The organism is Pantoea sp. MBLJ3, from assembly GCF_000816655.1.
Classification (GTDB): domain Bacteria; phylum Pseudomonadota; class Gammaproteobacteria; order Enterobacterales; family Enterobacteriaceae; genus Pantoea; species Pantoea eucalypti.
In genome coordinates this window covers 115,344-173,014 of the sequence record NZ_JSUT01000010.1, presented here as the reverse complement: position 1 = coordinate 173,014, position 57,671 = coordinate 115,344, and the positions used below count along the sequence as shown (strand labels likewise).

The 57,671-nt window shown below is 55.3% G+C and carries 49 protein-coding genes and 4 tRNA genes (2 of these 53 cut by a window edge); 8 read left to right on the top strand and 45 right to left on the bottom strand.

The annotated features are described in order from the left end of the window. On the top strand, positions 1-532 hold the 3' portion of the coding sequence (locus NP77_RS15610) for an HlyC/CorC family transporter (protein ID WP_039660786.1). It extends 755 nt beyond the left edge of the window; 532 of the gene's 1,287 nt are visible here — the last part of the coding sequence; the start codon falls outside the window, past its left edge; the stop codon is at positions 530-532. A 62-nt stretch (positions 533-594) separates the two neighbouring features. On the opposite strand, the gene luxS is transcribed toward NP77_RS15610, so the two are convergent. From luxS to tam, 14 genes are all read right to left on the bottom strand, one after another. Further along, the gene (gene luxS, locus NP77_RS15605) at positions 595-1,110 is read right to left on the bottom strand and encodes an S-ribosylhomocysteine lyase (RefSeq protein ID WP_003849049.1); all 516 of its coding nucleotides are present in this window, start codon (positions 1,108-1,110) and stop codon (positions 595-597) included. Between the two features lie 153 nt (positions 1,111-1,263). Continuing rightward, positions 1,264-2,871: a glutamate--cysteine ligase gene (gene gshA, locus NP77_RS15600; protein WP_003849050.1), complete on the bottom strand. Its 1,608-nt coding sequence runs from the start codon at positions 2,869-2,871 to the stop codon at positions 1,264-1,266. Between the two features lie 31 nt (positions 2,872-2,902). Further along, on the bottom strand, positions 2,903-3,331 hold the full coding sequence (locus NP77_RS15595; RefSeq protein WP_008927089.1) for a YqaA family protein: 429 nt from the start codon (positions 3,329-3,331) through the stop codon (positions 2,903-2,905). Next, a complete protein-coding gene (yqaB, locus tag NP77_RS15590) occupies positions 3,328-3,894 on the bottom strand; it encodes a fructose-1-phosphate/6-phosphogluconate phosphatase (protein WP_003849054.1) in 567 nt (188 codons plus the stop codon). The genes NP77_RS15595 and yqaB overlap by 4 nt, the downstream gene beginning before the upstream one ends. Positions 3,895-4,346: 452 nt before the next feature. Then, positions 4,347-4,423 (bottom strand) — tRNA-Arg (locus NP77_RS15585). Between the two features lie 71 nt (positions 4,424-4,494). Next, positions 4,495-4,571, bottom strand: a tRNA-Arg gene (locus NP77_RS15580). 84 nt (positions 4,572-4,655) lie between these two features. Next, positions 4,656-4,732 (bottom strand) — tRNA-Arg (locus tag NP77_RS15575). 8 nt (positions 4,733-4,740) lie between these two features. Further along, positions 4,741-4,833 (bottom strand) — tRNA-Ser (locus tag NP77_RS15570). 282 nt (positions 4,834-5,115) lie between these two features. Then, positions 5,116-5,301, bottom strand: coding sequence for a carbon storage regulator CsrA (csrA, locus tag NP77_RS15565; protein WP_008927091.1), 186 nt, complete (start codon positions 5,299-5,301; stop codon positions 5,116-5,118). A gap of 249 nt (positions 5,302-5,550) precedes the next feature. Beyond that, on the bottom strand, positions 5,551-8,178 hold the full coding sequence (gene alaS / locus NP77_RS15560) for an alanine--tRNA ligase (RefSeq protein WP_039660784.1): 2,628 nt from the start codon (positions 8,176-8,178) through the stop codon (positions 5,551-5,553). Positions 8,179-8,311: 133 nt separating this feature from the next. Then, positions 8,312-8,830, bottom strand: coding sequence for a regulatory protein RecX (locus NP77_RS15555; RefSeq protein WP_082040848.1), 519 nt, complete (start codon positions 8,828-8,830; stop codon positions 8,312-8,314). Positions 8,831-8,954: 124 nt separating this feature from the next. Next, positions 8,955-10,025: a recombinase RecA gene (recA, locus tag NP77_RS15550; protein ID WP_003849064.1), complete on the bottom strand. Its 1,071-nt coding sequence runs from the start codon at positions 10,023-10,025 to the stop codon at positions 8,955-8,957. A gap of 95 nt (positions 10,026-10,120) precedes the next feature. After that, positions 10,121-10,615 carry a nicotinamide-nucleotide amidase gene (gene pncC, locus NP77_RS15545; protein ID WP_003849065.1) on the bottom strand — a complete coding sequence of 165 codons (495 nt, stop codon included), beginning with the start codon at positions 10,613-10,615 and terminating at the stop codon, positions 10,121-10,123. 105 nt (positions 10,616-10,720) lie between these two features. After that, positions 10,721-11,497: a trans-aconitate 2-methyltransferase gene (gene tam / locus NP77_RS15540; protein WP_039660782.1), complete on the bottom strand. Its 777-nt coding sequence runs from the start codon at positions 11,495-11,497 to the stop codon at positions 10,721-10,723. A gap of 166 nt (positions 11,498-11,663) precedes the next feature. On the opposite strand from tam, the gene NP77_RS15535 reads away from it, so the two are divergent. Beyond that, positions 11,664-12,551, top strand: a complete 888-nt coding sequence (locus tag NP77_RS15535; protein WP_039660780.1) for a dihydrodipicolinate synthase family protein — start codon at positions 11,664-11,666, stop codon at positions 12,549-12,551. A 33-nt stretch (positions 12,552-12,584) separates the two neighbouring features. On the opposite strand, the gene NP77_RS15530 is transcribed toward NP77_RS15535, so the two are convergent. The 7 genes from NP77_RS15530 to NP77_RS15500 form a co-directional block, all read right to left on the bottom strand. Then, positions 12,585-12,920, bottom strand: coding sequence for a zinc ribbon domain-containing protein YjdM (locus NP77_RS15530; RefSeq protein WP_003849071.1), 336 nt, complete (start codon positions 12,918-12,920; stop codon positions 12,585-12,587). Between the two features lie 80 nt (positions 12,921-13,000). Further along, complete coding sequence (gene mltB / locus NP77_RS15525; RefSeq protein WP_003849072.1) at positions 13,001-14,083, bottom strand: lytic murein transglycosylase B; 1,083 nt, start codon at positions 14,081-14,083, stop codon at positions 13,001-13,003. A gap of 150 nt (positions 14,084-14,233) precedes the next feature. Next, on the bottom strand, positions 14,234-14,911 hold the full coding sequence (gene narI, locus NP77_RS15520; RefSeq protein ID WP_003849074.1) for a respiratory nitrate reductase subunit gamma: 678 nt from the start codon (positions 14,909-14,911) through the stop codon (positions 14,234-14,236). Beyond that, positions 14,908-15,636, bottom strand: coding sequence for a nitrate reductase molybdenum cofactor assembly chaperone (narJ, locus tag NP77_RS15515; RefSeq protein WP_039660779.1), 729 nt, complete (start codon positions 15,634-15,636; stop codon positions 14,908-14,910). Before narJ ends, narI begins: the two co-directional genes overlap by 4 nt. After that, positions 15,633-17,177: a nitrate reductase subunit beta gene (gene narH / locus NP77_RS15510; protein ID WP_039660777.1), complete on the bottom strand. Its 1,545-nt coding sequence runs from the start codon at positions 17,175-17,177 to the stop codon at positions 15,633-15,635. The genes narJ and narH overlap by 4 nt, the downstream gene beginning before the upstream one ends. Then, positions 17,174-20,935, bottom strand: a complete 3,762-nt coding sequence (locus tag NP77_RS15505; protein ID WP_039660776.1) for a nitrate reductase subunit alpha — start codon at positions 20,933-20,935, stop codon at positions 17,174-17,176. Before NP77_RS15505 ends, narH begins: the two co-directional genes overlap by 4 nt. A 101-nt stretch (positions 20,936-21,036) precedes the next feature. Beyond that, positions 21,037-22,428 (bottom strand): NarK family nitrate/nitrite MFS transporter, encoded by a 1,392-nt coding sequence (locus NP77_RS15500; RefSeq protein ID WP_033761595.1) that lies wholly within the window; start codon positions 22,426-22,428, stop codon positions 21,037-21,039. Positions 22,429-22,723: 295 nt separating this feature from the next. On the opposite strand from NP77_RS15500, the gene narL reads away from it, so the two are divergent. Beyond that, positions 22,724-23,392: a two-component system response regulator NarL gene (gene narL / locus NP77_RS15495; RefSeq protein ID WP_052250649.1), complete on the top strand. Its 669-nt coding sequence runs from the start codon at positions 22,724-22,726 to the stop codon at positions 23,390-23,392. 304 nt (positions 23,393-23,696) lie between these two features. After that, positions 23,697-26,258: a DNA mismatch repair protein MutS gene (mutS, locus tag NP77_RS15490; RefSeq protein WP_008927102.1), complete on the top strand. Its 2,562-nt coding sequence runs from the start codon at positions 23,697-23,699 to the stop codon at positions 26,256-26,258. A gap of 128 nt (positions 26,259-26,386) precedes the next feature. Here mutS and rpoS read toward each other — a convergent pair whose 3' ends face one another. From rpoS to cysG, 13 genes are all read right to left on the bottom strand, one after another. Continuing rightward, entirely contained in the window at positions 26,387-27,379 is a 993-nt protein-coding gene (gene rpoS, locus NP77_RS15485) for an RNA polymerase sigma factor RpoS (protein WP_003849090.1), read from the bottom strand. A gap of 57 nt (positions 27,380-27,436) precedes the next feature. After that, positions 27,437-28,537 carry a murein hydrolase activator NlpD gene (gene nlpD, locus NP77_RS15480; protein ID WP_033743626.1) on the bottom strand — a complete coding sequence of 367 codons (1,101 nt, stop codon included), beginning with the start codon at positions 28,535-28,537 and terminating at the stop codon, positions 27,437-27,439. 162 nt (positions 28,538-28,699) lie between these two features. Further along, the gene (locus NP77_RS15475) at positions 28,700-29,326 is read right to left on the bottom strand and encodes a protein-L-isoaspartate(D-aspartate) O-methyltransferase (protein WP_003849097.1); all 627 of its coding nucleotides are present in this window, start codon (positions 29,324-29,326) and stop codon (positions 28,700-28,702) included. Next, the gene (gene surE, locus NP77_RS15470; protein ID WP_003849099.1) at positions 29,320-30,081 is read right to left on the bottom strand and encodes a 5'/3'-nucleotidase SurE; all 762 of its coding nucleotides are present in this window, start codon (positions 30,079-30,081) and stop codon (positions 29,320-29,322) included. Before surE ends, NP77_RS15475 begins: the two co-directional genes overlap by 7 nt. Before the next feature lie 191 nt (positions 30,082-30,272). Next, entirely contained in the window at positions 30,273-31,313 is a 1,041-nt protein-coding gene (gene truD, locus NP77_RS15465) for a tRNA pseudouridine(13) synthase TruD (protein WP_008927106.1), read from the bottom strand. Continuing rightward, the gene (gene ispF, locus NP77_RS15460; RefSeq protein ID WP_039660798.1) at positions 31,310-31,792 is read right to left on the bottom strand and encodes a 2-C-methyl-D-erythritol 2,4-cyclodiphosphate synthase; all 483 of its coding nucleotides are present in this window, start codon (positions 31,790-31,792) and stop codon (positions 31,310-31,312) included. The genes truD and ispF overlap by 4 nt, the downstream gene beginning before the upstream one ends. Further along, positions 31,792-32,508: a 2-C-methyl-D-erythritol 4-phosphate cytidylyltransferase gene (gene ispD, locus NP77_RS15455; protein WP_003849105.1), complete on the bottom strand. Its 717-nt coding sequence runs from the start codon at positions 32,506-32,508 to the stop codon at positions 31,792-31,794. The genes ispF and ispD overlap by 1 nt, the downstream gene beginning before the upstream one ends. Positions 32,509-32,511: 3 nt before the next feature. Continuing rightward, positions 32,512-32,829 carry a cell division protein FtsB gene (ftsB, locus tag NP77_RS15450; protein ID WP_003849108.1) on the bottom strand — a complete coding sequence of 106 codons (318 nt, stop codon included), beginning with the start codon at positions 32,827-32,829 and terminating at the stop codon, positions 32,512-32,514. 169 nt (positions 32,830-32,998) lie between these two features. Then, positions 32,999-33,319: a DUF3561 family protein gene (locus NP77_RS15445; protein WP_003849111.1), complete on the bottom strand. Its 321-nt coding sequence runs from the start codon at positions 33,317-33,319 to the stop codon at positions 32,999-33,001. Positions 33,320-33,373: 54 nt separating this feature from the next. Beyond that, entirely contained in the window at positions 33,374-33,979 is a 606-nt protein-coding gene (gene cysC, locus NP77_RS15440) for an adenylyl-sulfate kinase (RefSeq protein WP_004571202.1), read from the bottom strand. Then, the gene (cysN, locus tag NP77_RS15435) at positions 33,979-35,406 is read right to left on the bottom strand and encodes a sulfate adenylyltransferase subunit CysN (RefSeq protein WP_039660775.1); all 1,428 of its coding nucleotides are present in this window, start codon (positions 35,404-35,406) and stop codon (positions 33,979-33,981) included. The genes cysC and cysN overlap by 1 nt, the downstream gene beginning before the upstream one ends. A gap of 11 nt (positions 35,407-35,417) precedes the next feature. Then, on the bottom strand, positions 35,418-36,326 hold the full coding sequence (cysD, locus tag NP77_RS15430) for a sulfate adenylyltransferase subunit CysD (RefSeq protein ID WP_004571204.1): 909 nt from the start codon (positions 36,324-36,326) through the stop codon (positions 35,418-35,420). Positions 36,327-36,335: 9 nt separating this feature from the next. Then, complete coding sequence (gene cysG / locus NP77_RS15425; RefSeq protein WP_039660773.1) at positions 36,336-37,751, bottom strand: siroheme synthase CysG; 1,416 nt, start codon at positions 37,749-37,751, stop codon at positions 36,336-36,338. 366 nt (positions 37,752-38,117) lie between these two features. Here cysG and NP77_RS15420 point away from each other — a divergent pair, with 366 nt between their 5' ends. After that, positions 38,118-39,131 (top strand): aminopeptidase, encoded by a 1,014-nt coding sequence (locus NP77_RS15420; RefSeq protein ID WP_039660772.1) that lies wholly within the window; start codon positions 38,118-38,120, stop codon positions 39,129-39,131. Between the two features lie 9 nt (positions 39,132-39,140). Beyond that, on the top strand, positions 39,141-39,425 hold the full coding sequence (locus NP77_RS15415; protein WP_004571208.1) for a YciI family protein: 285 nt from the start codon (positions 39,141-39,143) through the stop codon (positions 39,423-39,425). A 60-nt stretch (positions 39,426-39,485) separates the two neighbouring features. On the opposite strand, the gene NP77_RS15410 is transcribed toward NP77_RS15415, so the two are convergent. From NP77_RS15410 to cysJ, 3 genes are read right to left on the bottom strand one after another with little or no spacing between them, the layout of a single operon-like run. Beyond that, positions 39,486-40,220, bottom strand: coding sequence for a phosphoadenylyl-sulfate reductase (locus NP77_RS15410; RefSeq protein ID WP_004571209.1), 735 nt, complete (start codon positions 40,218-40,220; stop codon positions 39,486-39,488). Continuing rightward, positions 40,217-41,938, bottom strand: a complete 1,722-nt coding sequence (gene cysI / locus NP77_RS15405; RefSeq protein WP_004571210.1) for an assimilatory sulfite reductase (NADPH) hemoprotein subunit — start codon at positions 41,936-41,938, stop codon at positions 40,217-40,219. The genes NP77_RS15410 and cysI overlap by 4 nt, the downstream gene beginning before the upstream one ends. Then, positions 41,938-43,743: an NADPH-dependent assimilatory sulfite reductase flavoprotein subunit gene (gene cysJ, locus NP77_RS15400; RefSeq protein WP_033743630.1), complete on the bottom strand. Its 1,806-nt coding sequence runs from the start codon at positions 43,741-43,743 to the stop codon at positions 41,938-41,940. Before cysJ ends, cysI begins: the two co-directional genes overlap by 1 nt. Positions 43,744-44,041: 298 nt before the next feature. Here cysJ and queD point away from each other — a divergent pair, with 298 nt between their 5' ends. Continuing rightward, positions 44,042-44,401 carry a 6-carboxytetrahydropterin synthase QueD gene (gene queD / locus NP77_RS15395; RefSeq protein WP_004571212.1) on the top strand — a complete coding sequence of 120 codons (360 nt, stop codon included), beginning with the start codon at positions 44,042-44,044 and terminating at the stop codon, positions 44,399-44,401. Positions 44,402-44,495: 94 nt separating this feature from the next. Here the strand turns inward: queD and queE are convergent, their stop codons facing one another. From queE to rlmD, 6 genes are all read right to left on the bottom strand, one after another. Continuing rightward, a complete protein-coding gene (gene queE, locus NP77_RS15390; protein WP_008927111.1) occupies positions 44,496-45,167 on the bottom strand; it encodes a 7-carboxy-7-deazaguanine synthase QueE in 672 nt (223 codons plus the stop codon). Positions 45,168-45,316: 149 nt separating this feature from the next. Beyond that, a complete protein-coding gene (gene eno, locus NP77_RS15385; RefSeq protein WP_008927112.1) occupies positions 45,317-46,612 on the bottom strand; it encodes a phosphopyruvate hydratase in 1,296 nt (431 codons plus the stop codon). A gap of 76 nt (positions 46,613-46,688) precedes the next feature. Continuing rightward, the gene (gene pyrG, locus NP77_RS15380) at positions 46,689-48,326 is read right to left on the bottom strand and encodes a glutamine hydrolyzing CTP synthase (RefSeq protein ID WP_003854607.1); all 1,638 of its coding nucleotides are present in this window, start codon (positions 48,324-48,326) and stop codon (positions 46,689-46,691) included. Positions 48,327-48,556: 230 nt separating this feature from the next. Further along, complete coding sequence (gene mazG, locus NP77_RS15375; RefSeq protein WP_039660769.1) at positions 48,557-49,345, bottom strand: nucleoside triphosphate pyrophosphohydrolase; 789 nt, start codon at positions 49,343-49,345, stop codon at positions 48,557-48,559. Between the two features lie 158 nt (positions 49,346-49,503). Beyond that, positions 49,504-51,735 carry a GTP diphosphokinase gene (relA, locus tag NP77_RS15370; protein ID WP_003854613.1) on the bottom strand — a complete coding sequence of 744 codons (2,232 nt, stop codon included), beginning with the start codon at positions 51,733-51,735 and terminating at the stop codon, positions 49,504-49,506. Between the two features lie 29 nt (positions 51,736-51,764). Then, entirely contained in the window at positions 51,765-53,081 is a 1,317-nt protein-coding gene (gene rlmD, locus NP77_RS15365) for a 23S rRNA (uracil(1939)-C(5))-methyltransferase RlmD (protein ID WP_003854615.1), read from the bottom strand. 94 nt (positions 53,082-53,175) lie between these two features. On the opposite strand from rlmD, the gene barA reads away from it, so the two are divergent. Then, on the top strand, positions 53,176-55,905 hold the full coding sequence (gene barA, locus NP77_RS15360) for a two-component sensor histidine kinase BarA (protein ID WP_008927114.1): 2,730 nt from the start codon (positions 53,176-53,178) through the stop codon (positions 55,903-55,905). A 188-nt stretch (positions 55,906-56,093) separates the two neighbouring features. Here barA and NP77_RS15355 read toward each other — a convergent pair whose 3' ends face one another. Next, the gene (locus NP77_RS15355; RefSeq protein ID WP_003854619.1) at positions 56,094-57,233 is read right to left on the bottom strand and encodes a glycerate kinase; all 1,140 of its coding nucleotides are present in this window, start codon (positions 57,231-57,233) and stop codon (positions 56,094-56,096) included. 74 nt (positions 57,234-57,307) lie between these two features. Continuing rightward, positions 57,308-57,671: the end of a 2-hydroxy-3-oxopropionate reductase gene (gene garR, locus NP77_RS15350; RefSeq protein ID WP_003854621.1), read on the bottom strand. Its footprint extends 521 nt past the window's final position; only the last 364 of its 885 coding nucleotides appear in the window; its start codon lies beyond the right edge, outside the window — the gene reads right to left on this strand; it ends in the stop codon at positions 57,308-57,310.

Here is a 57,671-nt window from a genome sequence, read left to right as displayed (position 1 = left end):
TCGTGTGCGTGAAGCCTGGCGCATGATGACGGAGAAAAAAGAGTTCACTAAAGAGACGCTGCTACGCGCCGCCGATGAAATCTACTACATCCCCGAAGGAACGCCGCTGAACACCCAGTTGGTGAAGTTCCAGCGCAATAAAGAGAAAGCGGGCGTGGTGGTGGATGAATATGGCGACATCAAAGGGCTGGTGACGATAGAGGACATTCTGGAAGAGATTGTCGGTGACTTCACTACCTCCATGTCACCGTCGCTGGCGGAAGAAGTGATGCCGCAGAATGATGGCTCCGTGCTGATTGAAGGCAGTGCCAGCGTGCGCGAAATCAATAAGGCCTTTAACTGGGATCTGCCAGAGCAGGAAGCGCGTACCATCAACGGCATGTTACTGGAAGCGCTGGAGGAGATCCCTTCTAATGCCACACGTGTTCAGATTGGCCATTACAACGTCGATATTCTGGACGTGCAGGATAATATGATTAAACAGGTGCGCATCACGCCGAAGACGCCGCTGAAAAAATCGGTCGGTTCCTGAAGCCATAAAAAAACGCCGCAATCGAAATGATGCGGCGTTTTTTTTTAGCAGAGAAGCCCTGACTAGATGTGCAGTTCTTTCAGCTTTTCAGCAGGCAGTTTCAGATCGTCATTACGGTTAACGCCGATCTCATGCGCCAGCACATTGCGGGCAATCTGCTGCGCTTCATCCAGTGAGTGCAGCTTGTAGCTGCCACACTGATATTCATTCAGCTCAGGGATCTGGTTCTGATCTTTCACTTTCAGAACATCTTCCATCGCCCCTTTCCACGCTTTCGCAACGCGCTGCTCGTCTGGCGTACCAATCAGGCTCATGTAGAAGCCGGTACGGCAGCCCATTGGCGAGATATCGACGATTTCCACACCGTCACCATTCAGGTGATCACGCATGAAGCCGGCAAAGAGATGCTCCAGCGTATGAATGCCACGCTCAGTGAGGATATCAATGTTCGGACGGCAAAAACGCAGGTCAAAAACGGTAATCGTATCGCCATGCGGAGTCTTCATGGTTTTCGCAACGCGGACTGCCGGTGCGCCCATGATGGTGTGATCAACGGTAAAACTGTCCAGTAGTGGCATACGTCACCTCCTGTTCTGAGAATTTTTTTTAAAACGATGAAACTTTTCTGTTCGCCCAACGTCTGAATATATGAAAGACGCGCATTTGTTATCATCATCATCCCTGACAACAGAGATGTTAATTTGGCCACATTGATGTGGCCTTTTTCTTTTCTACCCTTCCCGGCTCGCCAGATACGCTTCAAAATCCAGCTTATCATTTGCTTCCAGCTGCTGCTGTGCAGCAACAGATTCCTGCGCCTGACGCGTGAAATCTTCTTCTGTCAGCACTTCCAGCGGTTCTTCACAGAGCATATGGCGATACTGTTCAGCCAGTGCCACGCCGGTGCCGGTTACACCATTATCCTTCATTGCCTGAAGGATGCGCGCCGAGTAGGTTAGCTCAGGATCATCAAAGGATGCTACCAGTTGATCACAAACCTGCTGATATTCCGTGCTGTCCTGATTGTGACTGTCTAAGACTTCAGCAACCCGGCGCAGGTCGGCAAACAGGGTTTTGCCCACTTCAACCAGCGAATGTTCCGCTTCTCCACAACCCACCGCAATTTTCTGATCCGGTTTACGCCCTTCGAGCACCACCCGATTCCAGTTTTTGCGGGTGCATTGCAACTCATCTGCACTCATTTCCGGTGCATCCGCCAGGGTACACCAGATCAGGAACAGATCGAGGAAGCGAACCTGATTCTCATCGACGCCGATGGCAGAGAACGGATTGATATCCAGTGAACGTACTTCAATGTATTCGATGCCACCGCGCAGCAGCGCATCAGAAGGCGCTTCACCCGAGCGTGTAACACGCTTAGGCCGGATGGGCGCATAGAGCTCGTTCTCAATCTGCAGCACGTTAGTGTTGAGCTGCAGCCAGTTACCGTCAGCATCTTTGGTGCCCATCGCTGCATACTCATCTGACGGCGTCTTGATCGCTTTTTTCAGCGCAGTGACATAGCCTTCCAGCGAGTTAAACGTGATGCCCAGAGCGCTCTGCGATTTATTGGTGTAGCCTAAATCGCTCAGACGCAGCGAGGTGGCATACGGCAGCCACATCGTATCTTTGTCATTGGTTTCAAATGGCAGCGCACTCTCACGACCCTGCAGGAAACTGGAGCTGATAGCCGGTGATGCGCCAAACAGATAAGGTATCACCCAGCCGAAGCGATAGTAGTTACGAATCAACCGCAGATAACCTGCGGAGATAGTCTCTTTTCCGCTTTCCTGATCTTTCACGTCAGCCCACTCCTGCCAGAAAGAAAGTGGCAGCGAGAAGTTATAGTGAATGCCAGAGATCGTCTGCATTAACGCGCCGTAGCGGTTTTTCAGACCTTCGCGGTAAAGGGTCTTCATCTTACCGATATTGGATGTGCCATATTGCGCCAGCTCAATATTGTCAGCATCGTCAATGACGCACGGCATACTGAATGGCCACATGCGTTCATCACCGAGTTCACGGGCAACGTGACGGTGGATATCGCGCAGGAACGCCAGCATATGATCAATGCTGTGATCCACTGGCGTGATGAATTCCAGTAACGTTTCGGCAAAATCAGTAGTGATCCAGTCATGTTTCAGCGCCGAGCCCAGAGATTCCGGGTGGCCGCTTTTTGCCAGATCGCCATTTTCCTGTACACGCAGCGTTTCACGCTCGATGCCACGACCAATCCCTTTAAGGGCATTGGGATGCGCTTCCAGCCAGGATAGCGCTTTAGATACGTCCGGGATCACATTACCCCCCCGCTGTGATAATAATTTATTTTTGTTCAGCATAATGTTAACCGTAGCCCCGAATCTGTGCGAATCAATGCCACCATTGCATACCCTGTAATGTGGCAGTCGCGATAACGATATAACGCAGTGTTTTACCGACAGCGAGAAACAGTATCGCTGGCAGCCAGGCGAAACGTAACCAGCCCGCGAGAACGCAGAGCAGATCACCTATCACCGGTAGCCAGCTGAATAAAAGTGCTGCTGGTCCCAGTCGGTGCAACCACGTCATTGCTGTGTCATGCCATCGCCCCTGACGTTTTAACGGCAGCAGGCGACCAATAAGAATGTTGGTTAAACCGCCCAAGGTGTTTCCCAGTGATGCGGCTACAAGCAACCCGTAAACTGATGTCTTTTTTGCTATCAATAGTGCTATCAGTAATGCTTCAGAACTTCCCGGCAGGAGCGTCGCACTCAGAAAACTGCTGCCAAACATCGAGGCATAGGTAAGTACGTCACTCACAGTAAACGAACATCCACCACTGCCATGCCTGCCGCTTTAGCGGCCTGAATACCAAAGTCTGCATCTTCGAACACCACACAACGTGCCGGCGCCACACCCATCAACTCAGCGCAGCGCAAGAAGGTCTCAGGCTCAGGTTTATGATGCTGTACGTCGTCAGCGCCGACGACTGCCGTAAAGAGCTCACGCACGCCAAGCTGCGTCAGTAACGCCTCTGCCATGCTATGTTCACTTCCGGTCCCCACAGCCATAGGACGACGCCCGTGATACGCCTTCGCCACCTCCAGTAAAGGCAGCGGCTTAACGTTTTCCAGCAGCATCGCTTTCACAGCAGCGGTTTTTTCTGCAGCAAGAAGATGAGGGTCGTGTGACGACTGATTGGATTCAATGATGAATTGCGCAAGCCGCCAGGCGGGTGCGCCATTAAAGTCGATAATACGTGCTTCATCCAGCGTTAATCCGTAACGCTGGAGCACCTGACGCCACGCTTTTCGATGTGTCGGCTCAGTATCAAGAATCGTGCCGTCCATATCAAAAATCAGGCCGTCATATTGATCGTACATTGTCACTCCGGACATTCACCAAATGAGACATTACTTTAGCCTAATGTGGACAGGTTGTCGCCAGGGGGGATGAACAGCAAATGCTTTGAAAGCATTAGCAATTTTTGTTTTCAGATAAAGGTGATCGTGCGCGGCCAGCGATAACCGTACGAATTTTCAGCGATTTTTTAACATTACTCTGGCAGGCAAGCGGTGGCGGACGGGCGTGGGCAGTAAAATGGCGATCTCTGAGGCGGAGAAAATGTGTTACGTGTCGCTTAAGTCAGGATGATGAATCAATGGGGCAGATCAGGCAGGAAAACAGTGTGGGTAAAGCCAGAGGGTAACTGCAGGGGAGCAGTTCAGTATGCTCGTTCAGCGCTTGCTGTACAGGGTATAAAAAAGTATGTCTCTTTTGAGGTCTTAGCGATGATTACGCCAAATTCATTGAGGGAACTTAAAACTGAAGAAGATGGTGCATCCAGGAGGATTCGAACCTCCGACCGCTCGGTTCGTAGCCGAGTACTCTATCCAGCTGAGCTATGGATGCATTGGGGTCTATCTTTTGGGGTACAACTTTTTATGGACTAACAGAAACCAACCTGAGGATGTTACAAAGAATGGTGCATCCAGGAGGATTCGAACCTCCGACCGCTCGGTTCGTAGCCGAGTACTCTATCCAGCTGAGCTATGGATGCATAAATCTAATTCTTGTACAACGCAGGGTGCTAACTACTCACCATGAAAGGAATTGCTAATTCGCTTTATTTCTTTATTTTCGATGGTGCATCCAGGAGGATTCGAACCTCCGACCGCTCGGTTCGTAGCCGAGTACTCTATCCAGCTGAGCTATGGATGCATCGAAAATGGCGGTGAGGGAGGGATTCGAACCCTCGATACAGCTTTTGACCGTATACTCCCTTAGCAGGGGAGCGCCTTCAGCCTCTCGGCCACCTCACCTTACGCTTTCTTTCGAACCGTGCGTCTGAACTTGTTTCTGCTCATCGGCACTGCGTGGCGCACATATTACTTTCCCGGACTTTTAAGTCAAACAATTTTTCCGAAACTTTGTTTGATTGAGCAAATCACACACAATTGGGGCAAAATGAAGACAAAAAGAGTGAATTATCAACAATGAGAGAGGATGACGTTAACTAAATAGGGAGAAAGCGGGAGAGAAGAAAAGAGAGGATTTTTAGACAAAGCGGTAGCGCCTCGCACAGGTGCGAGACGCTGAATCCGTTAAACGCTGGTTTGTTGCGTTTTTTCAGCCTGGATGCGTTGATAGATCTCTTCGCGATGCACAGACACTTCTTTCGGTGCGTTAACCCCAATACGTACCTGGTTACCTTTAACACCCAGCACCGTTACAGTTACCTCATCACCGATCATGAGGGTTTCACCAACTCGACGAGTTAGAATAAGCATTCTTTGCTCCTTGAAAGATTAAAAGAGTCGGGCTTGTACAGGCTCCCGGCATTATCCATCATTTAACGCTGCACATTGACTATGAGAGATACACCAATGCACATCGATGCGCCAATACATTCTGCTGATAGTTAGTTTAGCCGAAATACACTACATCAGCCTGACTTTGTCATTTGCTGCTTTAGCATCGTATTAAAAAGCGCCGGAACCAGAGTTCTGACGCTTTTTACAATGCCTTGTTCTAAGTCATTAAAGGCGGCTGTTAACCCAGCTCTCAACGCCTGCCAGAGCGCCTTTCAGCCCTTTAGCATCCGTACCACCCGCTTGTGCCATATCAGGACGGCCACCGCCCTTCCCGCCTACCTGCTGTGCCAGACCGGCGATCAACTCGCCCGCTTTAACACGGTCAGTCAGATCTTTGGTCACACCGGCAATCAGCGACACCTTACCTTCGGCAACCGTCGCCAGCACGATAATCGCAGACCCGAGTTGATTCTTGAGGTCATCAACCATGGTACGCAACATCTTAGGCTCGACATTGTTGAGCTCGCTGACCAGCAGTTTCACGCCCTTAACATCGATGGCATTGCTACTCAGTGAAGCGCTCTCCTGGGCAGCTTGCTGGTCGCGCAGTTGCTGCAACTCTTTCTCCAGAGCCCGCACATGGTCAACGAGACCACGCACTTTCTCGTTCAGGTTGCTGCTGTTCGCTTTAACCAGTTGCGCAAGATCCTGCAGCTGACTGCTTTGCGCATTAACCTGTGCCAGCGCGCCTTCACCCGTAATAGCTTCGATACGACGGATACCTGCTGCCGTACCTGACTCAGCCTGAATACGGAACAGGCCGATATCACCGGTGCGTGCAGCGTGAGTACCACCACACAATTCGACTGAGAAATCACCCATGGTCAGAACGCGCACGCGCTGATCATATTTCTCGCCAAACAGTGCCATTGCACCTTTAGACTTCGCCGCATCCAGATCCATCACTTCCGTTTCAACCGGCAGGTTGCGACGAATCTGCGCATTGACGATATCTTCGACCTGACGAATCTCCTGAGGTTTCATCGCTTCGAAATGCGAGAAGTCAAAACGCAGGTATTTGTCGTTAACCAGCGAGCCTTTTTGCGCCACATGCTCACCTAAAACCTGACGCAATGCGGCATGCAATAAGTGGGTAGCAGAGTGGTTCAGACGGATGCGCGCACGACGTGCCGCATCAACCTGCGCCTCAAGACGATCACCGATACGCAACTGCCCTGCGGTCAGCTTACCGACATGACCGATTGCCTGACCATATTTTTGTGTATCCTGGACGCTAAATTCAGCATTCTTCCCTTTCAGCAGACCGGTATCGCCTACCTGACCACCTGATTCGCCATAGAATGGCGTTTCATCCAGCACGACCACGGCATCCTGACCTGCGGTCACTTCATCTACCGCTTCGCCCGCAACATAGAGCGCTTTTACCGTGGCGGCTAAATCGAGCTGGTCATAACCTTTGAATGATGAGGCGGCATCAATGCGAATAACATTGCTGTAGTCAGCACCGAAGCCACTCGCTTCACGTGCGCGCTGACGCTGCTGCTCCATCGCCTGCTCAAAGCCCGCTTCGTCGATTTTCAGATTGCGTTCGCGGCAGACGTCAGCCGTTAAGTCAGCCGGGAAGCCAAAGGTATCGTAAAGACGGAAGACGATTTCGCCATCCAGCGTGTCGCCCTGCAGTTTTTCCAGCTCTTCATCCAGCAGCGCCAGTCCGCGCTCCAGCGTTCTGGCAAACTGGTCTTCTTCGCTTTTCAGCACCTGCTCAACCTGAGCCTGCTGACGCTGCAACTCTTCGCCTGCCGCGCCCATGACCTCAATCAGTGGTGCAACCAGCTTATAGAAGAAGGCTTCTTTGGCGCCCAGTATGTTGCCATGACGCACGGCACGACGAATGATACGACGCAGCACATAGCCACGGTTCTCATTCGACGGGATCACACCATCGGCAATCAGGAAAGCACAGGAACGGATGTGGTCGGCAATAACGCGCAGCGATTTGTTGCTGAGGTCAGTTGCACCGGTAACCTGCGCAACGGCCTGAATCAGTTTCTGGAACAGGTCGATTTCATAGTTGGAGTTAACATGTTGCAGAACGGCGGAAATACGCTCAAGGCCCATTCCGGTATCAACCGACGGTTTTGGCAGCGGCAGCATGGTGCCATCTGCCTGACGGTTGAACTGCATAAAGACAATGTTCCAGATTTCAATGTAACGATCGCCATCTTCTTCCGGGCTGCCTGGTGGGCCACCCCAGATGTGATCGCCGTGATCGTAGAAAATCTCGCTACATGGACCACAAGGACCGGTATCGCCCATCTGCCAGAAGTTATCAGACGCGTATGCGCTGCCCTTGTTGTCACCGATGCGAATAATGCGCTCGCGCGGCACACCGATTTCATTCGCCCAGATATCAAAGGCTTCATCGTCGGTTTCATAGACCGTCACCCACAGACGCTCTTTTGGCAGGCTGAACCACTGCTCGCTCGTCAGCAGTTCCCAGGCAAAACCAATCGCCTCTCTCTTGAAGTAGTCACCAAAGCTGAAGTTACCCAGCATTTCAAAGAAGGTGTGATGACGTGCGGTGTAACCGACATTTTCAAGATCGTTGTGTTTACCGCCTGCGCGTACGCAGCGCTGTGACGTGGTCGCACGTGTGTAATCACGTTTGTCCTGCCCGAGGAACACATCTTTAAACTGGTTCATCCCGGCGTTGGTAAACAACAAGGTTGGATCGTTATTCGGTACGAGGGAGCTGCTGGTTACAACCTCATGTCCCTTGCTATGAAAAAAGTCGAGAAACGCTTGACGGATCTCAGCAGTGCTCTTGCTCATATATGTCCTGGAATCACGCTAACGAACGTTCCCTCTGATCGGCGCGACCACACTTTCGTGGTGCCTGATTAGTGGAACAAAAAGTGGGAATAAGATAAATTTTCTTCAGTGGGAAGTAAAATTACATCGGCTTTTAGTCATCAAAATTTCTGAAAACGGATTGGATATCTTCGGTCATAAAGCCCTTTGACTGCAGATAGCGTAGTACTTTCGCTTTCTCTTTCCACTCTGTGGGCAATGGGTGTCCGAATTTTCGTTCCGCCAGCTGAGCCGCGCACACCGCCCAGTCGACTTCCGTCTCTTCCATCGCAAGATCAATGGATTCACGGTCAATGCCTTTCTGGGCCAGTTCGAGGCGCACACGTTGCGACCCAAAACCTTTGCGGCTTCGACTCTGAATAAAACGCTCGGTAAAACGTTCGTCATTGAGCCAGCCGCTCTCCTGGCACCAATTCAGTACCTGTTCAAGCAGCGTTTCAGTGACAATTTCAGGCTCTTTTTTCTGTGCCCATGCGGCACGCTGCGCTGATTGTTGCAGCTTACGGGCTAATTCTGCACGGCTGTGATCGCGCTGGCCAAGAATACGCATCGCACGGTCCAGCAGACGGGAATAGGAGACGACATCAGGTTGGGGCTGAGAGGGTTCAGTCATACTGCGCACCTTGTACAAACAGGAGTGAGATTATGGCGACAGAACAGGACAGAGGGAAGGCAAGAAGAGTAATGGCGGGGGGAAACAACGATGGGAGAGGCTTTCGCCCCTCCCGCATCAGTGATTAGAAGTCTTCGTTCGCTTCACTTGCTGCGTTTTCTTTCTCGGCAGCCTTGTCAGCTGCTGCGAGTTTTTCATCCGCGCCGTTGAGCAACATCTCACGCAACTTCAGATCAATTTCGTTTGCCACAGCAGCATTCTCTTTCAGGAAGTTGCCGGCATTCGATTTGCCCTGACCAATCTTGTCGCCGTTATAGCTGTACCACGCACCCGCTTTTTCAATCAGCTTGTGCTTCACGCCCAGGTCGACCAGCTCACCAAAGGTATTGATACCTTCGCCATACATGATCTGGAACTCAGCCTGTTTGAATGGCGCGGCGATTTTGTTTTTCACCACTTTAACGCGGGTCTCACTGCCGACCACGTTATCGCCCTCTTTGATTGCGCCGATACGACGGATATCAAGGCGGACAGAAGCGTAGAACTTCAGCGCGTTACCACCGGTGGTGGTTTCCGGGTTACCAAACATCACACCAATTTTCATACGGATCTGGTTGATGAAGATCAGCAGGGTATTAGACTGCTTCAGGTTACCGGCCAGCTTACGCATGGCCTGGCTCATCATACGTGCCGCGAGGCCCATGTGAGAGTCACCGATTTCACCTTCAATTTCTGCTTTAGGCGTCAGAGCGGCAACGGAGTCGACGATGATGACATCAACCGCACCAGAGCGCGCCAGCGCATCACAGATTTCCAGCGCCTGCTCACCCGTATCGGGCTGAGAACAGAGCAGGTTCTCAATGTCTACGCCCAGTTTCTTGGCGTAAACCGGATCGAGCGCATGCTCAGCATCGATAAAGGCACAGGTTTTGCCTTTACGCTGCGCAGACGCGATAACCTGCAGGGTCAGCGTGGTTTTACCAGAAGACTCCGGTCCGTAGATCTCAACGATACGACCCATTGGCAGACCGCCTGCGCCTAACGCGATATCCAGCGACAGCGAACCAGTAGAGATGGTTTCCACATCCATTGAGCGGTCTTCACCCAAGCGCATGATGGAGCCTTTACCAAATTGTTTCTCAATCTGGCCAAGCGCGGCAGCTAAAGCCTTCTGTTTGTTTTCATCAATCGCCATTTCAACTCCTAATCAAGCCGGGTAAACACGCACTCAGGGTGCCTGTACTCTTTCTGTTGCCAGTAATTATACTGTATAGTCATACAGTATCAAGTTTAATTTGTCAGAAATTCGCCATACAGCGTCTGTAAGGCCCATGCTACCGACTGGCGGCGAACGGCCTCACGATCGCCGTTAAAATGTTGCTTCAACGCCAACACGTTGTCCTGTGGACCGGCAAAGCCGAACCACACCGTACCCACCGGTTTTTCTTCATTGCCGCCATCCGGGCCCGCAATACCGCTAACAGAGATCGCGTAGTCAGCATGGGCCGCCTTGCGGGCACCCTGCGCCATCTCGCGCACCACCGCTTCACTGACCGCGCCATACTGCGCCAGCGAGTCAGCCTGCACATCCACCATCTGTTGTTTTGCTTCATTGCTGTAGGTCACAAAACCGCGTTCGAACCAGGCGGAACTGCCGCTGATATCGGTAAAGACTTTAGCAATCCATCCACCCGTGCAGGATTCCGCACAGGTTACGGTGGCATTGCGTTGCTTCAGCTTCTCACCTATCTGCGCACTAAGCGCCTGCAACTGCTGATCATCCATTGCCATTTCTCCCTGGGTTATGGGTTGAAGGTGGTGCAGAAAGTCTGCTTTTTCAAGGACGCTTATCCCGATTGCACTGTTTTTGCGACCGGCTTTCCATCGTACTTACTCTTTTTTCATCGCAACCATGAAAAGACGCGGGAAAGCGAGCAGAACCTGACCATCGGCCTGAGCCGGATAGGCGGTAAGCAGACGCTGATGATAATCAGACAGAAAAGCTGTCTGTTCAGACGCATCCAGCGTCGCCAGGAAAGGCCGTAAGCCTGTCGCCTGCAGCCAGCTGATAATCGCCTGCGCATCGGCCATTACGTGATAGTAGGTGGTACGCCAGATATCCACCTCACAACCGGCCTGCACCAGCAGATTGTAGTACTCGCCTGTTGAAAGCAGCTCTGTACGTTCAACTGCACTGGCATTGATGCGTGAATGCCAGCGCTCTGTTGCCGCCACCTCGCGCATCAGTTGATGCGAGGGCTCATTAAGGTTATCAGGCATCTGGATAGCCAGCACGCCTCCGATTGCCAGCTGGCTGACAAGATGAGGAAACAGCATGGTGTGGTTGTCGAGCCATTGCAGAGAAGCGTTGGCATAAATAACCTGCTGCGGCACCTCTGCCTGCCAGCTGCGAATATCTGCCTGAACAAAACGGCAGTGCGGCAGGCGTTCGCTGGCCTGAGATAACATCGCCGCTGAACTGTCGAGTCCGGTGACCTGCGCCAGCGGCCAGGTATCGGCGAGCAGCTCGGTACTGTTGCCGGGCCCGCATCCCAGATCGGTTACCTGCTCAACCTGTTCAAGGCTAATGCGCGCCAGCAATTCGCGGGCTGGACGGGTTCGTTCCGCTTCAAATTTACGATACAGCACAGGATCCCACTCTTTCATCATGACCTCTCGCTCAGTTATCAGATGCATCCGCTTACTGAGACGGATGAAAGACGAAAAAGTGCGACACGTTGCTCACTTTTGAATCATGTGGTGGCAGAGACGGACTGGAATAATTAAGTTAAAACACTGTTTCATTTTTTAACGCCCCATCCAGGAGTTCGCTATGAGTGAAAAATCGGCTTTTGCCGGCGTCTGGTGCCCTAGCGTCACCCCGTTCAATGCGCAGGGTGAACTCGATATCGACGCGCTCGGACGACATTTTGCCCGCCTCAATGATTCCGGTCTGGATACCTTGTTGGTGATGGGCAGCATTGGTGAATTCGCCTCACTGACACAGCAGGAGCGTTTACAGCTGATCAGGGAAGCCAGGCCGTTGTCACCTCTAAAAATGGTGGCAAATGTCTCGGCGACCTGTATCCCTGACATGCTGGAACTGACTGAAGCCGCCTGGAAAAATAACTTTGACGCAGTGATGGTGCTGCCGCCCTACTATTACGGCCAGACGCAACAGCAACTGATGCACTACTTCGAGGCACTTGACGCGCAGCTTGGGGGAAAATGGTTTGCCTATAATTTTCCGGCACGCACCGGCTGTGATTTGACGCCGGCGCTGATTGCTGCGCTGGCAGCAAAGTTACCTAACTTTGTGGGTATCAAAGATACGGTGGATTGCCTGTCGCATAACCGGGCGATGATTGAGGAGACCAGCAAAGTGCGCAGTGATTTTGCCGTGCTGTCAGGCTATGACGAATATCTGCTTCCCAATCTGCTGGCGGGCGGCACCGGGGTGATTTCAGGTCTGAATAATCTTGTACCAGAGTACTTTGCGCAGATGATGGCCGCGTGGCGAAATGGCAATCTGTCTGAGCTGACGCGTCTGCAGCAGCAGATCGGCAGGCTGATGGCAATTTACAGTATTGGCGATGATTTTGTGACGACGATTAAGACGGCCGTGGCACGTCGTTATGACTCAATGAACAGCGCCTCACGTAACTACGGTGGTGCGCTGAATGCGGAACAGTGCGCCGCGATCGATCGGCTTTTCAGCTAACTGAATAACGGGCGCATCCCTGCGCCCCGGATCTCAGTTCTTTTTCACGAACTCAGATTTCAATTTCATCTGACCAAAACCGTCAATTTTACAATCGATGTTGTGATCCCCTTCCACCAGACGGATGCTTTTCACTTTGGTACCAATCTTCAGCGATGAGGAGCTGCCCTTCACCTTGAGATCTTTAATCACCGTGACGCTGTCGCCATCTGCCAGCAGATTGCCATTGGCATCACGTACTTCCAGCGATCCGTTGCTGCTGTCACCCTCTCCTTCGGTCCAGATATGACCGCAGGAGGGGCAGTTGAGGTTATCGCCATCTTGCCAGGTGTAATCGGCGTGACAAGCTGGGCAGGCAGGTAAAGACATAACGACTCCAGAGATATCAGTGGCTGTGTGGCCTGAAAAAGGGCGTCATCATATAACCTTACAGTTAACAAGGATAGCCTTTATAACAGGCCACCCTGCCGTGCCTTGCTCACCGCCTCACCCAGCTGCCACACCGCCATCGCATAATGGGTGCTGTGGTTGTAGCGGGTAATGACATAGAAATTCGGTAAGCCGTACCAGTACTGGTAGCTGGTGCCTAAGTCGAGGCGCAGCAGACTGACCTGATCGTTTCCGTCCAGCGAGCCCTGTGGTGACAGGCCTGACGCCGCCAGCATGCTCACGCTGTAACGGGTTTTGAAGCCATCTTCCAGCATCGGTGCCTGACCGCTGGCCGGAACCGCCACATTTTCGCCGCTGCGCCAGCCGTGCTTCTGGAAGTAGTGCGCCACGCTGCCGATAGCATCCTCCGGATCCCACAGGTTTGCGTGACCGTCGCCGTTGAAGTCAACCGCATAATCATTGTAAGACGACGGCATAAACTGGCCATAGCCCATCGCCCCGGCGAAAGACCCTTTCAGCGCCAGCGGGTCATCCTGCTCTTTACGCGACATCAGAAGGAAGGTTTCCAGCTCGCTGCTGAAGTACTCGGCGCGGCGCGGATAGTTAAACGATAAGGTTGCAAGCGCATCCAGGATCCGCGTTTTCCCCATCACGCGACCCCAGCGGGTTTCCACGCCAATGATGCCGACAATAATTTCTGGCGGCACACCATAGACCTGCTGCGCACGTTGCAGCGCATCCTGATACTGGTTCCAGAACGCCACACCGTTTTGTACGTTATCGGGCGTAATAAACTTGTTGCGATAGCGGATCCAGGCACCGTTAGGCCCCGGCGCAGGCGTGTAGCTCGGCGCCTGGCGATCCATCAGCCGCAGCACATAATCCAGTCGCTTAGCCTGACCGATGATGTTGTGCAACTGCTCACGATCAAAGTCATGCTTCTCCACCATCTTATCGATAAATTGCTCTGCTGCCGGATTACCGGCGAAGTCGCCGAACATTGCCTGTCCGCTGTGGGACGGCTGCAGTAAAAAACCGCCCTGAGGTGCAGCCAGCATCTTCTGCTGGGACGGAACTTCAGGTTTGCTGCTGCAGGAGGCCAGAAGCGGGATGAACGCAAGGAGGGCTAACTTGAGACGCATCGGTTATCCATAAACGAGGGGTAAATTCAGATGCGGTAATAGTAGTCGTTCAGCGCAGTGACATACAGTCCGGAATGTTAAAAAAACGTCAACGCCGCAGTGGATCAAACAGGGCTGCGGGGCGGTGTCTCCCCCGCAGCCATCGGGCGTTTAGCGGCGGTTTCTCACCAGCTGATAACGACGGGTCAGATACTCAACCGGCGCGCTCCAGATATGCACCAGTCGGCAGAACGGGAACAGCAGGAACAGCGTCATACCCAGCACCATGTGCACGCGGTAGATAAACGCCACGCCTTCCAGATACTGCGACGCGCCACCGTGGAAGGTCACCACTGCCTGAGCCCAGCCCACCAGCTTCATCATCTCACTGCCGTCCATATGCTGAGCGGAGAACGGAATGGTCAGCAGGCCCAGCGTGGCCTGAGCCACCAGCAGTGTCAGGATCAGAATGTCGCCGACGCTACTGGTGGCCCGCACCCGAGGATTGGTCAGACGGCGCTTCAGCAGCAGCGCGCCACCCGCCAGCGTCAATGCACCAAACAGGCCTCCGGCTATCATCGCCAGCTTCTGCTTCACGTCGATTGGCAGGAACGATTCATACATCCAGTGCGGCGTCAGCATCCCGACGATATGGCCGAAGAAGATACCGATGATGCCGATATGGAACAGGTTAGAGGCAAGACGCATTCCTTTTTTGTCCAGCATCTGACTGGAGCCGGCCCGCCAGCTGTACTGCCCATAGTCATAGCGCAGCCAGCTTCCCACCAGGAAGACCGTTCCGGCAAGATAGGGGTAAATATCGAAGAAAAAAGTGTTAATAAAATTCATGCTGATTCTCCCGTGCTGCGCGCCGTCGCCGCGGCAATATCCAGATACTGCGGCGCAACCGCATCGGCGAAGCGACGCTGATGCATCGCCTGCTGCGCCGAGGCGCAACCCTGTTCGCCGAGAAATTTAATCTGCTCCTCTTCCCAGACCGCATCCAGTGCTGTCGGGGTATCGTCCCGCGCTTCCTGCGCCACCTGGGGCTTGAGGGCCGCAGGATCGACCGCGCTACCGGATAGCGTCAGTAACACCCTGAAAAGGTCAGCATAAGGACTCTGACGCGCTTCCAGCCGCGCAGCCAGCAAAGCCAGGATCGGCACGATGTCATCCAGCCCCTGACGCGCGGCTTCATCGCTTTTACAGGCGAGATATTCCAGGTAGAGCGGCAGATAATCGGGCAACTCTTTGCTGTCCAGCTCCAGACCGTCGGCCCGGTACTGTTCAAGCAGATCGACCATCGCCTGACCGCGATCGCGGGATTCCCCGTGTACATGTTCAAACAGCAGCAGCGAGGTGGCGCGGCCGCGATCAAACAGCTCGCAGTAATCAGCCTGCACATCCAGTATTGGTCGGGCGCAGAGCTCATGGATAAAGCGCACCAGCCGTGCGCTCTGCTGCAGGTTAAGTTCACTGGCCTCTTCCAGTGCCGCAATCAGGTCGGGATAGTGCGTAAACAACGCCTCGTCCGGGTAGTCCAGCAGGCGTGACAGAACACGCAGCGTCATCATGAGGCCTCCTCGGGACGGCTGGTTTTTTTGCTGACATCGATGGCATCAATACGCCGGCTGTTGAACAGATTGAATTTGGTGTCACTGCCGTGGCAGCCATCGCCAAAGCTAAAACCGCAGCCTTTGCTTTCCGGGAAGGCTTCACGTGCCAGTTCGCGGTGGCTGGAGGGCACCACAAAGCGATCTTCATAGTTTGCGATCGCCAGATAGCGGTACATCTCCTGCGCCTGCGCTTCGGTCAGACCGACCTGCTCCAGCGCCCGGATATCATGCTCACCGTCCACACTTTCTGCGCGCTTGTAATGGCGCATCGCCAGCATCCGTTTCAGTGCCAGCAACACCGGTGCGGTGTCACCTGCGGTTAGCAGGTTCGCCAGGTACTCAACCGGAATGCGCAGGCTTTCCACATCCGGCAGCACGCCGGTGTGCGCCAGCGCCCCACCATCCACCACCGACTGAATCGGTGACAACGGTGGCACATACCAGACCATTGGCAGCGTGCGGTATTCAGGGTGAAGCGGCAGCGCCAGCTTCCACTCCATCGCCATTTTATAAACCGGGGATCGCTGTGCTGCGTCGATCACGCTCTGCGCGACGCCATCTTTCAGCGCCTGCGCAATCACCACGGGATCATTAGGATCAAGGAAGATATCCAGCTGGCTCTGATAGAGATCTTTCTCGTTTTCTGCTGCGGCAGCCTCTTCAATGCGGTCAGCGTCATAGAGCAGCACGCCGAGATAGCGAATACGGCCGACACAGGTTTCTGAGCAGACGGTGGGCTGACCCGCTTCAATACGTGGATAACAGAAAATACATTTTTCTGATTTGCCGCTTTTCCAGTTGAAGTAGATCTTCTTGTACGGACAGCCGGTCAGGCACATGCGCCAGCCGCGACATTTATCCTGGTCGATCAGCACGATGCCATCTTCACCGCGCTTGTAGATCGCGCCGCTTGGACAGGTCGCCACACACGCCGGGTTGAGGCAGTGCTCACACAGGCGTGGCAGATACATCATGAAGGTGTGTTCAAACTGGCCGTAAATCTCCTTCTGGATGTTATCGAAGTTTTTATCCTGCGCGCGTTTGGCAAACTCGCCGCCGAGGATCTCTTCCCAGTTCGGGCCGTTTTCGATCTTTTTCATCCGCTGACCGGTGATCAGCGAACGCGGACGTGCGATCGGCTGATGTTTACCGGCCGGCGCAGTGTGCAGATGCTGATAATCGAAATCGAACGGCTCGTAATAATCATCCAGCGCCGGCACATCCGGGTTGGCGAAGATCTTCGACAGCAGGCCGACGCGACTGCCCATGCGCGGTTCCAGCTTGCCGTTGATCTTACGGATCCAGCCGCCCTTCCACTTCTGCTGATCTTCCCAGGCGTGCGGATAGCCGACGCCAGGTTTGCTTTCGACGTTGTTGAACCAGGCGTATTCCATGCCCTCGCGGCTGGTCCAGACATTTTTACAGGTCACCGAGCAGGTGTGGCAGCCGATACATTTGTCGAGGTTCAGCACCATGCCGACCTGTGAACGAATTTTCATGGTTTTACCTCCTGCTGGCTGCCCTGGCAGGCATCGTTGCCTTCCCCATCTAACCAGTTAACGTTGTTCATTTTTCTCACCACCACGAATTCATCGCGGTTGGAGCCGACAGTGCCGTAGTAGTTAAAGCCCCAGGAGAGCTGCGCATAGCCGCCGATCATATGGGTCGGTTTCGGGCAGGTTCGTGTCACCGAGTTATGGATGCCGCCGCGCTGGCTGGTGATCTCCGACCCGGGGATATTCACGATGCGCTCCTGGGCGTGGTACATCATGGTCATACCGGCCGGGATGCGCTGGCTCACGACCGCACGCGCAGTCAGCGCGCCGTTGGCGTTGAACGCTTCGATCCAGTCGTTATCCACAATGCCCAGCTCGCGGGCGTCATCTTCACTCATCCAGACGATGGGTCCGCCACGTGACAGCGTCAGCATCAGCAGGTTGTCGCTGTAGGTTGAGTGAATGCCCCACTTCTGGTGTGGCGTCAGGAAGTTCAGCGCCTTCTCCGGGTTACCGTTGGGCTTGCTGTTCAGCAACGGCTTCGCCGCGCGGGTATCAATGGGCGGACGATAGACCATCAGGCTTTCCCCGAAGGCGCGCATCCACTCATGATCCTGATAAAGCTGCTGACGGCCACTCAGGGTGCGCCACGGGATCAGCTCATGAACGTTGGTGTAGCAGGCGTTGTAAGAAACGTGTTCATCTTCAAGACCTGACCAGGTCGGGCTGGAGATAATTTTGCGCGGCTGAGCCTGGATATCGCGGAAGCGGATTTTCTCGTCTTCTTTGTTGAGTGCCAGATGCGTGTGGTCACGACCCGTAATAGTGCCTAGCGCCTGCCAGGCTTTCACCGCCACCTGACCATTGGTTTCCGGTGCCAGCGCCAGGATCACTTCTGCTGCATCGATCGCCGTGTCGATATTCGGCCGTCCTGCCGCCGGGCCATCCGCTTTGACGTAGTTCAGCTGTTTGAGGAAATCGACTTCTTTGCTGGTGTTCCAGCTGATGCCTTTGCCACCGTTACCCAGGTTATCCAGCAACGGTCCCAGCGAGGTAAAACGCGCCCAGGTCGCCGGATAGTCGCGTTCCACCACCATAATGTGTGGCGCGGTTTTGCCTGGAATCAGGTCGCACTCCCCTTTTTTCCAGTCTTTAGTCTCAAATGGCTGCGCCAGTTCGGCTGGCGAATCATGCAACACCGGCAGCGTAACCACGTCAGTTTCAACGCCTAAATGGCCAGGACAGAGATCGGAGAAAGCTTTGGCAATGCCTTTGTAGATCTCCCAGTCGCTTTTTGAATCCCAGGCAGGATCGACAGCGGCCGAAAGCGGATGAATAAACGGATGCATATCCGAGGTATTCATATCGTCTTTTTCATACCAGGTGGCGGTAGGCAACACCACGTCGGAATAGAGACAGGTGCTCGACATGCGGAAGTCGAGTGTGACCACCAGATCCAGTTTGCCTTCGGCGCCCTGGTCCAGCCATTCAACTTCTTCAGGCTTCACGCGGCCCTGCTGGCCCAAATCTTTGCCCTGAATACCGTTTTCGGTACCTAGCAGGTATTTCAGCATGTACTCATGCCCTTTACCGGAAGAGCCAAGCAGATTGGACCGCCAGACAAACAGGTTGCGCGGGAAGTTCTGCGGGTCGTCCGGCTGTTCAGCGGCGAACCGCATGGTGCCCTGCTTCAGGCTCTCCACGGTATAATCCAGCGGTGACTGACCGGCGGCTTTCGCCTGTGCCGCGATGTGCAGCGGGTTGACGTTAAGCTGAGGCGCAGACGGCAGCCAGCCCATACGTTCGGACCGTACGTTAAGGTCGATCAGGCTGCCGCTGTAGCGGCTTTTGTCCGCCAGCGGTGACAGCAGTTCGCTGGTGGCCAGGGTTTCATAACGCCACTGACTGGAGTGGTTGTAGAAGAAGGAGGTGCTGTTCATCTGACGTGGCGGACGCTGCCAGTCGAGTCCAAAGGCCAGCGGGGTCCAGCCGGTCTGCGGACGGAGTTTTTCCTGGCCGACATAGTGCGCCCAGCCACCTCCGCTCTGACCCACGCAGCCGCAGAAAATCAGCATGTTCATCAGGCCACGGTAGTTCATATCCATTTGATACCAGTGGTTCATACCGGCACCGACGATGATCATTGAGCGGCCATGGGTTTTCTCGGCGTTTTCGGCAAACTCGCGGGCAATGCGGATGATGTTCTGACGGGAAACGCCCGTAATCTGCTCTGCCCAGGCCGGGCTATAGGCTTTGATCTCATCGTAGTTTTGCGCGCAGTTGGCATCATCCAGACCGCGATCCAGACCATAGTTTGCCAGGGTCAGGTCGTAAACGCTGGTGACCAGCGCTTCGCTGCCATTGGCCAGCTGCAGGCGTTTCACCGGCAGTTTGTGCAGCAGGATCTCATCCAGCGCGACGCTGTTGAAATGCTCACTGGTGATGCCGCCAAAGTAAGGGAAACCGACCTCAACCACCTCATCGTGGCTGCCGAGCAGACTAAGCTGCAGCTCCACTTCTTTTTGTGACAGGCCGTCGCGCTGCTCCAGGTTCCATTTGCCTTTTTCGCCCCAGCGGAAGCCGATAGATCCCTGCGGCGCGGTAAGCTCGCCGGTCGCCTCGTTGATTGCGACGGTTTTCCATTCCGGGTTATTTTCCTGACCCAGACCATCCACCAGATCGCTGGCGCGCAGCTGACGGCCTGCTGCGAAGTAGCCGCCCTCGCGCGGTTCCAGCATGACCAGCATCGGCATATCGGTATAACGGCGCACGTAGTCGCGGAAATAGCCAACCTCGCGATCAAGATGAAACTCTTTCAGCATCACATGGCCCATAGCCAGTGCCATCGCGCTGTCGGTGCCCTGCTTCGGACTCAGCCACTGATCGCACAGCTTCGCGACTTCAGCGTAGTCCGGGGTGATCGCCACGGTTTTCGTTCCCTTATAACGGACTTCGGTAAAGAAGTGGGCGTCCGGGGTGCGGGTCTGCGGCACGTTAGAGCCCCAGGCGATGATGTAAGAGGAGTTGTACCAGTCAGCCGATTCCGGCACGTCGGTCTGCTCGCCCCAGGTCATCGGTGACGCTGGCGGCAGGTCACAATACCAGTCGTAAAAGCTCAGGCAGGTGCCACCAATCAGCGACAGGTAACGTGCGCCTGCCGCATAAGAGACCATCGACATTGCCGGAATCGGCGAGAATCCGACAATGCGGTCAGGGCCGTAAGTTTTCGCGGTGCAGATGTTCGCAGCGGCGATCATCTCATTGACTTCCTGCCAGCTGGAACGAACAAAGCCCCCGCGGCCACGCGCCTGCTTATAACTTTTTGCTTTTTCCGGATTGCTGATGATGGATGCCCAGGCCTCCACCGGATCGCTGTGCTGCGCTTTCGCGTCGCGCCACAACTGAATCAGCTTCTTGCGCATCAGCGGATATTTCAGGCGATTAGCGCTGTAGAGATACCAGGAGTAGCTGGCACCGCGTGGACAACCGCGCGGCTCATGGTTGGGCAGATCGGGGCGGGTGCGCGGATAGTCGGTCTGCTGGGTCTCCCAGGTGACCAGACCGTTTTTCACGTAGATTTTCCAGCTGCATGAGCCGGTACAGTTAACACCGTGGGTGGAGCGCACGATTTTATCGTGCTGCCAGCGGCTGCGATAGCCATCTTCCCAGTCGCGGTTGCTGTTTAAGGTCTGGCCATGCTGACCGGAAAACGGCTCGGCCAGCTGTTTAAAATAACGAAATCGATCAAGAAACTTGCTCATCCGGAATACTCCTGAAGGCGTTGTATGACATTGCTGACTCTGCATCTGTCGTGACACAGAAAGGAAAATTTTGCCGGTGTGCCACACCGGCTTTATCGTTATCAGGCGCGGGCTTTTCGTCCGTAAACCAGCCAGGTCACTGCGATACAGCAGAGGTAAAAGACCAGGAAGATTTTCATCGCGCCAGCGGGTGAACCGGTCATCGCGAGCGACAGGCCAAAGGTCTGCGGAATAAAGAAGCCGCCCAGCGCGCCAATGGCGGAGATAAAGCCGAGCGCAGCCGAGGTTTCCGTTCCAGCTTCACGCTGCGCATGCGCATCGTCGCCGCCTTCAGCTTTGATACGTTCCAGCGTCAGCTTGCGGAAGAGCACCGCAATCATCTGGTAGGTAGAGCCGCTGCCCAGACCGGAGGTCAGGAACAGGCCCATAAATACGGCGAAGAAGGCGATAAATGAGCCGTCATGTCCGTCACCCGGCAGGGTGAGGAACAGCAGCGCGGTAAACAGCGCCATCAGGATGTAGTTGACCAGCGTGACGCGGGTGCCGCCGAGACGGTCAGAGATGATGCCACCTGCTGAACGGGCCAGCGCGCCAATCAGCGGGCCGAAAAAGGCGTAATGCATGATCACAACATCAGGGAATTGCGTCTTCGCCAGCATGGCAAAACCGGCCGAGAACCCAATAAATGAACCGAAGGTCGCCAGATAGAGCAATGCCATAACCCACAGGTGTGGGCGTTTCAGCACCGGCAACTGTTCACGCAGCGAGGATTTCGCCGCTGCTAGGTCGTTCATGCCGAACCAGGCCGCCAGCGTGCCGAGTGCCAGAAACGGCACCCATATCCAGGCCGCATTTTCCAGCCAGATGCTGTCGCCGGTGACGGTGGTATGGCCTGTATCCGCAAAACCAAAAATGGCGCAGGAGATGGCCAGCGGTGCAACAAACTGCATCACGCTGACGCCAAGATTACCCAGACCGCCGTTGATGCCCAGCGCGCCGCCCTGACGGGCTTTGGGGAAGAAGAAGCTGATGTTGCCCATGCTTGAAGCGAAGTTAGCACCGCCAAAACCGCACAGCAGAGCAATCACCATAAAAGTGGTGAATGAAGTCTGGCTGTCCTGTACAGCAAAACCAAGCCACAGACAGGGAATGATCAGGATGCCAGTGCTGAAGGCTGTCCAGCGGCGTCCGCCAAAGATGGGAATAACAAAAGAGTAAGGAACACGCAGCAAGGCGCCAGAAACCGACGGCAGTGCGGTCAGTAAAAAGAGCTGTTCGGTGCTGAAGTTAAAGCCCACTTTATTGAGGTTAACCGCGACGGTGCTGAACAACATCCAGACACAGAAACCCTGCAACAGGCAGAAAACAGAAATCCACAGGTTACGGCTGGCGATACGCTTACCGCGCGCCTGCCAGAACGCCTCGTTTTCCGGCTGCCAGTCCTGAATTAATGCGCCGCGCATCGGAGTTTGCAAAGGAGCGGATTGGGTCATAAATTTCTCATCAGCAGAATAATAATTGTGCATATCCTGCGTATCCGGCCTGGCGGCTTGCTTGATACAAATCAACGGCAAGGCAGGTTACAAAGGCGCGGCAATCCCTGACCATCCCGGTTAAGTAGTTAGCTGGCTGCTTATAACCCTTATAAATCATGCGGTTTAATGGCAGCCGCAAGCGCCGTCAGCAAAGGGATGTCTGAATGGAAATAAAGGAGTAGTCCATAAGGGGTATATAGCGACCGGACTTCCCCGTTAAGATAGGCATTGTCGCCCGCCGGGGCTGACGCAGATGACAGGAACAGGAGCCATAGTGACGGACGGGAAATTTACGCTTTTACTGATCGATGACCATCCCATGCTGCGTAGTGGACTTAAGCAGCTGATTGCGCTGGATGAGCGACTGCAGGTCGTTGCCGAAGCAGGTAATGGCATTGATGGCCTGACGCTGGCACAGCTGCACGATCCCGATCTGATCCTGCTTGATCTCAATATGCCAGGCCTGAACGGACTGGATACGCTAACCCAGCTGCGTGAAATCGCCCTCTCTGGCCGGGTGGTGGTATTCAGCGTTTCAGATAATGAAGAGGATGTGATCAGCGCGCTGAAACGCGGTGCTGATGGTTATCTGCTGAAAGATATGGAACCGGAAGACCTGCTGAAAGCGCTGCATCATGCGGCTGCCGGACAGATCGTGCTGAGCGAAGCGTTGACACCGATTCTGGTTGCCCGATTACGCGAAGCGCAGCCTGGTCAGACGCGCGACATTAATCAGCTGACCCGGCGCGAACGCGAGATCCTGCAACTGATCAGCGACGGCATGACCAACAAAGCCATCGCCCGCAAACTGGACATCAGTGAAAGTACGGTCAAGGTCCACGTCAAATATCTGCTGAAGAAAATGAACCTTAAGTCGCGACTTGAAGCCGCCGTCTGGGCGCTGCAAAACGGGCTGCACTGATCTGCAACACGCCCTGATGCGGCGTGTTGCCGCCCTGCCCGCCGAAAGCTGTCGCAGAAACCGCGAGCTGTCTCGCAGCCCCACATCAGAATCAGGAAACCAGGTACTTTTCTGTCGCCAGCGGCCGCCACATTTGTCAGGATGCCAGCCAGGTTATACCCGGTCAGGATCGGGGTGATTATCAGGCTGGCATATGCACTGCCCTATTCGTTATCATCTGATCATCCAGCGCGCCTGGAATCCTTTCGGTTTCATGGGCGTTGATCGCCAGAAATTTACCGCATTAAAGATGAGCTAAAACCTTATGCAAGAGCCAACCGAAAAGGACTTTCCTTCTCACACACCCATGATGCAGCAGTACCTGCGCCTCAAGGCAGAGCATCCTGACATTCTGCTGTTTTACCGTATGGGTGACTTCTACGAGCTGTTTTATGACGACGCAAAGCGCGCCTCTCAGCTGCTGGAGATTTCACTCACCAAACGCGGTGCGTCAGCGGGTGAACCGATCCCGATGGCTGGCGTGCCCTATCATGCGGTTGAAGGTTATCTGGCAAAACTGGTGCAGTTGGGCGAGTCCGTGGCCATCTGTGAGCAGATAGGCGATCCGGCACTAAGCAAAGGCCCGGTTGAGCGCAAAGTGGTGCGAATCGTCACGCCAGGCACCATCAGTGACGAGGCGCTGCTGCAGGAGCGGCACGACAACCTGCTGGCTGCAATCGTGCAAAGTCCGCGCGGTTTTGGCTACGCCACGCTGGATATCAGTTCAGGCCGTTTCCGCCTGAGCGAGCCTGCCGATGCAGAAACCATGGCGGCGGAGCTGCAACGCACCAATCCCGCTGAACTGCTCTACCCCGAAGATTTTCAGGCGATGTCGCTGATTGATCAGCGACGTGGCCTGCGCCGCCGTCCGCTGTGGGAGTTTGAAATCGACACCGCGCGTCAGCAGCTGAACCTGCAATTTGGCACCCGCGATCTCAATGGCTTCGGCGTGGAGAATGCGCACCTCGGACTGAGTGCGGCGGGCTGCCTGCTGCAATATGTCAAAGATACCCAGCGCACTACGCTGCCCCATATCCGCTCGCTGAGCATGGAGCGGCAGCAGGACAGCATCATCATGGATGCCGCCACCCGCCGTAATCTGGAGATCACCCAGAACCTGGCCGGCGGCACCGACAACACCTTAGCGGCCGTGCTGGATAAAACCGTCACACCAATGGGCAGCCGGATGCTGAAGCGCTGGCTGCATATGCCGCTGCGTGATGCGCGCATCATCAACCAGCGTCAGGAGTCGATTGCTGAGCTGCAAAATCTCAGCGACGTATTGCAGCCAGTGCTGCGTCAGGTCGGCGATCTTGAGCGAATCCTGGCCCGCCTGGCGCTGCGTACAGCGCGTCCGCGCGATCTGGCCCGCATGCGTCATGCGTTTCAGCAACTGCCAGAACTGAACCAGCTGCTGGCCGATGTCGAAGCACCGCAGCTGCAGAAACTGCGCGCGCAGATGGGCGAGTTCACCGCGTTACGTGAGCTGCTGGAGCAGGCGGTGATTGAGTCACCGCCTGTGCTGATCCGTGACGGCGGAGTGATTGCGCCCGGTTATAACGCAGAGCTGGATGAGTGGCGCGCGCTGGCCGATGGCGCAACCGACTATCTTGACCGGCTGGAGATTCGCGAACGCGAAAAGCTGGGACTGGATACCCTTAAAGTCGGCTTTAACGGTGTGCATGGCTACTACATCCAGGTCAGCCGAGGACAGAGTCATCAGGTTCCGATGCACTATGTCCGTCGTCAGACGCTGAAAAACGCTGAGCGCTACATCATTCCAGAACTGAAAGAGTACGAAGACAAGGTCCTCACCTCCAAGGGCAAAGCGCTGTCGCTGGAGAAAAGCCTGTATGAGGCACTGTTCGACCAGCTGCTGCCGCACCTTGAAGCACTGCAGCTGAGTGCTGCCGCGCTGGCAGAGCTGGATGTGTTGAGCAACCTGGCGGAACGGGCCTGGTCACTGAACTATTGCCGTCCGGTCTTGCAGGAAAAAGCCGGGATTAAAATCAGCGGGGGTCGCCATCCGGTGGTGGAACAGGTTCTGAAAGAGCCGTTTATTGCCAACCCGCTGTCGCTGGCACCCCAGCGCAGGATGTTAATCATTACCGGGCCAAACATGGGCGGTAAGAGTACCTATATGCGGCAGGCAGCACTGATTGCACTGATGGCATGGATCGGCAGTTTTGTTCCCGCTGATGAGACGCTGATTGGTCCGCTGGATCGCATCTTTACCCGTGTCGGTGCCGCAGACGATCTCGCCTCCGGGCGCTCGACCTTTATGGTTGAAATGACCGAAACCGCTAACATCCTGCACAACGCCACCGAAAACAGCCTGGTGCTGATGGATGAGATTGGACGCGGAACCTCCACCTACGACGGTTTATCGCTGGCCTGGGCCTGCGCCGAAAACCTGGCGAATCGCATCAAGGCAATGACGCTGTTTGCTACCCATTACTTTGAGCTGACCACCCTGCCGGAAAAAATGGAAGGCGTGGTCAACGTCCATCTGGATGCGGTTGAGCACGGTGACACTATCGCCTTTATGCACAGCGTGCAGGAAGGGGCCGCGAGTAAGAGTTACGGTCTGGCGGTAGCAGCGCTGGCGGGCGTGCCTAAAGAGGTGATTAAGCGGGCGCGCAATAAGCTCAAAGAACTTGAGAACGTTTCAAACCATTCGGCTTCATCGACGGTCGATGGTTCTCAGCTACCGCTGCTGGTTGAAGAGACCTCGCCTGCCGTGGAAGCACTTGAGGCGCTGGATCCGGATACGCTGACACCGCGCCAGGCGCTCGACTGGATTTATCGTCTTAAATCGCTGGTCTGACAGTGTGGTGCACCGCGTTATTGCGCGGTGCGCCGTTAATCAACAGCAAAAATTTTCTGCTGACATAAAAAAAGCGATGGTTTTCACCATCGCTTTTTGCATTCGTACTCAGATCGTCTTATAAACGATTATTCACGAAACAGTGCTTCAATGCTGAGGCCCTGCGCCTGCAGGATTTCGCGCAGACGGCGCAAACCTTCAACCTGAATCTGGCGTACACGCTCGCGGGTTAAGCCGATTTCACGACCTACATCCTCAAGTGTTGCCGCTTCATAGCCCAACAGGCCGAAACGACGCGCCAGCACTTCACGCTGCTTGGCGTTCAGTTCGAACAGCCATTTGACGATGCTTTGTTTCATATCATCGTCCTGCGTGGTGTCTTCCGGGCCGTTGTCTTTTTCATCGGCCAGAATGTCCAGCAGCGCTTTTTCAGAATCACCGCCTAATGGCGTATCAACCGAGGTAATGCGTTCGTTAAGACGTAACATGCGGCTTACGTCATCAACCGGCTTATCCAGCTGTTCGGCGATCTCTTCCGCACTTGGCTCATGGTCGAGCTTGTGAGAAAGTTCACGCGCTGTACGCAGATAAACATTCAGTTCTTTTACAATGTGAATCGGCAGACGGATGGTACGGGTTTGATTCATGATCGCCCGTTCAATTGTCTGACGAATCCACCAGGTGGCGTACGTTGAGAAACGGAACCCGCGCTCCGGGTCAAATTTCTCTACGGCGCGAATCAGGCCGAGGTTACCTTCTTCAATCAGGTCCAGCAGAGCTAAACCACGATTGCTGTAACGACGGGCGATTTTCACCACCAAACGTAAATTACTTTCGATCATACGGCGACGGGAAGGGATATCACCCCGCAATGCACGGCGAGCGAAGAAAACTTCTTCCTCTGCCGTTAACAACGGAGAATAGCCAATCTCCCCGAGATAGAGCTGCGTCGCATCTAATACACGCTGCGTCGCACCCTGTGAAAGCAACTCTTCTTCCGCTACGTCGCTATCACTGGCTTCGTTTTCAACGAGTGCCTTCTCGTCAAAAATTTCAGCTCCGTTCTCATCGAATTCCGCGTTCTCATGTAACTCGTTTACTTTCAGCGTATTCTGGCTCATAAGCGGCTCCTACCCGTGATTCCAGGGCAGAACATACATCTGTTTTGTTCTGCCGGATTATCGCTGCGGCAAATAACGCAACGGGTTTACGGATTTCCCCTTGTAACGAATTTCAAAGTGTAATCTGACTGAACTGGTTCCGGTGCTACCCATGGTAGCGATTTTTTGCCCCGCCTTAACTTCCTGTTGTTCCCGAACCAGCATTGTATCGTTGTGGGCGTAGGCGCTCAGGTAATCATCATTGTGTTTGATGATGATTAAATTACCGTAACCCCGGAGTGCGTTACCTGCGTAAACCACTCGTCCTGAAGCAGTGGCGACAACAGATTGTCCGCGCGTCCCGGCGATATCGATACCTTTATTGCCACCTTCGGCGGCAGAGAAGTTATCGATAATCTTCCCGTCAGTCGGCCAGCGCCAGCTTCCGACCGGCGTTGAACTGTTAGTTGTACTGCTAACCGTTGGGGGTGCGGTAACTACTGGAGCTGTTGTCGTTGCAACATTTGCTCCTTTCGAAGGCAACAATTTGCTGCCACCCGAATTACCCGAATCATCAGAATACGTAATAACAGGTTGCTGTGCAACAACAGGCGATTTAATTTGTGGTGCCACAGGGACCCCGCCCTGTGTTGCATCAGCAACGGTAATGGGATTGCCACCGGTAATCGGCTGACCCGACCCATTTCCAATCTGTAAAGTCTGGCCGACATTCAGGCTATAAGGCGCGGGAACGTTGTTGCGCTGGGCTAAGTCACGGAAATCATTGCCGGTAATCCAGGCAATATAAAACAACGTGTCGCCACGCTTAACGGTATATGTTTCACCGGAATAGCTACCCTTAGGAATATTCTGGTAACTGCGGTTGTACACTATCCGGCCATTCTGCGTCTCAACATTACTGCTGGTACTAATCATTCCACCATTGCTGGGGGTAGATGATGAATTTCTGCTTAACATTTGTCCCTGAGACGGCGCGGCTGGAATGCCACCAGAAACCTGGCCTCCTCCCGCCTGACTGTTCATCATGCCGCCCTCATCGCCAACGCGACTGATAGGTGCCTGAGAATTGTCGCTGGAGCTGCAGCCTGCCAGCCAAAAACCTACCAGTGAAAGCGCCGCCAGACGGCGTAACTGAAAAAGTGTGCTTCCCGTGCTCATTAATCCCCCGTGATGGCAACTCTGATCTATCTGCTTCACTGTACCTGTCAGCAGAATGCTCTGCGTGGCGCGATAATTTCTGCATTTTTGTTGAATAAACTGGATAGTAACAACATCAGGTACGTGGTGCCATGAAACAGTTGTGAAGAAATACGAAGAGCGTCAGGCCAGATCGCCCTGTACCAGCGGAACAAAACGCACCGGCTCGATGATCTCCTCGATAACCTCCTCGCCCTGACGACGCAGCCGCTTGAGTACCTGCTGCTCTTCGCCAACCGGCAGCACCATAATGCCGCCTTCTGCCAGTTGTGCTATCAGCGCAATCGGAATTTCCGGAGGTGCGGCAGTGACAATAATGGCGTCGAACGGCCCCCGTGAAGGCCAGCCCTCCCAGCCATCGCCATGACGGGTAGAGACATTGTGCAGATCCAGCTGCTTCAGGCGGCGTTTAGCCTGCCATTGCAGGCCTTTGATGCGTTCAACTGAATAAACATGGTCCACCAGATGGGCAAGAATCGCCGTCTGGTAACCAGAACCTGTGCCAATCTCCAGCACACGCGAATGCGGATTAAGCCCGAGCAGCGCGGTCATCCGCGCGACCATGTAAGGCTGTGATATCGTCTGACCGGAGCCGATAGGTAAGGCAACATTGTCCCAGGCTTTATGCTCAAACGCCTCGTCGATAAAGCGTTCACGCGGCACCTCGCTAATGGCTTTCAGCAGGTTTTCATCATCAATGCCCTGCTGACGCAGTTGTGACAGCAATGTCTCAATACGCCGATTCACCATGCCAGGTTCACCTCAGCTTTTGCCAGCCAGTCGCTGAGCACGTTCTGCGCGCTGTGCGCCGTTAAATCAACATGCAGCGCGGTGACAGAAACGTAGCCCTGATCAACGGCAGCGAAATCTGTATCCGGGCCTGCATCGAGTTTTTCGCCCGGTGGACCTATCCAGTAGAGGGTATTGCCGCGTGGATCCTGTTGCGCGATCACCTGATCAGCCGGATGGCGGCTGCCACAGCGCGTCACGCGGATACCTTTCAGCTCGGAGAGTGGCAGATCGGGGACATTGATATTGAGAATGCGGCCAGTGCGCAGGGGTTCATGCGTTAGCGCCCGGAGAAGCGCACAGGTCACTGCAGCTGCGGTCGCATAGTGCTGATGGCCATTGAGCGACACAGCGATTGCAGGCAGGCCAAGATGCCGCCCTTCCATCGCTGCTGCCACCGTACCGGAATAGATCACATCATCGCCCAGATTGGGACCGGCATTAATGCCTGACACCACAATGTCAGGGCGTGGCTGCATCAGCGCATTCACCCCCAGATAGACGCAATCGGTCGGCGTTCCCATCTGAACCGCGATATCGCCGTTTTCATGGGTAAAGGTACGCAGAGGTGTTTCCAGCGTTAATGAGTTAGAGGCACCGCTTCGGTTACGATCGGGGGCAACAACCTGCACGTCAGCAATCTGCCGCAGGGCTTTCGCCAGAGTCTGAATACCCGGTGCATGAATGCCGTCATCGTTGCTGAGCAATATCCGCATTTCGTTCTGACCTTTTTTTATTCGACTGGTCGCCGTGACTGAACCTGTTTTAACGGCATGGCAACAGGTGAGGAATGGACAGCGATTTTTGCATTCTAACGAGGCGCGCAAGGAAGTGGTAGGCGTAAATCACACAGCGGTGGGGGTTTGCCGCAACATTACCCACACTGCGGGTAATGTTGTAGCGAAGATTACTCATCAATCTGATCGAGCGAGTCTGCGGAGGTCAGCAGCTCCCGGACCACGCTGGTCGCAAAGCTCCCCGCGGGCAGCCAGAATGTCAGTTCCAGCGTGACGTCATCCCACCAGCGCCACTGCATATCCCGTGGCACCACCAGCATGGCGCGGCGGGCTGCATCGACCTTCTCACGTTCAATGAGGCTCAGCAGCGGCGTATCATTAGCCAGCGTCTGCTGTTCAAACGCCAGCGCATCAGCCTGCGTGCCAGCGTCCCCGCGTCCCGGCAGCGGCGCGGTAATCCGCAGCTCATGGTGATCAACCCGCCGTTGTGAGTCGGCCAGTTCTTCAGGCTGTGCCACAAACCAGCTGCCTCGACCGGTCAGCTGCAATGCATCGCCGTTGAGCACCTGAGTCAGACTGCCCTGCTGCTGCAGACGTGCACTGGTCACCTGATTAAACAGCGCACTGCGCGCGGCAGAGAGCATCAGGCTGCGCTTGTTGCGGTCACGGACAATGATCTCATTGCGCGCCCACTTTTCTGCCATCACCAGGTTATTGCCGCCGCGACCAAAACGCTGCTCACCAAAATAGTTGGGCGCGCCCGCATCGCGGATCTGCGCCAGACGCGCTTCAACCGCATCACGATCGCTGATCTGACGGATGACCAGCCGGAACGCATTTCCGGCCAGTGCGCCGATGCGCAGCTTACGCTTGTGGCGCACCGCCTGCAGAATCTCAACCCCTTCCAGCGTAAAACCGCGCAGGTCGGGCATCGCATTGCCCGGCAGGCGAAAACAGAGGGTCTGTTCCGTCACCGCATGGCGATCTTTCATTCCGGCATAACTCATGTCGCGCGGATGAATACCCAGGTACTTAGCCAGCGCTTCTGCCACAAAACGGGTATTCGCACCTGTTTTACGGATCCGCACCAGCAGATGCTCACCTTCACCATCCGCGCCATAGCCGAGATCTTCAACCACCACGAAATCTTCGGGACTGGCTTTGATCACGCCAGAGGCCACAGGAGTGCCGTGCAGGTAATTCAGACTCATTGGCTGTCAGCTTTCAGGACTAACGCGACCGCTTCACAGGCAATGCCTTCACCGCGCCCGGTAAAGCCGAGTTTCTCGGTGGTGGTCGCTTTGACGTTGACCGCATCCATATGGCAGCCCAGATCTTCTGCGATGTTGATGCGCATCTGTGGCACATGCGGCAGCATTTTCGGTGCCTGAGCAATAATTGTGACGTCGACATTACCGATGCGATAGCCTTTGGCTTCGATACGACGCCAGGCCTCACGCAGCAGGCCGCGGCTGTCCGCCCCTTTAAAGGCCAGATCGGTGTCGGGGAATAACTTGCCGATATCGCCCATCGCCACAGCGCCCAGCAGCGCATCAGTCAGCGCATGCAGCGCCACATCGCCATCCGAATGGGCGATAAAACCGTGTTCAAATGGGATCCGCACACCGCCAATCACTAACGGACCCTCTCCGCCAAAGGCGTGAACGTCAAAACCGTGACCGATACGCATCATGCGCTCTCCTTTAATTGAATCTGACTCAGATAAAAAGCCGCCAGCGCCAGATCTTCTGGCCGGGTGACTTTGATGTTATCACTGCGTCCGCTGACCAGCAGCGGATGATAGCCGCAATACTCCAGCGCCGATGCTTCATCGGTGATGGTTGCGCCTTCTGTCAGCGCCCGCGTCAGGCAGGCAGTGAGCAGCGCATGCGGGAAAAATTGCGGTGTTAAGGCGTGCCAGAGATCGTCGCGTTCCACGGTATGGGCCACTGCGGCTTTGCCCGGCTCGCCCCGTTTCATAGTGTCGCGCACTGGCGCAGCCAGAATTCCGCCCACGTGGCTCTGTTCACGCACGTTAAGCAGTTTCTGAAGATCGTCGGGATGCAGACAGGGACGCGCAGCATCATGGACCAGCACCCAGGCGGAACCCTGTGCGGCCTGTAATCCGGCCAGCACCGATTCAGCGCGGGTCTCGCCGCCTGTGACCCTGAGCACACGCGGATCGCGTGCCAGCGGCAGTGAAGCGAAGTGCTGGTCATCGGGACTGAGGGCGACAATCACCTGTCTGATGGCGGGATGGGAAAACAGACGTGCAATGCTGTGTTCCAGAAGGGTGTGCTGACCAATCGTCAGATACTGCTTCGGACAGGTTGCCTGCATGCGGCTGCCGATTCCGGCAGCGGGCACCACGGCAATCACATCCGCAAGGGAGGCCAGAGTGTTCATGTTTTATCGTTGTAGGTTTTGCGCTGATTGTTGCGCGTTACGTTTGTTCTGGTCAGGCACCAGACGATAGAAGGTCTCACCGGGCTTAATCATGCCCAGTTCATTGCGTGCACGCTCCTCGATCGCTTCCGAGCCGCCATTGAGATCGTCAATTTCGGCAAACAGCTGATCGTTTCGCGATTTAAGTTTGGCATTGTTTGCCTGTTGTACCGCGACATCATCATTGACGCGCGTATAGTCATGGATGCCATTTTTCCCCAGCCACAATGAATATTGCAGCCAGCCAAGCAGCACCAATAACAGTAACGTCAGTTTTCCCATCCCGCCCCCTAAAAACGGCCCAATCATCCCATAACTTTGCACAGGACTCCACACCAGCAGCGAAAATGGCGCGCTTTGCTGCGCCTCTGCGCAATCAGTACCGATTCTGACGGGAAAAGTTTTGTAACCTGCCGATGCGTTTGCACATCAGCACGGACGCCGTTAAGGCTTACCAGCCGGAAAGAAAGGAGAACATTAACCAGAAGAGAGTCACCACCATAATGACTGTAGCGAGGGCGGCCCAAATCCAGTGTCCGCTCAGCAGCGTATTCAGTGCGATGCCCGTGACCACGGCAACCGGCAGCAGCGCCAGAAAGAATGGCCAGGTATAGAGAAAGAAGAACAGCGTGTTAGAGCCGAACAGCAGGAAAGGAAGCGCCAGCGCACACCAGTAAGCGAGTAAGCCGATAACACCGCCCGGCAGCAATGAGCGTGGCTCATCCTGGGAGGAGTCATCTTTACGAGCGAGCATGGGTGTGATGTTCTGCATAGGCATCCTGTTGTTGCGAGGGCGGCAAACCCGAAGCGATTTGCCGCTGTCTCTTCAGGATCTGATGATATCGCGGTCGCGCAGCACGTCTAACAATTGGGCGGCCAGTTTTGTAACCAATTGTTCGCCATCCAGCTGGATTTCCGGGCTGTCGGGCGCTTCATAGACGCTGTCAATACCGGTGAAATTACGCAGTTCACCGGCACGTGCTTTGCGGTATAACCCTTTCGGATCGCGTGCTTCACACACCGCCAGCGGCGTATCGACAAACACTTCGATAAACTGACCCGGCTCCAGCAGGTCGCGCACCATCTGGCGCTCGGCGCGATGCGGTGAAATAAAGGCAGTGAGCACCACGAGCCCGGCATCCACCATCAGTTTCGCCACTTCGCCGACCCGGCGGATATTCTCTTTGCGGTCATCGTCGCTGAAGCCGAGGTCACGACAGAGGCCGTGACGCACATTGTCACCATCCAGCAGATAGGTACTGACGCCAATACGGTGCAGCGCCTGCTCCAGCGCGCCTGCGACTGTGGATTTCCCCGAGCCCGAAAGCCCGGTGAACCACAGCACCACGCCCTGATGGCCATGCTGCTGTTCGCGTGAAGCACGAGTTACCGGATGGTCATGCCACACCACGTTATCATCGTGCTGAGCCATTATTGACCGCCCAGCAGGTCGCGCGCGTTCCAGTGTGGGAAGTGACGGCGCACCAGTGCATTCAGTTCCAGCTCAAACGCGCTGAACTCGCCGGTATTAACCGGAGCGTCATGGTTTGGCTGATGGATCATGCCGGCACCCACGGTCACGTTGGTCAGGCGATCGATAAAGATTATGCCGCCGGTCACCGGATTCTGCTGATAGCTGTCGAGCACCATCGGTTCGTCAAAGGTTAATTCAATGCGACCAATACCGTTTAGCGGCAGCGCATCGACCTGACGTGTCTCCAGCGAGTTAATCTCCACCTGATGCAGGACTTTCTCTACCCGTCCACGGGTTTTCTTACCGGCGATTTTCAGATCATAGCTCTGACCGGCCTGCAGAGGCTGTTCTGCCATCCAGACCACGTCAACGCTGGCAGACTGAACCGCAGCCAGCGTTTCGCTGGCATCAACCAGCAGATCGCCACGACTGATATCAATCTCATCCTGCAGCACCAGGGTGATCGCTTCACCTGCGCCCGCTTCCTGCAGATCGCCATCAAAGGTCACTATGCGGGCAATAGTCGACTCTACGCCAGACGGCAGCACTTTAACGCGCTGGCCCACCTGCACGCTGCCTGACGCCAGGGTACCGGCATAGCCACGGAAATCCAGGTTAGGACGGTTAACATACTGCACCGGGAAACGCATCGGCTGGTGATCCACCACGCGGTTCAGTTCCACTGTTTCCAGGACATCCAGCAGCGTCGGGCCGCTGTACCATGGCATGGTCTGACTGGCGGATGCTACGTTATCCCCTTCCAGCGCCGACATCGGCACAAAGCGGATATCGAGGTCATCCGGTAACTGGCCTGCAAAGTCCAGGTAATCCTGTTTGATCTGCTCGTAGCGCGCCTGATCGTACTCAACCAGATCCATCTTATTAATCGCCACCACCAGATGTTTGATCCCCAGCAGCGTCGAAATAAAGCTGTGACGGCGGGTCTGATCCAGCACGCCTTTACGGGCATCGATCAGCAGAATCGCCAGGTCACAGGTTGATGCACCGGTCGCCATATTGCGGGTGTACTGCTCATGGCCCGGCGTATCGGCGATGATAAATTTACGCTTTTCAGTCGAGAAATAGCGGTAGGCCACATCAATGGTAATGCCCTGCTCACGCTCAGCCTGCAGACCATCCACCAGCAGCGCCAGATCGAGTTTCTCGCCCTGGGTGCCATGACGTTTGCTGTCGTTATGCAGCGATGAAAGCTGATCTTCATAGATCTGACGGGTGTCATGTAGCAGACGCCCAATCAGGGTACTTTTTCCGTCGTCAACGCTGCCGCAGGTCAGAAAACGCAGCAGGCTCTTATGCTGTTGCGCGGTCAGCCAGGCTTCAACGCCGCCCTGGTCGGCAATCTGTTGTGCAATTACGGTATTCATCTGGCGTCTCCTTAGAAATAACCCTGACGTTTTTTCAGTTCCATCGAACCGGATTGATCGCGGTCGATCATGCGGCCCTGACGCTCACTGGTTGTAGAGACCAGCATCTCTTCGATGATCTCAGGCAGCGTCTGCGCGTCGGACTCTACCGCGCCGGTCAGCGGCCAGCAGCCGAGCGTGCGGAAGCGAACCATCCGTTGGGTGATCTCTTCACCCGGCTGCAGGTTGATGCGATCGTCATCGATCATCATCAGCATGCCATCACGCTCCAGCACCGGACGCGGCGCGGCGAGGTAGAGCGGCACGATCTCGATGTTTTCCAGGAAGATGTACTGCCAGATATCCAGTTCAGTCCAGTTCGACAGCGGGAAGACGCGGATGCTCTCGCCCTTGTTGATCTGGCCGTTGTAGTTGTGCCACAGCTCAGGACGCTGGTTTTTCGGGTCCCAGCGATGGAAGCGGTCGCGGAAAGAGTAGATACGCTCTTTGGCGCGAGACTTCTCTTCATCACGACGTGCGCCGCCAAAGGCCGCATCAAAACCATATTTATTCAGCGCCTGCTTCAGCCCTTCGGTTTTCATGATGTCAGTGTGTTTGGCACTGCCGTGGACAAACGGGTTAATCCCCATCGCCACGCCTTCCGGGTTGCGGTGAACCAGCAACTCTGCGCCCATCGCTTTCACGGTGCGGTCGCGAAACTCGTACATTTCACGGAATTTCCAGCCGGTATCCACATGCAGCAACGGGAACGGCAGCGTGCCAGGATAAAAGGCTTTACGCGCCAGATGCAGCATTACCGAGGAGTCTTTACCGATGGAGTACATCATCACCGGATTGCTGAACTCGGCCGCGACTTCGCGAATGATGTGGATACTCTCCGCCTCCAGCTGACGCAGATGAGTGAGTCGTTTTTGGTCCATGATTTTCCCTCAAGCCAGATTGACAACGGCGGACTCGCGAGCCCCCTGCTGTGCCGAATGTTTAAACCAGGCGAGTTGCCCGTGCAGATTAACCACCTCTCCGATCACCAGTAGCGCCGGAGTAGGTGCCGAGGCGGCCAGCGCCTCAAGTTGTTCTAAGGTGCCGGTCAGCACCTGTTGATCCTGACGGGTGCCGCGACTGATCACCGCCACCGGCGTTGATGGCGCGCGACCATGCTGAATCAGCGCCGCGCTAATGGCAGCCGCTTTAACCGTTCCCATGTAGATCGCCAGCGTCTGACGCGCACGCGCCAGTGATGGCCAGTCAATGTCATCCCCATCGGGACGGCAGTGACCGGTAATAAACATTACGCTCTGCGCGTAATCGCGGTGGGTCAGCGGAATCCCGGCATAGGCCGTCGCACCGGCAGCCGCGGTGACGCCCGGCACCACCTGGAACGGAATGCCCGCCTGCTGAGCCGCCTGCAGCTCTTCGCCGCCACGGCCAAAGATAAAGGGATCGCCGCCCTTGAGGCGGACGACGCGCTTACCTTTCAGCGCCAGTGAAACCAGCAACTGATTAATCTCTTCCTGCGGCAACGTGTGCGCGCTGGCTCGTTTGCCGACGCAGATGCGGTCGGCATCGCGGCGCACCAGGTCCAGCACCTCTTCACTGACCAGATGGTCGTAAAGCACCACATCCGCTAACTGCATCACCTGCAGGCCGCGCAGCGTCAGTAGGCCGCTGTCGCCCGGTCCGGCACCCACCAGGAAAATCTCGCCCTGACGGGTTGGCTCTTCCTGCAGTTCACGGTCCAGGGTACGTTTCGCCTCTTCGACGTTACCGGCTGACATCTCACTGGCGAACCGGCCATCGAAAGCGCGTTCCCAGAAGCGTCGACGGTCAGACATGCGGCTGAAGCGTGCTTTAACTTTATCGCGCCAGAGCCCGGCTACCTCAGCCATCTGGCCGAGACTGGCAGGCAACAGCGTTTCGATTTTTTCGCGCAGCATACGTGCCAGCACCGGTGCGGTGCCGCTGGAGGAGATCGCCACCACCAGAGGTGAGCGGTCAACAATCGAGGGGAAGATAAAGGTGCATTTTGGCTGGTCATCAACCACGTTAACCAGCTTCTGCCGCGCGTTTGCAGCATCAAAGACCTGGGTGTTGAGATGGTTGTCGTCGGTCGCGGCGATCACCAGGAAAACCCCATCCAGCTGGGCCGGGTCAAATTCAGTCGCCAGCCACTCCAGCTCCTGCTTTTCCAGCAGTGCCTGCAGTTCAGGGCAGAGTTCACGCGAGGCGATCAGAACGCGCGCACGCGCACGGCGCAGTAGTTCAATTTTTCGCGCCGCAATATCTCCACCGCCGACAACCAGAACCGGGCGGCCAGAGAGATCGGCAAAAAGAGGCAAATAGTCCACGTTAACCCTGATGTTTTAACTTTGTATTAACGCGACTATACGTCGCCGGGTTTATGCAGTTGAAATTACGAATTGGAATGAGTAGTTACCGAATGGAATAAAGACTTCGCAAAGCACAGAACAATTTGGTCTTAGCGGATGAAATATAATGGCTTTTTCGTGAACAGGTTCACAGATTCGCCTCTGTGCCTGTAACTGTAAAAGCAGATAAGTGCCAGCAATAAACACGCGTTACCCCATTATGCTAAGGCAGCAACTTATTCCGTTAACCAGGTCGCAGAACAAAGAGGGTATAATACGCGCGGCATGACTGACTCAGGTCCGCATGTTGAATGCCTATCGAATAATGAAAAAAAAGGACGCATTATGTTTTGTTACCTCCGCCTGAGGGTAGCGACAGTTTTGTTTAGCGCACTCATTTCCCCGCTGGTTTTAGCCACGCCGACAGGTCAGTTTGCCGAACAGCAGGTCCGGCACATCGCCACTTATTTTCCTGGCCGCATGAGCGGCAGTCCGGCTGAATTGATGGCCACGGACTATCTGCAGCAACAATTTACCGCGCTGGGTTATAAAACCGATACCCGCCAGTTCAACACGGGCTACAAATGGCAGGAAGATGACGGCACGCAGCGCTGGCATAAACTGACGGCAACCTCCGTCATTGCTGCGCGCGCAGGCAGCGTGCCACAGGAGATTCTGATCGTGGCGCACCTGGATACCTGGACGCCGCAAAACAGCAACCAGGTCCATCACAATCTGGGCGGCTTACGCCTGCAGGGTGTTGATGACAATGCGTCAGGTCTTGGCGTGATGCTGGAACTGGCGCAGCAACTGAGTCGCAAACCGCTTCACTATGGCATTCGCTTTGTGGCGCTGAGCGCCGGAGAAGCGGATCTGCACGGCCTGGATGATTATGTTGAGCGAATGAGCACCCGTGAGAAGAAGAACACGCTGCTGGTCATCAATCTGAATAGCCTGATCACTGGCGATCATCTCTATTTCAACAGCGGCATGAACACGCCCCGGGCGGTGCGCAAACAGACCAGCGATCGCGCCCTGCTACTGGCGCGTCAGCAAGGCATTCCCGCTGCCAGTCATCAGCTGAATCGCAAGGACTTCAATGGCCTCAATGCCTTTGACAAGGCAGGCTTTCCGCTGCTGAATGTTACTGCCAGTAACTGGTCGCTGGGTAACAAAGATGGCGCACTACAGCGTCATCGTAGCCCGCACTTTCCTGATGGCGTGACCCGTCATCAGACTGACCTGGATAATCTGAACTATCTCGACCGCTGGCTGCCGGGCCAGATAGCCCTGCGCACCCGTGACAGTGTCCGCGTGCTGCTGCCGCTGATCAGCGAACTGACCAATCCCAAAGTGTGAGGATCTGACATGTATGTGGTCTTTCTGAATTACATTCGTCCGATAGAAGAGGTTGAGGCGCTGCTGGCAGGCCATATTGAATGGCTTGACCGCTATTTTGAGGCAGGCAGTTTTATTGCCGCAGGACGTAAAGATCCACGCACAGGTGGCATGCTGCTGGTCAGGGAGATGGCGCGTGAAGCGCTGGATGCGATCTTAGCGGAAGATCCGTTTGTGGCGGTGGCAGAGTATGAGGTGACGAAAGTGAATGTGACCCGTGCAGCGGAGGCGTTTGCCGGATTAAAAGGCGTTTAACTTTCCGCCTGACCGTCAAGAAGCACTTCTCTCCCTGATTTCAGGGAGAGAAGCTCGGTATTACCCTTCGTGCAGACCACACTCGCGCTTGAGACCGAAGAAGCGTGTCTCTTCTTCTGCCATACCCGGCTCCCACTTGCGGGTGGTGTGGGTATCGCCCACTGAAAGATAGCCTTCATCCCATAGCGGATGGTACTTAAGCTTGTGCTGCTCCAGGTACTGATGAATCTGGCGGTTATCCCAGTCGATAATCGGCAGCAGCTTAAAGACGCCACGCTGTACACCCAGCACCGGCAGATTCGCCCGGCTGCCTGACTGGTCGCGGCGGAGGCCAGCAAACCAGGTCTGCGCGCCCAGGGTTTCGATGGCGCGGTTCATCGGCTCGACTTTGTTAATCTCGTTATATTTCTCAATCCCCTCGACGCCCTGCTCCCACAGTTTGCCGTAACGCGCTTCCTGCCAGGCCGGTGAGGTCTCGGCGCGAAACACTTTGAGGTTGAGGTTGAGCTGGTCCGCCAGCTCATCAATAAAACGATAGGTCTCCGGGAACAGATAGCCGGTGTCAGTCAGGATCACCGGAATATCGGGCTGCTGGCGCGTCACCAGGTGCAGCGACACCGCGGCCTGAATACCGAAACTGGAGGAGAGCACATAAGCGCCCGGCAGATTCTCCAGCGCCCAGCTGACCCGCTCTTCCGCTGATGACTTCTCCAGCTGCGCATTGGTCGCGGCCAGCGCCATGGCACGCTGGACTTTGGACATCTCATTCAGTGCTGCGAGGTCGGGCTGACTCATTTTGCTTCCTCCCAAAAATCGCGTGCCGGGTCCAGCACCGGCGCAACAATGCCCGCGCGGATGGTGAAGTCACCAAAGCCTTCTGCGGCCTGGCGCTCGGTGGCCCAGCGTCCCACCAGCTCATCAATCGTGGCGAGAATTTCGCTTTCGTTAATGTTTTCACGGTACATACGGGGAATACGCGTTCCGCTGCGGTTTCCGCCCAGATGCAGGTTGTAGCGGCCTGGCGCTTTACCCACCAGACCCAGCTCAGCCAGCATGGCACGGCCGCAACCGTTCGGACAACCGGTAACGCGTAACACTATGTGCTCATCGCCGACGCCATGCGCGTGCATGATGCCTTCTACTTTGGTCACAAACGCTGGCAGGAAACGTTCGGCTTCTGCCATCGCCAGCGGACAGGTCGGGAACGCGACGCAGGCCATCGAGTTTTCGCGCTGAGGCGTAACCTGATCCATCAGACCATGCTCACGGGCGATCGCTTCGATCTGCGCTTTCTCACTTTCCGGCACGCCTGCCACAATCAGATTCTGGTTGGCGGTCAGACGGAAATCACCCTGATGAATTTTCGCAATTTCAGCGATGCCGCTTTTCAGCGGTCGGCCCGGATAATCGAGCAGACGACCATTTTCAATAAACAGCGTCAGGTGCCATTTGTTGTCGATGCCTTTGATCCAGCCAATACGATCGCCACGGGTGGTGAACTCATACGGACGAATCGGCTCAAACGTCACACCAGCACGTTTTTCAACTTCCGCTTTAAACGTCTCGACGCCAACGCGTTCCAGGGTGTATTTGGTTTTGGCGTTTTTACGATCGGTACGGTTGCCCCAGTCGCGCTGAGTCGTCACAACCGCCTCGGCCACATCAAGGATCTTCTCTACCGGGAAGTATCCAAACTCGCTGGCGGTGCGCGCGTAAGTCGCTTTGTTACCGTGTTCGATCGACAGGCCGCCGCCCACCAGCAGGTTGAAGCCCACCAGCTTGCCATTCTCAGCGACCGCAACAAAGTTCAGATCGTTGGCGTGCAGATCCACATCGTTGTGCGGCGGAATCACGACTGTGGTTTTGAATTTACGCGGCAGATAGGTTTCACCGAGAATCGGCTCTTCATCAGTGGTTGCGACTTTTTCTTTATCCCACCAGATCTCTGCATAGGCACGGGTGCGCGGCAGCAGATGCTCAGAGAGCTTCTTCGCCCACTCATAGGCTTCCTGATGCAACTCAGACTCTACCGGGTTCGAGGTACAGAGCACGTTACGGTTTACGTCGTTGGCGGTCGCCAGCGCATCCAGTCCCACTTCATGCAGCATCTGATGCGTTGGCTTGACGTTCTTCTTCAGAATGCCGTGAAACTGGAAGGTCTGACGGTTGGTCAGACGGATACTGCCGTAAATGGTTTTATCGGTAGCAAATTTGTCGATAGCCAGCCACTGGGTCGGCGTAATGATGCCGCCTGGCAGTCGGCAGCGCAGCATCATTGCGTGACGCGGCTCCAGCTTCTGCTCGGCACGTTCGGCGCGAATGTCGCGGTCATCCTGCTGGTACATGCCGTGAAAGCGGATCAGCAGGAAGTTGTCGCCGGTGAAACCGCCGGTCAGACCCTCTTCCAGATCTTCTTTGATGGTGCCGCGCAGATAGTTGCTCTGCTTCTTCAGACGCTCAGCGTCTGTTAATTTGCCTTCGACAACCAGCGGTCCAGGGTGTTTATCGCTCATTAGTAAACGTCTCGCTGATAACGGCGCTCAATGCGCAGCTCACTTAAAAATTCGTCGGCCGTTTCACGATCCATTCCGCCGTGTTCGACCACCACATCCAGCAGTGCCTGCTCGACGTCTTTTGCCATACGGTTCGCATCGCCACAGACATAAAGATGCGCGCCCTCTTCAATCCAGCGCCAGACTTCGGCCCCTTTCGCACGGATCTTATCCTGTACGTAAATCTTCTCTGCCTGATCGCGTGACCAGGCGAGGTCGATATTCGTCAGCAGGCCATCCTTCACATATTTCTGCCACTCCACCTGGTAGAGGAAATCGTCGGTGAAGTGCGGATTACCAAAGAATAGCCAGTTTTTACCGCTGGCACCGTCGTTGTCGCGCTGCTGCATAAAGGCGCGGAACGGCGCGATGCCGGTGCCCGGACCAATCATGATCACAGGCGCGTCCGGATTAGCCGGCAGGCGGAAATTGTCGTTGTGTTCGATGAAGACCCGGACCTCGCCCTCTTCTTCGATGCGATCGGCCAGCCAGGTCGAAGCCCCGCCGCCGCGCTGGCGACCTTCAATATCAAAGCGCACCGCACCTACGGTGATGTGTACTTCGGACTCGGTTTCGGCCTGCGAGGAGGCAATAGAGTAGAGTCGCGGCGTCAGCGGTCGCAGCAGGCCGGTCAGCTGTTCTGCGGTGAGTTCAGCCGGGGCCAGACGCACCATATCCACAATCGGATAGTGCTGCGCATACTGCTGCAGCCTGGCTTTATCATCCACCAGTGACAGCAGCTCGGCGTTGCGGGACAGCTGGGCATACTGCGCCACGATCTGCGCAGTATTCACCGTCAGCTCGAAATGTTTCTGCAGCGCCTCCGCCAGCGGCAGGGTTTTGCCCTGAACCTCTACTGACTCATCGCCTTTCAGCCAGACCAGCTCCAGCAGCTCGCTGACCAGCGCCGCGTCATTTTCATACCAGACGCCCAGCGCATCGCCAGGCTGGTAGCGGAGACCCGAGTCGCCCAGATCGATTTCGATATGGCGCACATCTTTGTCTGAGTCACGTCCGGTGATTTTCTGATTTACCGCCAGACTGGCGCTGAGCGGAGACTCTTTGCTGTAGGGACTGGTGGTGACTTCGTTGACGCTGCCTGCCGCTGTCGCCGCAGCCTGCGCCGGGGATTCGGTCGGCACGCGCTTTTTCAGAATTTCCGTCAGCGCACTGCGCCAGGCGGAAGCCTGCTCAGCATACTCAACATCCGCATCGACGCGATCCAGCAGACGCTCGCCACCCAGCTCTGCCAGACGGTTGTCAAAATCTTTGCCCGCCTGACTGAAAAATTCGTACGAGGTGTCGCCCAGGCCAAACACCGCAAAGGCTGCACCGGCCATTTTCGGTGCCTTTTTCGACATCAGGAATTTATGCAGTGCCACCGCCTCTTCCGGCGGCTCACCTTCGCCCTGGGTGGAGGTCACCACGACCAGCATTTTTTCCTGGCCAATCTGTTTGAACTTGTAATCACCGGCGTTCACCAGGTTTACGTTGAGCTTCGCGGCCAGCAGGTCATCACGCAACTGCTCAGCCAGACGACGGGCATTGCCAGTCTGGGAGGCAGAAAGCAGCGTAATGGCGGGCACGTCTACCGGAGCGGGTGTACTGCCTGCGACGGCGCTACCTGGCGTCTGTTCTACCCGACCCCAGAAATAGCCGGACAGCCACGCCAGTTGAGTCGGGGAATAATCTGTCGTCGCCGCCTGTAAGCGGGCGAGTTGTTCCGGTGAGAGCGGAAGCATAGAACCAGGTGCCTGAGTCGTCATCGCGTTAAAAATTCCAGTATCAGAAGTCCGGACCGTAAATGGCGGAAGAGTGCGTAGGTTACCGGTCTGTATATTAACGATTAAATACACCTTCGACATATCAAATAACCAAAATGACTAAAGGGTTTTCCAGGTAGGCATAATCGTTAAAAGTGGTAAGCAAAGCGGTGATATATCAGTTGATTAGCTGGTTACCGGGAATTAACGCCGCGGGAAACGTATCGGTTTGTGCGGTGCGGGTGCGAAAAAAGCGGTAATCAGGTAGAATTCAGCGGTTTTTTAATGTCTGAGAACCACTATGTCTACCACCTTGTTTAAAGAGTTCCAGTTCGAAGCCGCGCACCATCTACCGAATGTGCCGGCCGGACACAAATGTGGCCGTCTGCACGGTCATTCGTTCCTGGTTCGTCTGGAGATTACCGGCGAAGTGGATGCGCATACCGGCTGGGTTATGGATTTTGCTGAACTGAAGGCGGCGTTTAAGCCCCTCTATAATCGGCTGGATCACTACTATCTGAATGATATTCCTGGCCTGGAAAATCCCACCAGCGAAGTGCTGGCAAAATGGATCTGGGATCAGATGAAGCCAGAACTGCCGCTGTTAAGCGCGGTGATGATCAAAGAAACCTGCACTGCAGGCTGCGTTTACCGCGGCTAAGCCTGTCGGATCGAACCCTTCGATCCGACGCTATTTCCTCTCCGTCCCGCCCTTCACGCTCGTTTCCCCGCGATTAACCACGCAATACGCTTAATCAGGCAATATTCAGGTACTTATGGGTCTGCATCGACAGACGCCAGTTACGTGCAATGCAGGTCTCGATGCAGAGTCGGGTGGCATCATCTTTGCGGCTGATCGGCTGTAACGCGATGATCCGGGCTTTAGTGTCGTCTATTCCTGCCAGCAGCAGATCCAGCGCGTCCACATCACGCTCGCGCGCCACCGGATGCTTGATTTCATCGGCCCGGCTCAGCGCCTGAGGCAGCACATCATAACCGCCGCGCATGTTGACTTTCGGGGAGACGGTCACCCAGGTCTGTTCGGAACAGTGAATCTCGTGCGTTCCGCTGGTCTCAATCTGGCACTGGAAACCGTGCTGTTCCAGCGCAGTCGTTAACGGACGCAGATCGTAAATCGCCGGTTCGCCGCCGGTAATCACCACGTGCCGGGCCGTCCAGCCCTGCTGTGCAATGGCATTCACCAGGGTCGCCGCGTCGGCATCACCCCACGCATCGCTTTCCACTGTCTTGATCAAAATATCGCCCAGCGACGTTTCCCGATCTGTCCGCTTTTCCCAGGTGTGTTTGGTATCGCACCAGCTACAGCCCACCGGGCATCCCTGTAAGCGAATGAAAATGGCAGGCACGCCGGTGTAATAACCTTCGCCCTGCAGTGTCTGGAACATTTCGTTAATCGGGTAGAACATTTTTTACTCGCCTGGAGAAATCGGGGCGCTGATTATGCCAGCGTGTGCCGCACAACAACAGCTGCGCGACACGAAAAAGCAAAAGCCCCGCACAAGGCGGGGCTTTCAGAATATGCGATGCCGCTTAACGCGACATCAGCACAGGGTCATTACTGACCTTTAACTTCTTTCAGACCGTTGAATGGCGCTTTAGAACCCAGCGCTTCTTCGATACGGATCAGCTGGTTGTACTTAGCAACACGGTCAGAACGGCTCATTGAACCGGTTTTGATCTGGCCCGCTGCAGTACCTACCGCCAGGTCAGCGATGGTCGCATCTTCGGTTTCGCCTGAACGGTGAGAGATCACGGCAGTGTAGCCTGCGTCTTTCGCCATTTTGATCGCAGCCAGGGTTTCGGTCAGAGAACCGATCTGGTTGAATTTGATCAGAATGGAGTTAGCGATACCTTTATCGATACCTTCTTTCAGGATTTTGGTGTTGGTGACGAACAGATCATCGCCCACCAGCTGGATTTTGTCGCCCAGCACTTTAGTCTGGTAAGCGAAGCCGTCCCAGTCAGATTCGTCCAGGCCATCTTCGATAGAAACGATCGGATACTGTTTAGTCAGATCTTCCAGGAAGTGGGTGAACTCTTCAGAGGTAAACGCTTTACCGCCTTCACCGGCCAGAACATATTTGCCATCTTTGTAGAACTCAGATGCTGCACAGTCCATTGCCAGGGTGATGTCTTTACCCAGCTCGTAGCCTGCTGCTTTTACCGCTTCAGCGATAACGGCCAGGGCTTCTGCGTTAGAACCCAGGTTAGGCGCGTAGCCACCTTCGTCACCCACTGCAGTGCTCATGCCTTTGCTTTTCAGCACTTTTGCCAGGTTGTGGAAAACTTCAGAACCCATACGGATGGCTTCTTTCAGGTTTGCTGCACCAACCGGCTGAATCATGAATTCCTGGATGTCGACGTTGTTGTCGGCATGCTCGCCGCCGTTGATGATGTTCATCATTGGCAGTGGCATAGAGTATTTGCCTGGGGTGCCGTTCAGTTCAGCGATGTGCTCATACAGCGGCTGACCTTTAGAGGCTGCAGCAGCTTTAGCCGCTGCCAGTGAAACGGCCAGAATGGCGTTAGCACCGAAGTTAGATTTGTTCTCAGTACCGTCCAGGTCGATCATGATCTTATCGATGTTCGCCTGATCTTTCGCGTCTTTGCCTTTTACCGCTTCAGCAATCGGACCGTTTACTGCAGCAACGGCTTTGGTTACGCCTTTGCCCAGGAAACGTGATTTGTCACCGTCACGCAGTTCCAGCGCTTCGCGTGAACCGGTAGAGGCACCTGATGGCGCAGCGGCCAGGCCAACGAAACCGCCTTCCAGATGCACTTCAGCTTCAACAGTCGGGTTACCACGTGAGTCGATAATTTCGCGACCGATGACTTTTACGATTTTGGACATTACGATTTTCCTCAGTACAAGTTAGTCAATCCTAAGACAGGCAACGCGCGAAAAGTTCGCGCGCTGCCTGTGAAACTTACTTCGCTAAACGCTTCTGATGCTCATGCGCGGCTTTAACAAAGCCGGCAAACAACGGATGGCCGTCGCGTGGGGTCGAGGTAAACTCAGGGTGGAACTGGCAAGCCACAAACCACGGATGGTTCGGGAGTTCGATAATCTCAACCAGTTGATCATCACCCGAGCGACCTGCTACGCGCAGACCGGCTGCTTCAATCTGCTTTAACAGCATATTGTTCACTTCATAGCGGTGGCGATGGCGCTCAACGATGGTGTCAGAGCCGTAGAGCTGGCGAACCTGACTGCCCGGCGTTAACTGACACTGCTGGCTGCCCAGACGCATAGTGCCGCCCAGATCGCTCTGCTCGCTGCGGACTTCGACGTTGCCATCTTCGTCACGCCATTCGGTGATTAATGCCACCACCGGATATTTACAGTCTGGCACAAATTCAGTGGAGTTGGCGCCAGGCATGCCAGCGACATTGCGGGCAAACTCCATCAGCGCGACCTGCATACCCAGGCAGATGCCGAGGTAAGGCACGTTGTTTTCACGTGCGTATTGCGCGGTCATCAGCTTGCCTTCCACGCCACGGTAACCGAAGCCACCTGGAATCAGAATCGCATCCAAATCTTTCAGTAATTCGACACCACGTGACTCAACATCCTGCGAATCGATCAGTTTGATGTTCACAGTGACGCGATTTTTCAGGCCGCCATGTTTCAGCGCTTCGATGACTGACTTGTAGGCATCCGGCAGCTCAACATACTTGCCCACCATACCGATGGTGACTTCACCACCCGGATTGGCTTCTTCGTAAATCACCTGCTCCCACTCAGCCAGGTTGGCTTCCGGTGCATTCAGGTTGAAGCGCTTACAGATATAGTCATCCAGGCCCTGCGACTTCAGCATGCCAGGAATCTTGTAGATGGAATCAACGTCTTTCAGCGAAATAACCGCTTTTTCAGGGACGTTACAGAACAGGGCGATTTTGGCACGTTCATTGGCCGGTACGGCACGGTCAGAACGGCAAATCAGCACATCTGGCTGGATACCAATCGACAGCAGCTCTTTTACAGAGTGCTGAGTCGGTTTCGTTTTCACTTCACCCGCCGCCGCCATATAAGGCACCAGCGTCAGGTGCATATACATCGTGTGTTCGCGGCCCACATCCACGGCCATCTGGCGAATCGCTTCCAGGAACGGCAGTGATTCGATATCTCCTACCGTGCCGCCGATTTCAACCAGCACCACATCATGACCTTCACCGCCTTCAATGATGCGTTCTTTGATGGCGTTGGTGATGTGCGGGATAACCTGAATAGTTGCGCCCAGATAGTCGCCACGGCGTTCTTTGCGCAGGACTTCTGAGTAGATACGGCCAGTGGTGAAGTTGTTACGACGCGACATTTTAGTGCGGATGAAGCGCTCGTAGTGACCCAAATCCAGATCGGTTTCAGCGCCGTCATCAGTGACGAAAACTTCACCGTGCTGTGTCGGGCTCATGGTGCCTGGATCCACGTTGATATACGGGTCCAGCTTCATGATGGTCACGTTCAGACCACGCGCTTCGAGAATGGCTGCGAGGGAGGCTGCGGCAATGCCTTTACCCAGAGAGGAAACGACCCCGCCGGTCACAAAAATATAATTCGTTGTCATGCTGAACCTGAGAGTTTAGGTTTAAAGACGGTGGAATAACCAGGACGGGAAAACAGTATACTGGAAACCGCTATCAGCCACAATTGATGAATCACAGCCATCCTCCAACGCATTGCTGCGTCTTAACATAGCGGATAGCTGCCGATGAAATGTTGATGTGCGTCACAAAGTTGCCGCCGCGCTGAATCGAGTAAGCGTAAACGACGACTTTATGCACAGCGGTGGAATAATCAGCGCTTCTCGCCCTGTTTCACCTGCTGCCAGGCGGCCTCCATTTGCTCCAGTGTGGCGCCCGGCATGCTGAGACCTTGTGCATTGATAATTGCTTCCACTTCACGGAACCGGCGCTCAAACTTGTCATTCGCCTTTTGCAGTGCGGTTTCCGCTTTGCTGCCAAGATGACGCGAGAGATTAACCGTGGCAAACAGCAGGTCGCCAATCTCCTCTTCCAGCTTCTCGCCATCCACCACGCTCTGCTGCGCCTCGTGCATCACTTCATCAATCTCTTCGTGCACTTTCGCCACCACCGGTCCCAGCGTAGTCCAGTCGAAGCCGACGTTGTGACAGCGCTTCTGAATCTTGTGGGCGCGCATCAATGCGGGCAGCGCTTTGGGGATATCATCCAGCGCGGAATGCTGGGCTTTGTCCGCACGCTCGGCAGTTTTAATCGCTTCCCAGTTTTTCAGCACGTCGCTGCTGGTTTCTGCTGTGGCATCGCCAAAAATATGCGGATGACGTCGCTCCAGCTTGTCGCTAATCGCGTGACAGATATCCTCGAAATTGAAGCGTTCCTGTTCGCTGGCCATCTGCGCATAGAACACCACCTGAAACAGCAGATCGCCCAGTTCGCCGCGCAGGTCGTCAAAATCTTCGCGCTGAATAGCGTCCAGCACTTCGTAAGTCTCTTCCAGGGTATAGGGCGCAATAGTGGCAAAGGTCTGTTCACGATCCCATGGGCAACCATGCTGTGGATCGCGCAGCGTTTTCATTATGCCAAGCAGGCGCTCAATAGCATTCATTCAGGCGGTTCCTTGATGAGTCAGGTGATGGGCAACGATCAGAGAAGCAAGGCGTGCAACCCGGCCGTATGTGGTGAACAGCATCCGGCCGGGTTTCAGGGTGCAGAAAACGCCCGCGCAACCTCCTGTTGCCGGTTGCTTCAGAGCCTGACTGAATATCAGTGCAGGCGGCGGGCGTCAATGATATCAGAGACCTGGTTCAGTCGCGCCAGGACACGTCCCAGAACCTGGTGGTTGTAGATCTCAATATCCATATCGATAGTCGCCAGCTGCTTTTTGGTGTCGCTGCGGCTTGAGACGCCCAGTACATTCACTTTCTCGTTGGCGAGAATGGTGGTGATGTCGCGCAGTAAGCCGCTGCGATCGTTGGCGGTGACGCGCACCACCAGCGAGTAACCGCTGGAGTAGCTTTCGCCCCATACCGCATCGACGATACGTTCCGGCGCGTGCGACGTGAGTTCAGCCAGCTGGTCACAGTCCGCGCGGTGAATCGAGATGCCGCGCCCCTGGGTGATGAAGCCGACAATGTCATCCCCCGGAATCGGCTGGCAGCAGCGGGCGATGTGGTGCATCAGATTGCCTACGCCCTCCACGACCACGCGACCACTCTCTTTGCGCGCAGGCTGAGAGTAGGCTTTCTGAGTCAGCTGGCGCAGCGCCTCGCGATCTTCCTCTTCAGCACTCGGCTTGTTCAGCTTCGCCTGCAGGAAGTTAACCATCTGATTCAGACGAATATCGCCGCCGCCAATCGCCGCCAGCAACTCTTCAAGCGAGGTCACGTTATAGCGCGGCAGCAGCAGTTTTTCCGCTTCGCGCAGGCTGATATCGAGCTGATTCAGTTCGTTATCCAGAATCTGTCGTCCGGCGATAATGTTCTTGTCGCGATCCTGCTTGCGGAACCAGTTGTGGATCTTCGAGCGTCCACGGCTGGTGGTAATGTAGCCCAGGTTCGGGTTGAGCCAGTCACGGCTCGGGTTCGGCTGTTTCTGGGTAATCACTTCAACCTGGTCGCCCATCTGCAGCTGGTAGGTGAACGGCACGATGCGGCCACCAATTTTTGCGCCGATGCAGCGGTGACCGATGTCACTGTGAATGTGGTAGGCGAAGTCGAGCGGTGTCGAACCTGCGGGTAGATCCACGACGTCGCCTTTTGGCGTAAAGACGTAGACCCGGTCATCAAACACCTGGCTACGGACTTCTTCCAGCAACTCGCCGGAGTCAGCCATCTCTTCCTGCCAGCTGATCAGCTTACGCAGCCAGGCAATGCGCTCTTCGTGACCCGCTGCGCCACGCGCGCTGCTGGAGGTGGGGCCCTCTTTGTACTTCCAGTGTGCCGCAACGCCCAGTTCGGCATCTTCGTGCATCTGTCGGGTACGGATCTGGATCTCCACCGTTTTGCCCTGCGGCCCAAGCACGACGGTATGAATCGACTGGTAGCCGTTGGGCTTGGGGTTGGCCACGTAGTCATCGAACTCGCTGGGCAGATGGCGATAAAGCGTATGTACCGTACCCAGTGCGCCGTAGCAATCCTGCAGGCGGTCGGCGACGATACGCACCGCACGCACATCAAACAGCTCATCAAAGGCCAGCGACTTTTTCTGCATCTTGCGCCAGATGCTGTAGATATGTTTCGGACGACCATAAACTTCGGCGCGCACGCCCTCTTTCGCCATCTCTTTGCGCAGGTTGCTGACAAAATTGTCGATGTACTGCTCACGATCAATTCGCCGCTCATGCAGTAGTTTGGCAATGCGCTTGTATTCGTCGGGATGGAGATAGCGGAAGCAATAATCTTCCAGCTCCCATTTGAGCTGACCGATACCCAGACGGTTGGCCAGAGGTGCATAGATGTTGGTGCTCTCTTTGGCCGCCAGCACCCGCTCATCTTCCGGCGCATCTTTCATTTCGCGCAGGTTCATGATGCGTTCGGCCAGCTTCAGCACTACGCAGCGGAAATCTTCCACCATTGCCAGCAGCATGCGGCGGACATTATCCACCTGTTCAGAGGCCATGGAGTCGTTGTGAATCGCTTTCAGCTGGCGAATGGCGTCCATGTCACGCACGCCGTGCACCAGCGAGACAATGCCTTTACCGACGGCGGTTTCCAGCTCTTCTTCACTGACCACTTCATCGTTAGCCAGAGGGAAAATCAGCGCTGCACACAGGCTTTCAATATCCATGCTGAGCATTGAGAGGATTTCCACCATCTCGATACCGCGCCACAGAAGCAGCGACTGATCGGGATGGCCCTGCGTCTGCGCTTCGCAGTAGCGCCAGGTCTCGGCAACGCGTTGACATGATTGCGGGTTGGCAATACCGAGACTGGCGATCCACTGGTCGAGGGCGAAATCTCCCTCGGTATTTAAATGCGCACTTCTGACCGCAACCATAACCTCTCCTGCACAACGACATTCATCGCTTATGTTTTTCTGAACAGCACCATGGATTCGAGATGACGGGTATGAGGAAACATATCCAGCATCGCGACCCTTTCCAATTGGTAGCCTGCTGACAGCAATATCTGGCTGTCGCGGGCGAGTGTTGTGGGATTACACGAAACATAGACCACACGTTCTGGTGCAAGTTTAACCACATGCGCCATTACGCCCGCAGCCCCGGCGCGTGCCGGATCGAGTAATACCTTGTTAAACCCCTGTGTCGCCCACGGCTGGCGCGACACCTCTTCTTCCAGATTATGCTGAAAGAAACTTACATTTTTAAGATTATTCAAATCAGCATTATACGCTGCCTGCCGCACTAATGCTGCAATCCCCTCCACACCAACCACATTTTGTACGAAGATTCCTACAGGAAGTGTGAAGTTTCCCATGCCACAAAACAGATCCAGCACGCGGTCTTCCGGCTGCAGATCCAGCCAGGCGATCGCCTTCGCGACCATCTGCTGATTCACCCCATCATTAACCTGGATAAAATCCTGTGGATTGAAGGTTAGCTTAAGTTGATGAGAGTGATAAAAGGGCATCGATTCACTTAACGCCGTCAGATTTTCATCGCCCGCATCCAGGAACAGCATCAGCTGATGTTTATGCGAAAACTGTTCCAGTTTTTCACGGTCATCTGTATGCAGCGCATCAAGATGGCGCAGAATCATCAGCGGGCCATTGTCCGCCAGCACCAGTTCCACATGCCCGAGACGCCTGACAGCTCGCAGGTCGCTGAGACACTGGTGCAGCGGAACCAGCAATGCCTCAAGTTCGGGCACTAAAACGGGGCAGTGCTGTATATCGACCAGATCGTTGCTGGCTTCCTGCCGGAATCCCATCTGCAATCGCTGCGCTTTATTTTGCCATTGCAGACCCAGACGCGCACGACGGCGGTAACCCCAGGGCTGACCGGCGATCACCTCATCCACCGCGACACTCTGTGAGGCGGCCTGGCTCAGCATCCGGCTCAGTGCCTGCGCTTTGCTCTGCTGTTGCAGTGCCACATCGGCATGCTGCTGCTGGCAACCGCCGCAGCGATCATAGTGCGGGCAGCGCGGTGTCACCCGAGCCGGACTGCGGCTAATCAGCCGAGTCACTTTCGCCCGGGCAAATTGACGTTTATCCTCTGTAAGCACAATCTCAGCCTGTTCACCCGGCAGGGCACCCGCGACAAACAGGGTTTTGCCCTTGTGGCGTGCCACACCTTGTCCAAACGGGTCAAGCTCCTCAATGGTGACGGTGAGGCGTTGTTGCGTCGTCACGCGCTGTTTTGCAACGTAGAATTGCGCCATAGTGTTATTCATTCTCTTTATCGAAAAACGACCTGCATAGCTTTATCGACAGCATGCACAGGGACGTTAATGCCGGAGTAGCCAGGCGACTATTATGACCAAATACAGCCTTCGGGCGCGAATGATGATTTTAATTCTGGCACCCACGCTGATGGTTGGCCTGCTGCTCAGCTCATTTTTTGTGGTGCACCGCTACAATGAGCTACAGCGACAGGTAATCGATGCCGGGGCCAACATCATCGAACCCCTGGCGATTTCCAGCGAATACAGCATGACCTGGCACAATCGTGATGCCATGCGTGAACTGGTCAGCCTGCTGCATCGTCGCCACTCCGCCATTGTTCGGGCGATCTCGGTGTTTGATAACCACAATCAGCTCTACGTCACCTCCAATCACAAGCAAAACCTCAGCCTGTTGCAACAGGATGACATCCGCGGCCTGCCCGACGATGTTTCAATGGAACGTCACGGCAGCATACTGATTCTGCGCACGCCGATTACCACCGAACGTTACGATGTGGATGAATTACCGGATGAAGATGCCAAGCCATCGGGCAATCCGCTGGGCTATGTGGCAATAGAGCTGGATCTACAGTCAGTGCGTTTACAGCAGTATAAAGAGGTGTTTGTCGCCACGCTGATGCTGCTCTTCTGCCTCTGCCTCGCCATGCTGTTTGCTTACCGTCTGATGCGCGATGTCACCGGCCCCATCCGCAATATGGTCACCACCGTTGACCGCATCCGTCGCGGCCAGCTTGATAGCCGCGTTGAGGGTTACATGCTGGGTGAACTCAGCATTCTGAAAAACGGGATTAACGCGATGGCCATGTCGCTGACTGCCTATCACGAAGAGATGCAGCACAACATCGACCAGGCGACTTACGATCTGCGGGAAACACTGGAACAGCTGGAGATTCAGAACGTTGAGCTGGATCTGGCGAAGAAACGCGCCCAGGAAGCGGCGCGCATCAAATCTGAGTTTCTGGCCAATATGTCCCATGAGCTGCGAACGCCGCTGAATGGCGTGCTGGGCTTTACCCGCCAGATGCTGAAAACCCAGCTGCGCACGACGCAGCGCGACTATATGCAGACCATTGAACGTTCGGCTAATAACCTGCTCAGCATCATCAATGACGTGCTCGATTTTTCGAAGCTGGAAGCGGGCAAGCTGATGCTGGAGGCCATCCCCTTCCCGCTACGCGCCACGCTGGATGAAACTCTGGTGCTGCTGGCGCCGTCGGCACATGATAAAGGGCTGGAGCTGACGGTGGTGTGTGACAGCAGCGTGCCGGATAATGTGATTGGCGATGCGCTGCGCCTGCAACAGATCCTGATCAACCTGATCGGAAACGCCATCAAGTTTACCGAGAAGGGATACATCGGCCTGCGCGTCGGACAGCGGGTGATTACGCAGTCGCGCGTCGAGCTGGAGATTCAGGTTGAGGACAGCGGCATCGGCATCTCTGAGCAGCAACAGACCCAGATGTTCCAGGCGTTTCGTCAGGCTGACGCCAGTATTTCGCGCCGTCATGGCGGTACCGGGCTGGGGCTGGTCATCACCCAGAAACTGGTCCGGGAGATGGGCGGCGAAATCACCTTTAGCAGCCAGCCGGATCAAGGCTCTGTCTTTGTCATTCGCGTACAGCTGGATCTTAATCCTAATGCACCCGGCATGCCGCGCGTGCTGGATGCGCTGTCACATGCGCGCATTGCCTACGTGGAACCGGATGCTTATGTTGCCAGCGCAGCGCTGGAGATGCTGAGCGCGACACCGTTGCAGATTGACTACAGCGAAACGCTGGAGGGATTAAAAGCACCTCACTATCCGCTGCTGCTGATGGCGATGCCCGTCGATATCAGCCAGCCCGAACTGCTCAACGAGCGCAGGATTAATGGGCTGCTGGATCGGGCTGACAATGTGCTGATGGCGCTTCCCAGCCCGATGATGTTGCTGGCTGATGAGCTGAAGGCGCGGGGCATTGACGGCTGCATTGCGAAACCAATCTCTCTGACGCGACTCCTGCCGATGTTACTGGATCTCCATACCCGTCAGATGAGTGAACTGCCGCCATCTCCCCGCCTGCCGCTGACGGTGATGGCGGTGGATGATAATCCCGCCAATCTTAAACTGATTGGCGCGCTGCTCGAGGAGCAGGTGCAGAATATCCTGCTGTGCAGCAGCGCTGAACACGCTATTCGCGAGGCTCGTCAGCAGCCGCTGGATGTGATTCTGATGGATATTCAGATGCCTGAGATTGATGGCATTCGCGCCAGCGAAATTATCCGTAGCCTGCCTCAACACGCCAGTACGCCGATTGTAGCAGTGACCGCCCATGCCATTGATGGCGAGCGCGAGCAGTTGATCAAGGCAGGCATGAATGACTACCTTGCGAAGCCAATTGATGAGAGCAAGTTAAGACAGCTGCTGGCGCGCTATACGCCGCCGCCGGTGGTCCCTGTGCCTGAACTGCTGCCAATATTACCCACGCTCGACTGGCAACTGGCGCTGCGACAGGCGGCGAATAAACCCGATCTGGCACGTGATCTGCTGCGGATGCTGCTGGAATTTTTACCGGAAGTGCATGCGAAGATGGCGCAGTTTATGGCGACCAATGAGGTCAACGCCCTGCGTGAGATTATTCACAAGCTGCACGGCAGCGCCAGCTACAGCGGCGTACCGCGCATGAAACAACTCTGCCATCAGCTGGAACGAGGACTGCTGGAGGCCAGCGACATCGCGGCACTGGAACCGGAGCTGCTGGAGTTGCAGGATGAGATGGAAAACGTCGCCAGAGAAGCCCGTCAGCTGTTAGGAATTGGATAAGGCTGGCGGCAGCTGCCGCCGAACCTGCCACTGTCTCAAACGCTAACCGGCTTGCAGGGCTAACTTACAGCGCGCTGGCCAGAAAAGAGCGTGGTGCTTAAACAGACATTCTGAATATCAACGCCCTTTTCAGTCTGCTCAATGTCCGCTCAATCCGGCTGGGCTTAATAATCAGGTGCGCCTGCCGGTTACCTGAATCCGGCCAGTTTCAGCGTGGCAGCCACGTTACGTGCCGTCATCTCAACATTTTTTCCGGCACTGGCCAGTGCTTCATCCAGCGAACAGATGGTGTAAAGCACGCTGAATACCGCATCGATTCCATGTTGATGCACCACGCCAACATCCGCCGTCAGGCTGCCGGCAATACCAATCACTGGCTTGTTAAAACGTTTTGCCACGCTGGCGACACCAATTGGCACCTTGCCATTAATACTCTGGCTGTCGATACGCCCTTCACCGGTAATCACCAGATCAGCATCTTTCACCTGGTCAGCCAGCCCCAGCGCCTCTGTGACAATTTCAATGCCGCGTCGCAGTTCCGCCCGACAAAAGGCGTGCAGTGCCGCCCCCATCCCGCCCGCTGCACCACCGCCAGGAATGTGCAGGACATCAATATCCAGATCGCGATGAATAATGGCGGCGTAATGCACCAATGCCTGATCGAGCTGCTGCACCAGCGCCGGTGTCGCGCCTTTCTGCGGACCGAAGATGGCCGATGCGCCCTCTTTTCCGGTGAGCGGATTAGAAACGTCACACGCCACTTCGATGCGGCACTGATGAATGCGGGCATCCAGTGCATCAATATCAATGCTGGCAAGCGCAGAGAGTGCGCCGCCTCCGTGACCAATCTCGCCGCCCTGGGCGTCCAGCAGTCGGGCGCCGAGCGCCTGCATCATCCCGGCACCGCCATCATTGGTGGCGCTGCCGCCGATACCAATGATGATATGGCCGACGCCCTTATCCAGCGCATGCCTGATCAACTCGCCGGTGCCGAATGAGGTCGTTATCAGCGGGTCACGCTGTGCTGCCGGAACCTGTTCCAGTCCGCTGGCCGCGGCCATTTCGATATAGGCCGTGGACTCATCGCCGGACAGGCCATAAAAGGCATCAACCTGCGTGCCCAACGGTCCGGTCACCTTCAGCCTGACGATTTTTCCCTTCGTCGCCGCCACCATCGCTTCTACCGTGCCTTCGCCACCGTCGGCGACCGGTATTTTCACGTAATGTGCATCGGGGAAGATGTCACGGAAACCCGCTTCAATCGCCGATGCCACATCCAGGGCGGATAAACTCTCTTTATATGAATCCGGTGCGATTACGATTTTCATAGGCAATCCGAGCGCAGTTGAGTGATTGAAACGGCTCTGAACCAGTCCGGTGTTGGGGAGACCGGCATCGGGTTTTAGCGGGCGATTTCAACCTTCGCTAACTTCTCATAATAGCAGGCCAGTGCACTGTGGTCGGCGTTACCCTGCCCGTCATTGCGCAGCGCCTGCATCATCTCCATCACTGCTGCCGTCAGCGGCAGATGCGCGCCGATGCTGTGCGAGGTATCCAGCGCGTTCGCCAGATCTTTGATATGCAGGTCAATCCGGAAGCCGGGCTTGAAGTTACGATCCATCACCATCGGCGCTTTGGCATCCAGTACCGTGCTGCCCGCCAGGCCGCCACGAATCGCCTGATAAACCAGATCCGGATTCACACCCGCTTTGGTCGCCAGCGATAACGCTTCAGACATCGCCGCAATGTTCAGTGCCACAATCACC

Excerpts from the sequence above, each read along its gene's own strand:
- luxS (WP_003849049.1), bottom strand. The coding sequence starts at position 1,110 with ATGCCACTACTGGACAGTTTTACCGTTGATCACACCATCATGGGCGCA.
- gshA (WP_003849050.1), bottom strand. The coding sequence starts at position 2,871 with ATGCTGAACAAAAATAAATTATTATCACAGCGGGGGGGTAATGTGATC.
- yqaB (WP_003849054.1), bottom strand. The coding sequence starts at position 3,894 with ATGTACGATCAATATGACGGCCTGATTTTTGATATGGACGGCACGATT.
- csrA (WP_008927091.1), bottom strand. The coding sequence starts at position 5,301 with ATGCTTATTCTAACTCGTCGAGTTGGTGAAACCCTCATGATCGGTGAT.
- alaS (WP_039660784.1), bottom strand. The coding sequence starts at position 8,178 with ATGAGCAAGAGCACTGCTGAGATCCGTCAAGCGTTTCTCGACTTTTTT.
- NP77_RS15555 (WP_082040848.1), bottom strand. The coding sequence starts at position 8,830 with ATGACTGAACCCTCTCAGCCCCAACCTGATGTCGTCTCCTATTCCCGT.
- recA (WP_003849064.1), bottom strand. The coding sequence starts at position 10,025 with ATGGCGATTGATGAAAACAAACAGAAGGCTTTAGCTGCCGCGCTTGGC.
- pncC (WP_003849065.1), bottom strand. The coding sequence starts at position 10,615 with ATGGATGATCAGCAGTTGCAGGCGCTTAGTGCGCAGATAGGTGAGAAG.
- tam (WP_039660782.1), bottom strand. The coding sequence starts at position 11,497 with ATGAAAGAGTGGGATCCTGTGCTGTATCGTAAATTTGAAGCGGAACGA.
- NP77_RS15535 (WP_039660780.1), top strand. The coding sequence starts at position 11,664 with ATGAGTGAAAAATCGGCTTTTGCCGGCGTCTGGTGCCCTAGCGTCACC.
- NP77_RS15530 (WP_003849071.1), bottom strand. The coding sequence starts at position 12,920 with ATGTCTTTACCTGCCTGCCCAGCTTGTCACGCCGATTACACCTGGCAA.
- mltB (WP_003849072.1), bottom strand. The coding sequence starts at position 14,083 with ATGCGTCTCAAGTTAGCCCTCCTTGCGTTCATCCCGCTTCTGGCCTCC.
- narI (WP_003849074.1), bottom strand. The coding sequence starts at position 14,911 with ATGAATTTTATTAACACTTTTTTCTTCGATATTTACCCCTATCTTGCC.
- narJ (WP_039660779.1), bottom strand. The coding sequence starts at position 15,636 with ATGATGACGCTGCGTGTTCTGTCACGCCTGCTGGACTACCCGGACGAG.
- narH (WP_039660777.1), bottom strand. The coding sequence starts at position 17,177 with ATGAAAATTCGTTCACAGGTCGGCATGGTGCTGAACCTCGACAAATGT.
- NP77_RS15505 (WP_039660776.1), bottom strand. The coding sequence starts at position 20,935 with ATGAGCAAGTTTCTTGATCGATTTCGTTATTTTAAACAGCTGGCCGAG.
- NP77_RS15500 (WP_033761595.1), bottom strand. The coding sequence starts at position 22,428 with ATGACCCAATCCGCTCCTTTGCAAACTCCGATGCGCGGCGCATTAATT.
- narL (WP_052250649.1), top strand. The coding sequence starts at position 22,724 with ATGACAGGAACAGGAGCCATAGTGACGGACGGGAAATTTACGCTTTTA.
- mutS (WP_008927102.1), top strand. The coding sequence starts at position 23,697 with ATGCAAGAGCCAACCGAAAAGGACTTTCCTTCTCACACACCCATGATG.
- rpoS (WP_003849090.1), bottom strand. The coding sequence starts at position 27,379 with ATGAGCCAGAATACGCTGAAAGTAAACGAGTTACATGAGAACGCGGAA.
- nlpD (WP_033743626.1), bottom strand. The coding sequence starts at position 28,537 with ATGAGCACGGGAAGCACACTTTTTCAGTTACGCCGTCTGGCGGCGCTT.
- NP77_RS15475 (WP_003849097.1), bottom strand. The coding sequence starts at position 29,326 with ATGGTGAATCGGCGTATTGAGACATTGCTGTCACAACTGCGTCAGCAG.
- surE (WP_003849099.1), bottom strand. The coding sequence starts at position 30,081 with ATGCGGATATTGCTCAGCAACGATGACGGCATTCATGCACCGGGTATT.
- truD (WP_008927106.1), bottom strand. The coding sequence starts at position 31,313 with ATGAGTCTGAATTACCTGCACGGCACTCCTGTGGCCTCTGGCGTGATC.
- ispF (WP_039660798.1), bottom strand. The coding sequence starts at position 31,792 with ATGCGTATCGGTCACGGTTTTGACGTTCACGCCTTTGGCGGAGAGGGT.
- ispD (WP_003849105.1), bottom strand. The coding sequence starts at position 32,508 with ATGAACACTCTGGCCTCCCTTGCGGATGTGATTGCCGTGGTGCCCGCT.
- ftsB (WP_003849108.1), bottom strand. The coding sequence starts at position 32,829 with ATGGGAAAACTGACGTTACTGTTATTGGTGCTGCTTGGCTGGCTGCAA.
- NP77_RS15445 (WP_003849111.1), bottom strand. The coding sequence starts at position 33,319 with ATGCAGAACATCACACCCATGCTCGCTCGTAAAGATGACTCCTCCCAG.
- cysC (WP_004571202.1), bottom strand. The coding sequence starts at position 33,979 with ATGGCTCAGCACGATGATAACGTGGTGTGGCATGACCATCCGGTAACT.
- cysN (WP_039660775.1), bottom strand. The coding sequence starts at position 35,406 with ATGAATACCGTAATTGCACAACAGATTGCCGACCAGGGCGGCGTTGAA.
- cysD (WP_004571204.1), bottom strand. The coding sequence starts at position 36,326 with ATGGACCAAAAACGACTCACTCATCTGCGTCAGCTGGAGGCGGAGAGT.
- NP77_RS15420 (WP_039660772.1), top strand. The coding sequence starts at position 38,118 with ATGTTTTGTTACCTCCGCCTGAGGGTAGCGACAGTTTTGTTTAGCGCA.
- NP77_RS15415 (WP_004571208.1), top strand. The coding sequence starts at position 39,141 with ATGTATGTGGTCTTTCTGAATTACATTCGTCCGATAGAAGAGGTTGAG.
- NP77_RS15410 (WP_004571209.1), bottom strand. The coding sequence starts at position 40,220 with ATGAGTCAGCCCGACCTCGCAGCACTGAATGAGATGTCCAAAGTCCAG.
- cysI (WP_004571210.1), bottom strand. The coding sequence starts at position 41,938 with ATGAGCGATAAACACCCTGGACCGCTGGTTGTCGAAGGCAAATTAACA.
- cysJ (WP_033743630.1), bottom strand. The coding sequence starts at position 43,743 with ATGACGACTCAGGCACCTGGTTCTATGCTTCCGCTCTCACCGGAACAA.
- queD (WP_004571212.1), top strand. The coding sequence starts at position 44,042 with ATGTCTACCACCTTGTTTAAAGAGTTCCAGTTCGAAGCCGCGCACCAT.
- queE (WP_008927111.1), bottom strand. The coding sequence starts at position 45,167 with ATGTTCTACCCGATTAACGAAATGTTCCAGACACTGCAGGGCGAAGGT.
- eno (WP_008927112.1), bottom strand. The coding sequence starts at position 46,612 with ATGTCCAAAATCGTAAAAGTCATCGGTCGCGAAATTATCGACTCACGT.
- pyrG (WP_003854607.1), bottom strand. The coding sequence starts at position 48,326 with ATGACAACGAATTATATTTTTGTGACCGGCGGGGTCGTTTCCTCTCTG.
- mazG (WP_039660769.1), bottom strand. The coding sequence starts at position 49,345 with ATGAATGCTATTGAGCGCCTGCTTGGCATAATGAAAACGCTGCGCGAT.
- relA (WP_003854613.1), bottom strand. The coding sequence starts at position 51,735 with ATGGTTGCGGTCAGAAGTGCGCATTTAAATACCGAGGGAGATTTCGCC.
- rlmD (WP_003854615.1), bottom strand. The coding sequence starts at position 53,081 with ATGGCGCAATTCTACGTTGCAAAACAGCGCGTGACGACGCAACAACGC.
- barA (WP_008927114.1), top strand. The coding sequence starts at position 53,176 with ATGACCAAATACAGCCTTCGGGCGCGAATGATGATTTTAATTCTGGCA.
- NP77_RS15355 (WP_003854619.1), bottom strand. The coding sequence starts at position 57,233 with ATGAAAATCGTAATCGCACCGGATTCATATAAAGAGAGTTTATCCGCC.